The sequence below is a fragment of the Kumtagia sp. genome (assembly GCF_059502445.1).
In genome coordinates, this window is the sequence record NZ_JCACER010000096.1 from 1 (window position 1) to 55,134 (window position 55,134).

Here is a 55,134-nt window from a genome sequence, read left to right on the forward strand (position 1 = left end):
TCAAGGCCGGCAACCTCGCACCCCAGCTCAAGATCGACAACGAGAAGGAAAAGCCAATCACCGTCAACTACGACGAACTGGTGAAAAGCTGGTCGAAATAACAGCTTGCTGGAGGAAGCGGGGGGCTCGGGCCCCCCGCTTGCTTGCCAAAAGGGTTTGCACCCATAATGTATCCGGCGGAGGTGCCGACATGCCGGCTGAAAAGCGGACACCCGAGGGTGCGTACAACGCGATGATCGACGCGCTGCTCAATGGGCAGCGGCGGACCGTCATGCATCTCGAGACATTGGCCACGCGCGTCGACCAGCTGACCGGGGAGATGGTCAAGTTCTCCCGCAACCAGATCCAGTTGCGGAGCGATGTTGGCGACATTCGCGGCGAGATAGGCGAATTGCGGGCTGACGTCGATCGCCGCTTCGAGGCGATCGACCGGCGGTTCGACGCGATCCTGGCGCGCCTCGATGAATCGGATGCGGCGGCGGACAAGAATGCGGACGATATCCGGAAAATGCGCATCGAACTCACGAGCCAGTACAACGACATTCTCAATGCCCTGCAGTCCGGGCACCAGGCGAAGCTGGACATCGACGAGATCAACGCGCGGCTGGACGAACTGGAACGGCGCGCCGGTCTCAAATAGCCATTCTCCCTCCTCCAAAATGCTTCCTCGCCTGCGGCGCTCTTCGCCACGGCCGCTCTCGACAGGTGTTTGATGTCCAGCTTCATCCTCGCCATCGACCAGGGCACCACCTCCTCGCGCGCCATCGTCTTCGACGGGGCGATGAAGCCGGTCGGCATCGGCCAGAAGGAGTTCACCCAGCATTATCCCGCCTCCGGCTGGGTCGAGCACGATCCCGAGGAAATCTGGTCGAGCGTCGTGGCGACGGTGAAGGAAGCGCTGGGCAAGGCGAAGCTGACGGCGGCGGACGTCGCCGCCATCGGCATCACCAACCAGCGCGAGACCGTCGTCGTCTGGGACAGGGCGACGGGCAAGCCGATCCACAACGCCATCGTCTGGCAGGACCGCCGCACCGCCGCGCTCTGCGCGAAACTCAAGCGAGAAGGGCTTGAGCCGAAATTCTCGAAAAAGACCGGGCTGCTGCTCGATCCCTATTTCTCCGGGACCAAGCTCGCCTGGCTGCTCGATCACGTGAAGGGCGCGCGCCGCCGGGCGGAGAAGGGCGAGCTGCTCGCCGGCACCATCGACAGTTTCCTCGTCTGGCGGCTGACCGGCGGCAAGGTGCACGCGACGGACGCCACCAACGCCTCGCGCACGCTGCTCTACAACATCGCCGAGAACCGCTGGGACGCGGAACTTCTCGACCTGCTGGGCATTCCGGCCGCACTGCTGCCGGACGTCAACGATTGCGCCGACGATTTTGGAATCACCGGGAAATCACTGTTTGGCGCCGAGATCAGAATCCTCGGCGTCGCCGGCGACCAGCAGGCCGCCACCATCGGCCAGGCCTGTTTCGCGCCGGGCATGATGAAGTCGACCTACGGCACCGGCTGCTTCGCCCTGCTCAATACGGGAAGCGACATGGTGCGTTCGAAGAACCGGCTGCTTACCACCATCGCCTACCGCCTCGACGGACGGACGACCTATGCGCTGGAGGGTTCGATCTTCATCGCCGGCGCGGCCGTGCAGTGGCTGCGCGACAGCCTGAAGATCATCGAGAAGTCGCAGCACAGCGGCGATCTGGCGGCGGAGGCTGACCTCGCCCAGCAGGTCTATCTCGTGCCGGCCTTCGTCGGCCTCGGCGCGCCGCACTGGGATGCGGAGGCGCGGGGCGCGATCTTCGGCCTTACGCGCAATTCGGGGCGGGCGGAGTTCGCGCGGGCCGCGCTCGAATCGGTCGCCTACCAGACCCGCGACCTGCTCGACGCCATGCGCAAGGACTGGAAGGCCGGCAACGGCAGGACCGTCCTGCGCGTCGACGGCGGCATGGTCGCGTCCGACTGGACCATGCAGCGGCTGGCCGACATCCTCGACGCGCCGGTCGACCGGCCCACGGTGCTGGAGACCACGGCGCTGGGCGCGGCCTGGCTCGCCGGCTCGAACGCCGGGGTGTGGCCGGCGGCCGAAAAATTCGCGGAATCCTGGGCGCTCGACCGCCGCTTCGAGCCGGCGATGGAGGCTGCCGTCCGCCACGCCAAGCTGAAGGGCTGGCGCGATGCCGTGCGCAGGACGCTGACGCGCGGCTGATTTTTTTGGGGCGATCCTGCCGAAAACAGTATGGTTCCGCCTCGGAACTTGCGGAAACCGGGAGAAAAGGTTCCGTCGTTTCGAGCAAAACGGAGATGCTCCGGCAAAGAAAAACCCGCGCCGGTCGTCAGCGCGGGTTTTTCGTCACAGCGGAACAGTCGCTCAGCTATAGGGCGAGAAGCACTGCTGGCGCGGGCCATTGTAGGGCTGGAACGTGTTGTCGTAGGCCCGGTACGACCGGTAGCGGTTGTAGCACCACTGGGTGTGGGCATCGCCACCGTCGCGATAGACCTCGCGGGCAGGCGCGTTGGCGATGGCGCCACCGATAAGGGCGCCGGCAACGAAAGCGGCGGCCGGATACCAGTAATCGCCATAGCGGCGATAGCCCGGGCGATAGTCCCGGTAGCCGCGATAGCCGCGATAATAGCCGCCACGATCCCGGCGGAAATCGCGGCGGGCCTCGCGGCGGTCACGCCGCCACTCCCGGCGATCGCGCCGGAATTCCCGACGATCCCGCCGGAATTCCCTGCGGTCGCGGCGCCATTTGCGGGCATCCTGCACCTTGACGACGTCGCCGTTTACCTCGGCCCCGGCCTTGGGCACATAGGCCGGCGCGGCGCCGGCCGGAAGCAGGCCCGTCACCGTCACCGCCAAGGCGAGGGCGGTGGCGCAGAGCCCGGATAGGAATTTCTTCATGACGATCTCCTCATGAGGACGTTTTCTGTCCCTTTCGGCCGAAAAACGGGACGGCCGGCGCTTTGTTCCGCCATGGCAAAACTCTTCGTTGAGGCCGAACTAAGGCGGCAACGGCCAATCTACACCATTGCTGCACGCCGCAGTATCCCATTCCCGTTGGTGCAACCGCGGGTTTGTATGTGGCGCAGGATCGTGTCCGCGTCAAATCGGACATGGCAAGAGAGCCTGGAGGCAGGGCGTTCGCCGCGCTCACGCGGCCTCGTTCCGATAGACGAAATAACGGTCCTCGCGCGTGCCGGCCGGCAACGGCAGCGATCGCGCGCCGGCGAGGTCGAGCGGCAGGTCGGAGAGCACGATGGCGCCGGGGGCGAGCGCCGGCGGCAGCAGCCGGCTGACCAGCGCGCTCATGGCGGTGTTGTGGGCCTCGCCATAGGAGCCCAGGTCGCTGTGGGCCAGCACCACCTGACCGGCGAAACGCGCGGCGGCGGCGGCGAGGCGGTCGCCGATATCGCCCAGCAACAGCCGGTCGGCCGGCGGCGTGCAGTCGGCAAAACAGTCGACCTCGCGGTCGAAGACATAGATGTCGCGGCCAGGCAGGTGGCTGCGCAGATGGTCGTAGGTGCGGCCGTGCCCCAGCCCCATCTCGAAGACGATGCCGGGACGGTTCCCGATCTCCCGAAAAGCCCAGCCGAGGCAGCGGTGCTGGGCTTCCAGCCGGAACAGCAGTCTTTCGAGGCGCGTCGGCTCCGGCATCGCTGCCTCCATCTGCAAATCAGCAGGGATCATCAGCATGGCGGCGATGCCCGATCAAGCGCTTGTGATCTATCTGAACAGGAGCATCGCCGCCAAGGCGCCCGCCAAAGCGATCAGCAGCAAATCGGCCGCCCAGTAGAGGCGCAGCGCCTGGCGGATGTCGTCTGCCTTCGCCTCGCGGCGGCCGCCCTCACCCATGACCGCGTCCTGGACGGCGACCCCGCCATAGACGCGCGGGCCGGCCAGCGCCAGGCCGAGCGCGCCGGCCATCGCCGCCTCCGGCCAGCCGGCATTGGGCGAGCGGTGCTTTTTCGCGTCGCGGCGTAGCGCCCGCCAGGCGGCCGCGGCATCGGCGCCGGGCACCAGCAGGGCGGCGGCAACGATGAGCAGCGCGGTGAGGCGCGAGGCCGGCAGGTTGACCACGTCGTCGAAGCGCGCCGCCGCCCAGCCGAACGCCTGGTAGCGCGGCGTGCGGTGGCCGATCATCGAATCGGCGGTGTTGGCGGCCTTGTAGGCGGCGCCGCCGGCGAGCCCGCCGACCGCCAGCCAGAAGCTAGGTGCGACGATGCCGTCGGAGAAATTCTCGGCAAGGCTCTCGATCGCGGCGCGGCTGACCCCGGCCTCGTCCAGCCGCTCGGGATCGCGCCCGACGATTTTCGACACCGCGGCCCGCCCGCCGGGCAGTCCGTCGCAGTCGAGCGCGTCGGCCACCGCCTTCACATGGCTCGCCAGGCTGCGCTGGGCGATCAGCGTGCTTGCCAGGATGGCCACGCCGACGATGCCCAGCGGCAGCGCCAACAGCAGCGCCTCGACGGCATAGGCGAATGCGGCGGGGATGCCGACGAGAAGCGCCAGCGCCACGCCGCCGAGAATGCGGCGGGCCGTGTCGGAAAGGGCGGGGCGGTTCAGGCCGCGATCGAGCAAGGAAATGAGCTGGCCGATCCAGATGACGGGATGGCCGATTGCACGGACGATGCGGTCGGGGTAACCGACGGCGAGTTCCATCAGAAGCGACAGGAAGGCGAGCAGGGCGGACATGACGCTTGCGGGAAGGATCGGACGGGTGGACGACCACGGCGGCAGCCTGGGACGGGCGCACGCGCTGTTTCCGCACGCGCCAAAACCCTGGGTCGACCTGTCGACCGGGATCAACCCGCACTCCTATCCGCTTTTCGACCTGCCCGCCACCGCCTTCACCCGCCTGCCGGAGCCTGGCCGCCTCGCCGAACTCGCGCGCATCGCCGCCACCGCCTATGGCGCGGCCGGCCCGGCGAATGTCGTTGCAGCGCCCGGCACGCAGATCCTGCTGCCGCAGGTGGCGGCACTTGTGCCGCCCGGCCGGGCGAGGGTGCTCGGGCCGACCTATGCCGAGCACGTCCGCGCCGCCGCGCTCGCCGGTCACGCGGTCGAAGGGGTGCGCGACATCGAAGCGCTCGCCGGGGCGGATCTTGCCGTCGTGGTCAATCCCAACAATCCCGACGGACGCATCGTCCAGCGGGACGTCCTGCTCGATCTTGCCGCCGCCCTGGCGCGGCGCGGCGGATTGCTGGTCGTCGACGAGGCCTTCATGGATGTCGGTCCCGCCGAGCACAGCCTTGCCGGCGATGTCGATACGCCCGGTCTGGTCGTGCTGAAATCCTTCGGCAAGTTTTTCGGCCTTGCCGGCATCCGGCTCGGCTTTGCGCTGGCGGAGCAAAGGCTTGCGGACCGTCTTGAAAGCGCGCTGGGCCCGTGGGCGGTGAGCGGGCCGGCGCTGGAGATCGGCATCCGCGCCCTCGCCGACCGCGACTGGCAGCACGCCATGCGGGCACGGCTGCAGGCAGAAGCGGTGCGGCTCGACGCGCTGCTCGGCCGCTTCGGCATCGCCGTAGCGGGCGGAACCTCGCTCTACCGCTTCCTCGATCTGCCGGAAGCCGGCGGCCTCTTCACCGTCCTCGGCGGGAACGGTATCCTGCTGCGCAATTTCTCCTGGAGCCCGGCCGCGCTGCGCTGCGGCCTGCCGGCCGGCGAGGCAGCCTGGGCGAGGTTGGAGCAGGCGCTCGCCTTGTGGAAAGATGCGGGTGCAAAAAGGATGAAGGAATTGCGGCCGTGATCTATGTCTGCCCGCTGTCGCGCATCGACGAGACCGTTTCGGCCTGCGGCGGAGGCTGGCTCCTGTCGCTGCTGGCCGAAGGCACCGGCGTGACGCGGCCAGCGTCGATCGCCGCCGAGCGCCACCTGCATCTGTCCTTCCACGACATTGCCGAGGCGCAGGAGGGGCTTACGCCGCCCGGCGAAAGTCATGTGCAGGCCGTGCTCGACTTCGCCCGCGGCTGGGACCGCAGCAAGCCGCTGGTCGTGCATTGCTACGCCGGCATCAGCCGCTCGACCGCCAGCGCCTATATCATCGCCGCCGCGCTGGCGCCGCACCGCGACGAGGCCGAGCTTGCCGCGACGCTGCGGAAGCTGTCGCCGTCGGCCACGCCCAATCCGCGGCTGATCGCGCTGGCCGACCGGATGCTCGGCCGCGACAACCGCATGGTGGAGGCGATCCGCTCGATCGGCCGCGGCGCCGAGGCGTTCGAGGGCGTGCCGTTCCGTCTCGACATCGACGCGTGAGCGCCGGCCGCCGATATGGCGGTGGTTGCGCTCGGCGGTTGCGGAACGGATCAGGAGATGCAGGTCGCGAGCGAAGCGGTACGCACGTCGCGCAGAAGCCGCACGAATCCGTCGGCCTGGTGCTCGGCGGTCAGCCGGCCCTTCTCAGCCGTGGCGATCGAGGCGTCGCCGACCACGCCATGCGGGTTCAGATCCGTGGCGATCCAGGCGAAGGCATGCGTGCCGGTCTGGCGCAGCAGCGCGAACTCGCCCTCGGCGCGGGCGACGCTGGAGACGAAGTTTTCGGCCTTGCCCATGTCGACGAGGTCCGGCCGGAAATGCAGCATCAGCGAGGTCTCGACGTCGCCGCCATGGATGCCGTGGCGGTCCTCCAGCTCGGTATACATGCCGGCCGGCCGGCCGAAGCGCTGCCAGCTCGTCTTCACCGCCAGCATGTCGAAGCGCACGCGCAGCTCGCGGGTGACGATGCCCATCACCTCCTCGTTGCCGCCATGCGAATTGACGACCACCAGCTTTTTGACGCCGGCCCGCGCCATGGAGGCGCCGAGTTCGGTCCAGGCCTCGATCAGCACCGGGGCCGGCAGGGTGAGCGTGCCCGGCGCGTATAGATGCTCGTTCGACTTGCCGACCGCCTGGACGGGCAGGATGCGGATGTCGAGATCCTCGGGCAGACGGGCAATCAGCGTCTCCAGCATGCCCTGCATGATGGTGGTGTCGGTCGACACCGGCAGATGCGGCCCGTGCTGTTCGATCGCCGCCACCGGAAGCACCGCTATCGTCGCCTCCGGATCGATCGAGGCGTATTCGGTCGTGCGGTAGTCGCCCCACCAGACGCGTCTGCTTGCTGTCGTCACGGCCAACCTCATCGACATGCCGGTCTCGCTCAGGCGAGGTCATAGGCCAAGCCGGCGGCTTTTGTAAGGGTGCGGCGATCCCTGGCGTTTCCTGCCGGCGACGGCGCCCTATCTTGGCGTGGGAACGGCAACGTCACGGGAGGCTGAGATGACTGCTGTCTGGCTGGGAGCGCTGCTGGTCGTCGCCGGCGTCATCTACATGGCGTGGGCCGCGACGCGGCGCGGACGCATGAGCGATCCGCATCCGACGCCGACCGGGACCACGCTGGAGCCGGCGCGCCGCGGCGTCGGCTTTCTGGGCCTTAAGCCCAACTGGCCCGGCGTGCTGATGATCGCCGCCGGCGCGATCCTGCTGTTGGGCGGGCTGCTGTAGCCGCTTGTCAGCCGGCGGCAGTCACCTCCACCTCGACCTTGAACTCCGGCCGGGTGAAGCCCGCCACGATCATCAGGGTCGAGGCCGGCGCCGGCTCGGCGAACAGCCGGTCGCGGACGTCCATATAGGGCCGCATGTGGGCGCGGTCCGTCACGTAGGCGTTGATGCGCACGATGTCTCCCAATCCCATTCCGGCTTCCGCCAGGATGGCGGCGATGTTGGAAAAGCAGAGCTCGGCCTGCGCGCCGGCATCCTCCGGCACCACATCGTCGGCGCCGATGCCGAGCTGGCCCGAGCACAGCACCAGCCGCTTTCCGGCCGGCACCTCGACGCCATGGCTGTAGCGGGCGAAAGGCGGCCGGATGCTCCTGGGGAGAAGGTGCTTCAGCATGCCGACCTCCATAGTTCCGGCGACCCGATCGTTGCGGTGCCTAGCGCAGCCGCTTCGGCTTGGGATCGGCGAGCTGCCCGGCGAGCCTCTTGTCGAGATAGTCTGCGCATTCGTCGATCAGCAGCTGCGGATCGTTGGAGAAGAAGTGGTTGGCGCCCGGCAGCGTCTTCTGCGTGATGGTGATGCCCTTCTGCGTGTGCAGCTTGTCGACCAGCGTCTGCACATCCTTGGACGGCGCGACCTTGTCGGAATCGCCGTGGATGATCAGCCCGGACGACGGGCAGGGCGCCAGGAAGGAGAAGTCGTAGGTGTTCGGCTGCGGCGCGACCGAGATGAAACCCTCGATCTCGGGACGGCGCATCAGCAGCTGCATGCCGATCCAGGCTCCGAACGAATAGCCGGCCACCCAGCAGCTCTTGGAATCCGGATGCAACGACTGGATCCAGTCGAGCGCCGCGGCTGCGTCGGACAGCTCGCCCATGCCGTGGTCGAATTCGCCCTGGCTGCGGCCGATGCCGCGGAAGTTGAATCGCAGCGTCGTGAAATTGCGCTTCTGGAAGATGTAGAACAGATCGTAGACGATCTTGTTGTTCATCGTGCCGCCGAATTGCGGATGCGGATGCAGGATGATCGCGATCGGCGCGCTCTTCTCGGTCGAGGGCTGATAGCGGCCTTCCAGGCGGCCCGCGGGACCGGCGAAAATGACTTCGGGCATTCCTTACTCCACACTCCGACTTTGCCGCCGACCGCCGGCGACAACCGGGCTTCGGCCTTGACGCGGGGGGCGCGTCTACCTAAAAGCTAGTTTAGAACCGTTCAAAACTGACAGACGGGCAATTTGTCGGGTAGATAGGATGTCTTGCGGCGCAAGTTCAAGGAAATTGCGACGCGATCCGATTTGCCTGATCCAAGCCGGGTGACGATGGCCGAGCCGCGAGCCTATCTCGACTACAATGCCAGCGCGCCGCTGCTTGCCGCGGCGCGGGCGACCATGCTTGCCGCGCTCGACGGCGCCGGCAACGCCTCGTCGGTGCATGCCGAGGGCCGCGCCGCGCGGCGGCTGGTCGAGGCGGCTCGCGCCGACGTCGCCACGCTTGTGGGAGCGAAGGCCGAGCATGTCGTCTTCACCTCCGGCGCCACCGAGGCGGCATCGACGCTGCTCACGCCGGACTGGCGCATGGGACGCAGCCCGCTGCGGGCATCGCACCTTTATGTCTGCGCCGCCGATCACCCCTGCATCCTCGCCGGCGGCCGCTTTCCGGCGGAGCGCGTCAGCCGGATCGGCGTCGACGGCAACGGCGTGCTCGACCTGGCCGGACTGGCGGCCGCGCTTGCCGCGCATGACCGCCAGGAGGGATTTCCGCTGGTGGCTGCGCATGCGGCCAACAACGAGACCGGCGTCATCCAGCCGATTGCCGAGGCCGCACGGATCGTCAAGGCCGCTGGCGGCGTTCTCGTCGTCGATGCCGTGCAGGCGGCGGGGCGGATTGCGCTGGATATCACGAACAATTGCGGCGACTTCCTCATCCTGTCCGCGCACAAGATCGGCGGCCCGAAAGGGGCGGGAGCCTTCGTCGGCGTTTCCGACCTGATGATGCCGGTTCCGCTGGTGAGCGGCGGCGGCCAGGAAAAGGGCTTTCGCGCCGGCACCGAGAATATAGCGGCGATCGCCGGTTTCGGCGCGGCGGCGCGCGAGGCCTTTTCCGGGCTCGACCGCATCGACGCCGTGCTGGCGAAGCGCGAGCGGATCGAGGCGGCGATCCTCGCAAACGTGCCGGACGCGGAAATCTTCGGACGGGCGGCCGAGCGGCTTGCCAACACGGTGTTTTTCGCCATACCGGGCGTCAAGGCCGAGACGGCGCAGATCGCATTCGACCTCGCCGGGATCGCGGTTTCGGCCGGCTCCGCCTGCTCGTCGGGCAAGGTCGGGCCGAGCCATGTGCTGAAGGCCATGGGCGTCGAGCGGCCGGAAGGCGGGCTGCGCGTCTCCATCGGCGAGGCGACCGGCATGGCCGAGATCGAGCGCTTCGACAAGGGGCTGGCGGCCGTGGTTGCGGCGCGCCGCAACGCCGCCTCGCGCGCCGCCTGAGCGCGCACGTCCTGGACTTGCGACACGATGGCCTTGGCCCGTGAATGTCGCGCCGGACACACTATATGAGGGCTACGCCGCCTGGCGGTGCCATAGTTTGAAAACGGTCGGGCCTTTAACCCGGCATGGATGGAGAACGCGATGCCTGCTGTGCAGGAGACGATCGAGCGGGTCCGCAAGATCGACGTCGATCAGTACAAATACGGATTCGAATCGATCATCGAGGTGGACAAGGCCCCCAAGGGCCTGTCGGAAGACATCATCCGCTTCATTTCGGCCAAGAAGGACGAACCGGACTGGATGCTCGAATGGCGCCTCGGCGCCTATCGGCGCTGGCTGACGCTGGAGGAGCCGACCTGGGCGCGCGTCGACTATCCCAGGATCGATTTCCAGGACCTTTATTATTATGCCGCGCCGAAAAGCCAGTCCGGCCCGAAGTCGCTGGACGAGGTCGACCCGGAGATCCTCAAGGTCTACGAGAAGCTCGGCATTCCGCTGAAGGAGCAGGAGATTCTCGCCGGCGTCCGCAAGGAGCCGAATGGCGAGGACGTCGAGGCCGGCGACAATGTCTACAAGTCGGGCCGCGTCGCTGTCGACGCCGTGTTCGATTCGATCTCGGTCGTCACCACCTTCAAGGAGGAGCTGGCCAAGGCCGGCGTCATCTTCTGCTCGATCTCGGAGGCGATCCGCGAGCATCCGGAGCTGGTGAAGAAATATCTCGGCTCGGTCGTGCCGGTCACCGACAATTTCTACGCGACGCTGAATTCGGCGGTGTTCACCGACGGCTCGTTCGTCTTCGTGCCGAAGGGCGTGCGCTGCCCGATGGAGCTCTCCACCTATTTCCGCATCAACGAGAAGAACACCGGCCAGTTCGAGCGCACCCTGATCATCGCCGAGGAGGGGGCCTACGTCTCCTATCTCGAGGGCTGCACGGCGCCGCAGCGCGACGAGAACCAGTTGCATGCCGCAGTGGTCGAGCTGATCGCGCTGGACGACGCCGAGATCAAATATTCGACGGTGCAGAACTGGTATCCCGGCGACGCCCAGGGCAAGGGCGGCATCTACAATTTCGTCACCAAGCGCGGCGACTGCCGCGGCGACCGCTCGAAAATCTCGTGGACGCAGGTCGAGACCGGCTCTGCGATCACCTGGAAATATCCAAGCTGCATCCTGCGCGGCGACGATTCCCAGGGCAATTTCTATTCGATCGCCGTGTCGAACGGCTACCAGCAGGTCGACAGCGGCACCAAGATGCTGCATCTCGGCAAGAACACCAAGAGCCGCATCATCTCCAAGGGCATCGCCGCCGGCTTTTCCCAAAACACCTATCGCGGCCAGGTCAACGTGCACCGCAAGGCGGAGAACGCCCGCAACTTCACCAATTGCGACTCGCTCTTGATCGGCGACCGCTGCGGCGCGCATACCGTGCCCTACATCGAGGCGAAGAATTCTTCCGCCAAGCTGGAGCATGAGGCGACCACCTCGAAGATCTCCGAGGACCAGAAGTTCTACGTGATGCAGCGCGGCATCCCGGAGGAGGAGGCGGTCGCGCTGATCGTCAACGGCTTCGTCAAGGACGTCATCCAGGAACTGCCGATGGAGTTCGCCGTCGAAGCGCAGAAGCTGATCGGCATCAGCCTCGAGGGAAGCGTGGGGTGATTGGTGCCAAGCTCGTCATTCCGGGGCCGCGAAGCGGAACCCGGAATCCAGAGCGTGAAAGTCGAGGACAAGATGCGCATTCGGGTTGCAGATAGCTGGACTTGGCACGGCGCGCTGGATTCCGGGTTCCGCTCCGCGGCCCCGGAATGACGGAGGTGAGGGGCAACCGCGGACAGTTAAGCCGTGCTTGAGGTCATAGCTGCACAGCGAGGTCGCTGGAATAGTCAAGTGAATGAAGCTCGTCATTCCGGGGCCGCGGAGCGGAACCCGGAATCCAGAGATGTGAGGCTGAAGGTTTTGGCCGATGCGACGAAAGATAGATAAACGCGTTGGCGCGCTGGATTCCGGGTTCCGCTTCGCGGCCCCGGAATGACGGAGTGGCGGCATGTCAGGATGGGTCTACATCATGGCATCCAAACGAAACGGAACGGTCTACATCGGCGTGACGAGCGATCTGCAGGGACGCGCCTACGAACATCGAACGTCTGCGCAATTCGGTTTCACGAGCAGATATGGTTGCAACCGGCTGGTTTGGTATGAACGGCATGACAACATCATCGAGGCGATAGCCCGCGAGAAGGAACTGAAGAAATGGCGGCGATCCTGGAAGCTCTATCTGATTGAGGGTTTTAACGCCGAGTGGGATGACCTTTTCGAGACGTGCTACGAGCGGGACAACCCATCTGATGCGATCAGAGCGAGAGGCTGAGGCGCGTCATTCCGGGGCCGCGCAGCGGAACCCGGAAACCAGAGCGCCGAAAGGGAACAGAAATACGCATAAGTGCGACAAAGGCGGTCGCATGCTGTTGGATAACTGGACGAAGGCCACTGCGCTGGATTCCGGGTTCCGCTACGCGGCCCCGGAATGACGGAAATGGATAGCGAAAGACAAGACCAATGCTTGAGATCAGAAACCTTCACGCCCGCATCGCCTCGACCGGCACGGAGATCATCCGCGGCCTCAATCTCACGGTGAAAGCCGGCGAGGTCGCCGCGATCATGGGGCCGAACGGGTCGGGCAAATCGACGCTGTCCTATGTGCTCGCCGGCCGCGACGACTACGAGGTCACCGAGGGCGACATCCTCTACAACGGCCACTCGGTGCTCGAGATGGACCCGGCCGAGCGCGCCGCCGCAGGCATCTTCCTCGCCTTCCAGTACCCGATGGAGATCCCGGGCGTCGCCACCATGGAGTTCCTGAAAGTAGCGCTCAACGCCCAGCGCAAGGCGCGCGGCGAGGAGCCGCTGAAGGTGCCGGACTTCCTGAAGCGCGTGAAGGAGGCGGCGGCCTCGCTGGAGATGGACATCGCCATGCTGAAGCGGCCGCTCAATGTCGGCTTCTCCGGCGGCGAGAAGAAGCGCGCCGAGATTCTGCAGATGAAGCTTTTGGCGCCCAGTCTGTGCGTGCTCGACGAGACCGATTCCGGCCTCGACATCGACGCGCTGAAGATCGTCGCCGATGGCGTCAACGCGCTGCGCGCTCCCGACCGCGCCTTCCTGGTCATCACCCACTACCAGCGGCTGCTCGAGCACATCGTGCCGGACACCGTGCACGTCCTCTACCGCGGCCAGGTGATCAAGTCGGGCGACAAGACGCTGGCGCATGAGCTGGAGGCCAACGGTTATGCCGGGATCATCGAAGAGGCGGCATAGGTGTCGATCATGAACATGCATGCAACACCGCAGCGCACCCAGGCCGAGACGGCACTCGTCGAGGCGTTCGCCGCGCGCCTGTCGGAACTCCCCGGCGACGGCGCGGTCATGGTCAAGCGCGACGACGCCATCGAGGCGATCAAGGACGGCCTGCCGACCCGCCGGGTCGAGGCCTGGCACTATACCGACCTGCGCCGGCTGCTGACCACGGTGCCCGACCACGACCCGACCGCCAATCCCAAGCCGCTGGCGCCGGTGGTCGAGGGTTCGGCGGTTCTCAGCCTGCTCAACGGCGTCGTGCGCGGCAAGGCGCCGGCGCTGGACGGCGTGACCTTCCAGAACCTTTCGGACAAGCTGACCGACGGCAGCTTTGCCCAGGCGCTCGACCCGCTGGACGCGGACGACGCCATCGGCTTCCTCAACACGGCCTTCGTCAGCGACGGCTGGTTCGTCGACATCGCGCCCGGTGCGAAGATCGAGGCGCCGATCGAGCTGCAGAACTTGCAGGCCGGCGGCCAGACGCATGTGCGCCTGCCGGTGCGCGTCGGCGCCGGCGCCAGGGCGACCATCGTCGAGCGCCAGGCCGGCAGCGGCGCCGCGCTCGCGTCCTCCGTCAGCAATCTCTCGGTCGGCGACGGCGCCGACGTCGTCTGGCTGATCGTGCAGGAGCAGCCGGAGACGGCGACCCATCTGGCGCAATTCAACGCCGAGCTCGGCAAGGACAGCAGGCTGACGCTGTTCGTCATGAATGCCGGCGGAAAGCTGGTGCGCCAGGAGATCCGGGTGAAGGTGGCCGGTGCGGGCGCCGACTTCCAGCTGCGCGGTGTCAACCTGCTCGCCGGCGACGGCCACACCGACGTCACAATGGTGCTCGACCACGCCGCCGCCAACACCGGCTCGCGCGAGCTGGTGCGCAACGTCGTCACAGGCAAGGCGCGCGGCGTCTTCCAGGGCCGCATCAACGTGCACCAGCTTGCGCAGAAGACCGATGCAAAAATGGCCTGCAACACGCTGCTGCTTTCCGACGACGCGGAATTCTCGACAAAACCGGAGCTGGAGATCTTTGCCGACGACGTGCAGTGCGGCCACGGCGCCACCGTCACCGAGATCGACCGCAACCACCTGTTCTACCTGATGGCGCGCGGCATCGACGAGAAGACGGCGCGTGGCCTGCTGGTGAAGGCCTTCGTCGCCTCGGTCATCGAGGAGCTGGACAACGAGGCGCTGGTCGATGCGCTGGAAGCGAAGCTGGACACCTGGTTCGCCGAGCATGGCTAGCCTGCCGACATCGCTCGACCATTGCGTCATCCACGTCTCCGACTGGGAGCGGGCGCGCAAATTCTATGTCGACGTCATCGGCGCCGAGGCGATCCCGCGCCAGGGCGGCTACATGTTCCGGCTGGGCGACCGCCAGCTCAACTGCCATGGCAAGGGCGTCACCGCCGACCCGGTGGCAAGACTGCCGGTCCAGCCGGGAAACAGCGACCTCTGCTTCCGCTGGCACGGGCCGATCGCCGATGCCGTCGTCCACCTGAACGAGCAGGGCGTCGCGATCGAGCTCGGCCCGGTTCCGCGCTTCGGCGCGTCAGGCGACGGGACCAGCGTCTATTTCCGCGATCCCGACGGGTCGCTGATGGAGTTCATCAGCTACGACGGGTGACCGTCGCGGCATCGATTTGACCGGCAGTTTGCCGCGCGGGCGGGCCGGCATTGGGCAGAATGCGTATGGACCAGAAAGTGACTTCAGCACCCTACGACGTCGAGGCGATCCGCCGCGACTTCCCGATTCTTTCGCGAGAAGTCTACGGCAAGCCGCTGGTCTATCTCGACAATGGCGCCTCGGCGCAGAAGCCCCAGGTGGTGCTCGACACCATCCAGCACGCCTATGCGAGCGAGTACGCCAACGTCCATCGCGGCCTGCATTTTCTGTCCAACGTCGCCACCGACGCCTATGAGAAGGCCCGCGAAAGCGTCCGCCGTTTCCTCAACGCCGGCAGCACGGAAGAGATCGTCTTCACCTCCAACACGACGGCGGCCATCAATACGGTCGCCTACGGTTTCGGCATGCCCAACATCGGCGCCGGCGACGAGATCGTGCTGTCGATCATGGAGCACCATTCCAACATCGTGCCGTGGCATTTCATCCGCGAGCGGCAGGGCGCGAAGCTCGTCTGGGTGCCCGTCGACGACCTCGGCGAGCTGCATCTGGAGGATTTCGAGAAGTCGCTGACCGAGCGCACGAAACTGGTCGCCATCACGCACATGTCGAATGCGCTGGGCACGATCACGCCGATCAAGGAGATCGTCAGGATCGCCCACGCGCGCGGCATCCCGGTGCTGGTCGACGGCAGCCAGGCGGCCGTGCACCTGCCGGTCGACGTGCGCGATATCGACTGCGATTTCTACGTCTTCACCGGCCACAAGGTCTACGGCCCCTCCGGCATCGGCGTGCTCTACGGCAAGAAGCACATGCTGGAGGCGATGCGCCCCTTCCAGGGCGGCGGCGAGATGATTTTCGACGTCACCGAGGACACCGTCACCTACAACGACCCGCCGCACCGCTTCGAGGCCGGCACGCCGCCGATCGTCCAGGCGATCGGGCTGGGCGCGGCCCTCGATTATATGGATTCGATCGGCCGCGACCGCATCGCCGCGCATGAGGCCGATCTCAAGGCCTATGCCCATGAACGGCTGCGCGCCATCAACTCGCTGCGCATCTTCGGCGACGCGCCGGACAAGGGCGCCATCGTCTCTTTCGAATTGCAGGGCATCCACGCCCATGACGTGTCGATGGTCATCGACCGGCAGGGCGTGGCGGTGCGCGCCGGCACCCATTGCGCCCAGCCGCTGTTGAAACGCTTCGGCGTCACCTCCACATGCAGGGCATCGTTCGGCATGTACAATACCCGCCGGGAGGTGGATATTCTGGCCGAGGCGCTGGAAAAAGCGCGAAAATTCTTCGGGTGATGACCATGGAAGACGCTGCCGCTCCGACTACCGCCGAAACCGAACCCGGCGCCGACGTTCCGGCGGCGACCTCGGCCATTCCCGCCGACGAGCTGGCGCGCATCACCGACGACATCGTCTCGGCACTGAAGACCGTCTACGACCCCGAAATCCCGGCCGACATCTACGAGCTCGGCCTGGTCTACAAGATCGACATCGAGGACGACCGCTCGGTGAAGATCGACATGACGTTGACCGCTCCCGGCTGCCCGGTGGCCGGCGAGATGCCCGGCTGGGTGCAGGACGCCGTCAGCACCGTCGAGGGCGTCTCCGGCGTCGACGTCAACATGGTGTTCGACCCGCCCTGGACCCCCGACCGCATGTCGGAAGAGGCGCAGGTGGCGGTGGGGTGGTATTAGGCCCATTGTAGGCTGACATCGGAGGGGCAATGTCGGACGAAACGCCTCCATCGGCTGCGGTCGTTGTGAGATGGGGCGATGATGTCATCGACGCCCTGGATGAGCCGTCCAGGTATCACGCGGAGATAGCGGCACTTCCTGCTGCGATTGCAAATGTCATCTGCGTGGAGTTGCTGGACTGGCAGGTTCGGAACGGGGGCTTCCATCAGTACTTCTTCAACTCGTATGGGATCACGATAAACGGCGCGATCCGTGGGTTTGAGGCTATGGGACTGCCGCAGTGCGCGGAAATAGCACGGGCAGCCCGCGATCGGTTTGGGCAATCCTTCCCTGAGGATCGAGGGGATCGCATTGGCTGGGTTGGCGATGTGGGCCATCGGAAGACGATGAATTTCGACGAACTGGATGGGGCGTATTATGCGCTTGATAGGAAAGAGATTTATGCTGTTTTGGATTTATACGCTACCGCCGCGATGAAAGGCCGCCTGCAATAGCTTCACCTTGCAAACAGGTTTTGGCCCGACGAGGACGGACCGACCGCCGTCAGTCCTCCGGCTCGACGAGTTCCTCCACCGGCATTTCCAGCGCCTTGGCGAGTCGCATCCACAAAGCGACGTCGCCCGTGCGTTTCCCGTTCTCCAGGTCGGAAAGGTAGTTCTGCGCGATGCCGATCTGGGCTGCGAGCTGTACCTGGGTGAGACCGCGAAACTTCCGCCAGAAGGCGAGGGAGGATGGTGCTTCGGCGAAAGCCAGGGCCTGTCCCGGCGTGAGGCCGGGCACCTTGCCGCGGCGATAGTCGGCGAGCGCCTTGGCATGGTCCGCCGCATCGCGCAGTGATTCCAGCTCCGCACGCGGCAGGATTGCCATTTCGTCGCCGCCGGGTGATGTGAAGTAGACGATCTTGTTCATCGATCCTGCTCACTCATAGACGGAGCCTCGCGGTCCGATCCTGGTCACGATGATCTCCGTGGCGGTTTCCTCGAAGACGATGCGATAGTCGCCGATCCGCAGGCGCAGGGCCGTCGATCCGGCAAGCGCCTTCACATTGTTGGCCTGCCCAGCGGGATCGACCGCATAGGCCTCGATCTTGGCAAGCAGGCGCGCCGCTTCGGTTCGGTGCTTACGCAGCGCCTTCGCCGCCGGAGGCAGGATCACCACGGCCTTCATGGCTGTATTTATCGCAATTCGCGATGTTTCGCAATTGGACCAAAACGCTGCAAACCGTGGGGAACTTGCGCCGGGGCCGAATCTTCACCATCTTAAGGACAGACAGTTTCCGCGGGCCTTTAACCCGCGCGAGATGGAGAATGCCGAATGGGACGTTTCGCCGTCATATCCCTGACCGACCAGGCAGCACACCGCGTGCGCGAGATCGTCGACACGCGCGACAGCGCCACGGGCATCCGCCTCGGCATCAAGAAGGGCGGCTGCGCCGGCATGGAATACACGATCGATCTGGTGACCGAGCCGAAACCGGGCGACGACCATGTCGAGCGCGACGGCGCCCATGTCTATGTCGCGCCGGAGGCGGCACTGTTCCTGCTCGGCACCGAGATGGATTTCGAGACGACGACGCTCAGGACCGGATTCACCTTCCGCAACCCGAACCAGAGTTCGGCTTGCGGCTGCGGCGAGTCGGTCGAGCTGAAGCCCGCCGACCTCAAGGCGCTGGCCGAGGCGCGGGCGTCGGCCTGAAATCCAGACGCAGCTTACTCGGTTCCGTGGCCGAGTCCTGCCGCGGCGGCAGTGGAAAAACTTACCTCGGGCATTCCATCGTCAGCATCTGTCAGGATTATTTCCTGAAATCTATCCCCGCTCCTTCGGACGGAGCGATCATTGCGCCGCCTGTATCGGAAGGAGGCGGCGGTGGACTGGGATGCGGGATCGGCGCGAGGAGATAAAGCAAACTGTCCCGGGACGAGCCCGGCGTTTCCTGCGGCAATTTACGCAATACGCCGCAACGGCTTGCATTTCCGGCATTCCCCCTCTATATGCCGCGCCATTCCACACACGGACTTTGGTGTCTGTCCGGGAGAAATCCGGCGGAGACCTCCGGTGGCGAGCGGAAATCGTTCCAATCGCCTTTGTCCGTGGAGGCCAACCGGAAAGGACCTTTGAATGGCTCTGCCTGATTTCAGCATGCGCCAGCTTCTCGAAGCTGGTGTTCACTTCGGCCACCAGACCCACCGCTGGAACCCGAAGATGGCGCCCTACATCTTCGGCGCCCGCAACAACATCCACATCATCGACCTGTCGCAGACGGTGCCGCTGCTCGACCAGGCGCTGAAGCAGGTGTCCGACGTCGTGTCGCGCGGCGGCCGCGTGCTGTTCGTCGGCACCAAGCGCCAGGCCTCCGACATCGTTGCCGACGCCGCGCAGCGCTCGGCCCAGTATTACGTCAACTCCCGCTGGCTCGGCGGCATGCTGACCAACTGGAAGACGATCTCCAACTCGATCTCGCGCCTGCGCAAGCTCGACGAGCTGCTGGCCGGCGAGGGCAGCGGCTTCACCAAGAAGGAGCTGCTCAACCTGCAGCGCGAGCGCGAGAAGCTCGACAAGGCGCTGGGCGGCATCAAGGACATGGGCTCGACGCCCGATCTGATGTTCGTGATCGACACCAACAAGGAGGCGATCGCCATCCTCGAGGCCAAGCGCCTCGGCATCCCGGTCGTGGCGATCATCGATTCCAACTGCGATCCGGACAAGGTCGACTTCCCGATCCCGGGCAATGACGACGCGGCGCGCGCCATCCAGCTCTACTGCGACCTGATCGCCAAGGCTGCGATCGACGGCATCGCCCGCCAGCAGGGCGCGTTCGGCGTCGACATCGGCGCTGCGGAAGAGGCTCCGGTCGAGCCGACCCTGGAGGAAACGCCCTCCGAGGGGCCGGCCCAGGCCTGAGGCCTCTCCACGGGCTCCGCGGAGCCCGCCCGCCACAAACTGGGCACGCTTGTCGTGCCGGCGTCAGGCGCATCGTCGATACTTCGATGGTGCGCCAGCGCATTTTGAACGAAGAGGCAAAGATGAGCATTTCTGCTGCACAGGTTAAGGAACTCCGCGAGATCACCGGCGCGGGCATGATGGACTGCAAGGCGGCGCTCGCCGAGACCAATGGCGACATGCAGGCCGCCGTCGACTGGCTGCGCGCCAAGGGCATCTCCAAGGCCGACAAGAAGGCCGGCCGCACCGCCGCCGAGGGCCTGATCGGCATCGATTCGGGCCTGCGCGAGGCGGTCGTGGTCGAGGTCAATTCGGAGACCGACTTCGTCGCCCGCAACGTCGCCTTCCAGGAGATCGTCACCAACGTCGCCAAGGTCGCGCTGGCTTTCGGCCCGGACACCGACGCCGTTGCCAACGCGAAATATCCGGGCTCCGACAAGTCGGTAGCCGAGACCATCAAGGACGCGGTCGGCACGATCGGCGAGAACATGAGCTTCCGCCGCGCCGCAAAGCTGTCGGTGCCGCACGGCTCGGTCGCGACCTACATTCACAACGCGGTGGCCGACGGCCTGGGCAAGCTCGGCGTGCTGGTGGCGATCGAGACGGCCGGTGATGCCGAAGCCGCCAAGGCGTTCGGCCGCCAGGTGGCGATGCACGTCGCCGCGACCAACCCGCTGGCGCTCACCGCCGAGGAGATCGATCCGGCCGTGGTGGCGCGCGAGAAGGCGATCTTCACCGAGCAGGCGCGCGAATCCGGCAAGCCGGAGAACGTCATCGAGAAGATGATCGAGGGCCGCATCCGCAAGTTCTACGAGGAAGTCGTGCTGCTGAAGCAGGCCTTCGTGATCAATCCCGACCTCACCGTCGAGAAGGCGCTGAAGGAGGCCGAGAAGGAGATCGGCGCGCCGGCCAGGATCAGCGGCTTCGTGCGCTTCGCGCTCGGCGAGGGCATCGAGAAGGAAAAGTCGGACTTCGCGGCGGAAGTCGCGGCGGCCGTCAAGAAGTAACGTCCGGAACACCGGAGCCGTTCCGGGAGGGGCCGCATGCTTCGCGCTGCGGCCCCTCTTTCGTCTTCGGCGCCCCGCCGCGCCACACCGTGACATCGGCGCGGCGCTCCTGTATCGGAACAGCCCGGCCCGCCCGTGACGGCGGAGCCAGGCGCGAGCCCGGCGCCTTCCGGGGGCGGAGGATGCCAGATGCCTTCATACGAGCTCCTGCTCGCCTTCTTCGTCACCACGGCCATCTTCGCCTACATCCCCGGGCCGGCGATGCTTTATGCCGCCGCGCGCACGATGGCGGGCGGGCGCGTGGCCGGCCTGATGGCGACGCTCGGCATCCATCTCGGCTGCTATGCGCATGTCTTCGCCGCGGCGGCCGGGCTGTCGGTGCTCTTCCATGCCGTGCCGCTGCTCTACACCGCCGTCAAGATCGCCGGCGCCGCCTATCTGGTGTGGCTCGGCATCAGCCAGTTGCGCCGCAAGGTGCAGGGCGACGTCGACGTGCCCGCGCTGCGGCCGGCCTCCGGCCGCCGGGCCTTGCTCGAAAGCGTCCTGGTCGAGGTCCTCAACCCGAAGACCGCGATCTTCTTCGTCGCCTTCCTGCCGCAGTTCATCGACCCCTCCGCCGGCCTGCCGATCTGGATGCAGTTCGTCATCCTGGGCACGATCGTGAACCTGATGTTCTCCTCGGCGGACGTCGTCTGCGTCTTCCTGGCCGGCGCGCTGGTGAACCGGCTGAAGCGTTCGGGACGCGTCCAGCGCATGGTGCAGTGGGCCGGCGGCGGTCTGCTGGTCGGCTTGGGCGTGCATCTGGCGCTGCAGAGGAACTGATCGCGCGAGGCGGGCGGATGCAACGCCCTGTTAAATGCGTCGATGCCCGACGCGCGGGCCACCGTGACATCGCGACTCCCTTCGTGTATCCGGAAGCCGCACGCACCCTTCGGTCCTGGCGGCGGACGGGGTCGGTTGGACGGTCCCGGCGCGGCGGCCGGATTTGCGAGACATTTTGAGGATTTGATGGCCAAGCCCCTTTATCGACGCGTCGTGCTGAAGGCTTCGGGCGAGGCGCTGATGGGCGAGCAGCATTTCGGCATCGACGTCTCCGTCGTCGACCGCATCGCCTCCGACATCGCCGAGGCGCGCGCACTCGGCGTCGAGGTCGGCGTGGTGATCGGCGGCGGCAACATCTTTCGCGGCGTCGCGGTGGCGTCCAAGGGCGGCGATCGCGTCACCGGCGACCACATGGGCATGCTGGCCACCGTCATCAACTCGCTGGCGCTGCGCACCTCGCTGGTCAAGATCGGCGTCGACGCGGTCGTGCTGTCGGCCATCGCCATGCCGGAACTGTGCGAGAGCTTCTCGCAGCGCCAGGCGACCGCCTACATGAACGCCGGCAAGGTCGTGATCTTCGCCGGCGGCACCGGCAATCCTTTCTTCACCACCGATTCGGCCGCGGCGCTGCGCGCCGCCGAGATCGGCGCCGACGCGCTGTTCAAGGGCACCCAGGTGGACGGCGTCTACTCCGCCGACCCGAAGAAGGATCCGACCGCCGTCCGCTACGACCGCATCAGCCATGCCGAGGTGATCAAGAACAACCTCGCCATCATGGACACGGCGGCAATTGCGCTTGCACGCGAAAACAACATCCCGATAATTGTGTATTCGATCCACGAAAAAGGCGGGTTCGGCGAGATTCTGACTGGCGGGGGTCACTGTACCGTCGTCGCCGATTGAGGTGCCGGCCGCAAGATCGACAGTGGATCAAGGAGTGAGACGATGACCAACGGGGCGAATTTCAACGACATCCAACGGCGCATGGACGGCGCGGTGGCCGCTTTCAGATCCGACCTCGCGTCGCTGCGCACCGGCCGTGCCTCGGCCAACCTGCTCGATCCGATCACCGTGTCGGCCTACGGCACGACCATGCCCATCGCCCAGGTGGCGACGGTCTCGGTGCCCGAGCCGCGCATGATCTCTGTGTCCGTCTGGGACAAGCAGATGGTCGGCGCCGTCGACCGCGCCATCCGCGAATCCAATCTCGGCTTCAACCCGATCATGGACGGCACCACGCTGCGCATCCCGCTGCCGGAGCTCAACGAGCAGCGCCGCAAGGAACTGGTCAAGAAGGCCCATGAATATGCGGAGAACGCCAGGGTCGCGGCCCGGCACGTGCGCCGCGACGGCATGGACCACCTGAAGAAGGCGGAGAAGGACGGCGACATCAGCGAGGACGATCACCGCAAGCAGTCGGAGCGCGTCCAGAAGATGACCGACGACACCATCTCGACGATCGACAGCCTGCTCGCCGGCAAGGAAGCCGAGATCATGCACGTTTGAGGCGCTTCTCGGGGAACGGGCCTGAAGACGATATGACTACGCCCGCGCATGTCGCGATCATCATGGACGGCAACGGCCGCTGGGCGAAGGCGAGGGGCCTGCCGAGACTTGCCGGGCATCGCGCGGGCGTCGAGGCGCTGCGGCAGGCGGTGCGCACCGCCTCGGACCTCGGCATAGGCTGGCTCACAGTCTACGCCTTCTCGTCGGAGAACTGGTCGCGCCCGCAATCGGAAGTGAGCGACCTGCTCGGCCTTCTCAAGCTGTTCATCCGCCGCGACCTCGCCGAACTGCACCGCGCCGGCGTGCGGGTGCGGGTGATCGGCCAGCGCGACGACCTCCAGGCGGACATCCGCATGCTGCTGGAGGAAGCCGAGACGCTGACGATCGCCAACCGGGCGCTCAACCTGGTGATCGCCTTCAACTACGGCAGCCGCGACGAGATCGTGCGGGCCGTGCGCAGGATCGCGGCCGACGTGGCCGATGGCAGGCTGAGCGCCTCGGCCGTGACGCTGCAGACGGTGTCGGCGGCGCTCGACACCAGCGGCATACCCGATCCGGACCTGGTGATCCGCACCAGCGGCGAGATGCGGCTTTCGAACTTCCTCCTCTGGCAGGCCGCCTACAGCGAGCTGGCCTTCCTGCCGTGCTACTGGCCGGATTTCACGCCCGAGCTGTTCAAGGACACGCTTCGCCAGTTCGGCACGCGCGAGCGCCGCTTCGGCGGGCTCGTCGAGCGCGATCCCGTCTCCAGCAGCGCGTGACCGCGGGATGAGCAACCTGCAGCTCAGGGTGATCTCGGCGATCGTGCTCGCCGCCGTCGTGCTCGCCGTCACCTGGTGGGGCGGGCTGCCCTTCCGCCTGCTGTCGGCCTTCATCACGCTCGCCGTCTTCTACGAGTGGTCGCGCATGGCGCGGCCCGCGACGGCTGCGGGCTGGCGCATCGGCGGGCTCGGCTTCCTGCCGGAAGCCTGCGTCCTGGCTTTTGCGGTCGCTCTGGTCGCCGCTCTGCCGGGCCTCCTGCTGATCGGCTTCGTCGCGGCGCTGGGCGTCCTGCTGGCGGTCCTGTCGGCGATGCGCGTCGGCAATCAATGGGAGAGCGCCGGTTTCGCCTATGCCTGCCTCTCCGGCCTGTCGCTCGCCCTGCTGCGCGGCGGCGATATGGCCGGTCTGCTCGCGATTCTCTTCCTGTTCGCCGTCGTCTGGTCGACGGACGTCTTCGCCTATTTCGTCGGCCGGGCCGTCGGCGGCCCGAAACTCGCCCCGTCCATTTCGCCAGGGAAGACGCGCAGCGGCGCGCTCGGCGGCCTCGTCGCCGGCGTCGTGGCCGGGCTGGTCGTCTGCCTGGCCGTGGGCGTCGCCTCGCCATGGCTGCTGGTGCTTGTCGCCGCGCTGCTGTCGATCGTCTCGCAGGCCGGCGACCTGTTCGAATCCTGGGTCAAGCGCCGGCACGGGGTGAAGGATTCGGGCTGGATCATCCCGGGGCACGGCGGCGTCATGGACCGCGTCGACGGCCTCGTCGCCGCGGCCTTCGCGCTTTACCTGATCGGCTGGCTGCTGGGCGGCGCCGACCGGCCGGCACAAGGGCTGTTTCCCGGATGAGGCATACTGGATTAGCTGCGGCGAGGCGCCGCACAGTCTTTGATTTGCCGCCATCCCGCCGTAGAAGGGCGTCGGAGCGGCGGGACCGGTCCGCCAACGAGGGCATGACTTGAGCGCGTTCTTCTCGTCCATCTTCGGCTTCGAGGGGATTCTCCTCGGCACCATCGTGCCCTTCCTGTTCGTGCTGACGGTGGTCGTGTTCGTCCACGAGATGGGCCATTACCTCGTCGGCCGCTGGTGCGGCATCGGCGTGCAGGCCTTCTCCATCGGCTTCGGCCCGGAACTGTTCGGCTTCAACGACCGGCGCGGCACGCGCTGGAAGCTCTCGGCGATCCCGCTCGGCGGCTACGTCAAATTCGTCGGCGACATGAGCGTCACCAGTTCGCCGGACGCTGACGGGGAGAAAAACCTGTCGCCGGAGGAGCGGCGAATCGCCTTCCACACCCAGCCGGTGTGGAAGCGCGCGGCGACCGTCTTTGCCGGCCCCGCCTTCAACTTCCTGCTCACCATCGCCGTCTTCGCGGTCATGTTCGCCGCCTACGGGCGCGACGTGCGCGAGCCCATGGTCGCCCAGGTCAACCCCGGCAGCCCGGCCGCGAGCGCCGGCTTCCAGCCCGGCGACCGGTTCGTGTCGATCAACGGCCGGCAGATCGAGACCTTCGACGATGTCCGGCGGATCGTCTCCGGACGGGCGGGCGATACGCTCACCTTCGTCATGCTGCGCGACGGCAAGGACGTGACCCTCATGGCGACGCCGCAGATCGTCGAGCAGCAGGACGCGCTGGGCAATGTCATGAAGGTCGGCGTGATCGGCGTGGTCAACGACGAGCAGCTCGGCCAGCCCAGGCATATCGACTACGGCCCGGTCGAGGCCATCGGCGCGGCGGTGAGCCAGACCGGCCATATCATCGCCGCCACCGGTCAATTTTTGAAACGGTTTGTCGTCGGGCGTGAGGACAAATGCCAGCTCGGCGGCCCGGTCCGCATCGCCGACATGGCCGGCAAAGCGGCGAAGGCCGGCTTCGAGTGGCTGGTCCAGCTCGTCGCCATGCTGTCGGTCGGCATCGGCATCCTGAACCTGCTGCCGATTCCGCCGCTGGACGGCGGCCACCTCGTCTTCTACGGCTACGAGGCCGTGTTCCGCCGTCCTGTGCCCGAGCGCATGATGGAGGCGGTCTACAGGACCGGAATGTTCCTGGTCCTGGCCTTCATGGCTTTCGTGTTCTGGAATGATCTGTTCGGATGCTGATTCCGTGGGGGAAATCAATGCGAGAAACGCGATGTTACGGTCTCGTTTACCATGAGCGCCGATTGGCGTGACGCCAATGTCACGGCCGGGTGCGAAGTAAACGGCGGTTAACCAGAAGCCTTGCGTATAGGGAAAATCCGGTTAATACCGTAAGCGCAAATGTCCGCGACGTCCGGTTTTCTCGCCGTGGGGACTACGAGAAAAAGGTAATTTGAGCCCGATGAAGGCAGTTTCTAATTTTCTGGGCGCCGCGTCCGCGATTGCCCTCTCAGCGGCGGTCGCCGTTCCTGGCGCTATCGTCGTCCAGCTTGCTGCCGTCCCGGCCGCTTATGCGGCCGTGGTGAGCAGCATCGAGGTTCGCGGCAACCAGCGTGTCGAAGCCGACACGATTCGCAGCCAGACCGGGATCACGTCGGGCAGGTCGTTCTCGAATGCCGATGTCGACGAGGCGGTGAAGCGGCTGTTCGCCACCGGCTTGTTCTCGGATGTGCGCATCAACCAGGTCGGCTCTACCCTGGTCGTCCAGGTTTCCGAGTACCGGGTGGTCAACCAGGTGCTCTTCCAAGGCAACAAGAAGATCAAGGACGCCGCCCTGACGGGCGCCGTGCAGCTCAAGCCGCGCGGTACCTTTACGGACGCCGCGATGGAAGCCGACGCGGAAGCGATCCGCGACGCTTATCGCCGCATCGGCCGCGACGACGCCACGGTGACGCCGCAGGTGATCGATCTCGGCGACAACCGCGTGAACGTGGTCTACACCGTGCAGGAAGGCGACCGCACCAAGATCGCGGCGATCAATTTCGTCGGCAACAACGCCTTCGGCGACCGCCGGCTGTCCGACGTCATCGCCACCAAGCGCTCGACCTTCCTGTCGTTCCTGCTGCGCGACGACATCTATGACGAACAGCGCCTGCGCGCCGACGAGGAGCTGCTGCGGCGCTTCTATTACAATCGCGGCTACGCCGACTTCCAGGTGATCTCGGCGATCGGCGAGTTGGACGAGGCGTCCAACCAGTACACCATCACCATCACCGTCGAAGAGGGCGCTCGCTACACCTTCGGCGACATCTCCATCGACAGCACCATCCCCGACGTGGACACCACCAAGCTTCAGTCGCTGGTCACGACGCATAGCGGCGACGGCTACAGCGCCAAGAACGTCGAGGATTCGATCATCGCGCTCACCGAGCAGATGGCCGGCCAGGGTTACGCCTTCGCGCAGGTCACCCCGCGCGGCGACCGCAATTTCGAGAACCACACGATCGCGGTCACCTACGCCATCGATCAGGGCCCGCGCACCTATATCGAGCGCATCGAGATCCGCGGCAATGCACGCACCCGCGACTTCGTGATCCGTCGCGAATTCGACGTCAGCGAGGGCGACGCCTTCAACCAGGTTCTCATCCAGCGCGCCAAGCGGCGGCTGGAGAAGCTCAACTTCTTCGAGCGCGTCGACATCTCGACCGTGCCCGGGTCCGAGCCGGACCAGGTGGTGCTGGTGGTCGACCTGGTGGAGAAGTCGACCGGCGAACTGTCGATCGGCGCGGGCTACACCACGGGCGGCCAGACTCCGGGACCGTCGGTCGAGGGTTCGATCACGGAGCGCAACTTCCTCGGCCGCGGCCAGTTCATCCGCTTCGCCGCGGGCGTGGGCCGCCGGTCGCGCGACTTCACCTTCTCCTTCACCGAGCCGTATTTCCTCGGGCGCCGCATCGCGGCCGGCTTCGACATCTTCCGCCAGACGCGCACCTACGACGACTACCAGAGCGAGACGACCGGCGCGACCGTGCGCTTCGGCCTGCCGATCACCGAGGCGCTGACGACGCAGACGGCCTACACCTTCGCGCAGGAGAAGTACGAGTTCCGCGACAATTGCGATCCGGAAGACGGCGATCCCAATCCGTGCGACGTGTCGGAGGCAATCGTCGACGGCATCGACAACAGCCCGTGGAACAAGTCGTCGATCTCGCAGTCGCTGATCTACAACACGATCGACGACATGAAGAACCCGCATTCGGGTATCTATGCCAACCTGACGGCCGAGTTCGCCGGCATCGGCGGCGACGCCAAGTACATCAAGCTGACCGGCCGCGGCTCCTACTACAAGACGCTGTCGGAAGAGTATGACATCGTCGGCCTGGCGGTCGTCGGCGGCGGCTACATCACCGGTTACGGCAGCGAATCGGATCTGCGCATCTTCGACCATTTCCAGGCCAACGACCGCATGATCCGCGGCTTCGAATACAACGGCATCGGTCCCTACGATGCCGATACCGACGACCATCTGGGTGGCACCACCTACTTTAACGCCTCGGTCGAGGCGCAATTCCCGGTGCCGGTCATTCCGGAGAGCTTCGGCCTGCGGGGCGCCGTGTTCGCCGACGCGGCGACGCTCTACGGCAACGACATCGGCAATGATGACGTCGAAGTCGCCGGCTCGAGCATGAAGTGGCGCGCGTCGGTCGGTGCGGGCCTGATCTGGGCGTCGCCCTTCGGTCCGCTGCGTGTCGACTACGCCCTGCCGGTGGTCAAAGAGGACAACGACCAGGAGCAGAACTTCAACTTCGGCATCTCCACGCGCTTCTGAAGCAACGAGCGGTCCGGGCACCTGTGCCCGGACGCAAAGGCCTGCATGTCCGAAACCGAATTCTTCGCATCGGTGCGTCGCTACTCGGCATCTGAGATCGCGACGCTCACCGGCGCCGAGATCAAGACACCCGAATTGGCGAACGCCCTGGTTGACTCCATTGCCGCCGCGGCCACCGGCGGCGACGGTGCGCTGGTGTTCGTCGAGGGCAAGCGCAACGCCGCCCTGATGGACGGGCTGCGCGCCGCCGCCATCCTGTGCACGGCGGACGTGGCCGAGCGTGCCCCGGGGGGCATTGCCGTCCTGGTGACGCCGCGGCCGCAATATGCCTTCGCCATGGTCGGCCGGCTGCTCTATCCGGAAGCCGCGTCGCCGGTCGCCATGACCGGGGAGACCGGCATTTCGCCCGCGGCCCATGTCGATCCTGGCGCCCGGCTGGAAGCAGGTGTCGTCGTCGAGGCCGGCGCGGTGATCTCCGCCGGCGTGGCGATCGGGGCGGGTACGATCATCGCTCCGAACGCCGTCGTCGGCCGCGACTGCAAGATCGGCCGCAACTCCTATGTCGGGCCGAACGCCGTCGTCCAGTATGCGCTGCTCGGCGACCGGGTGATCGTGCATGCCGGCGCCAAGATCGGCCAGGACGGGTTCGGCTTCGCCATCGGCAAGGCCGGCCCCGAGCGCATCCCGCAGATCGGCCGCGTCATCGTCCAGGACAATGTCGAGATCGGCGCCAACACGACCATCGACCGCGGCGCGCTCGCCGACACGGTGATCGGCGAGAACACCAAGATCGACAACCTCGTGCAGATCGCCCACAACGTGCGCATCGGCCGCAATTGCGTGATCGCCGGGCTGTCGGGCATTTCCGGCTCGGTGACCCTCGGCGACAATGTGATGGTGGCGGGCGGGGTCGGCATCGCCGATCACCTCAGCATCGGCACGGGCGCCCAGCTTGCGGCCCGCAGCGGCTTCATGCATGACGTTCCGGCAGGCGAGGTGTGGGCGGGCTACCCGGCAAAGCCGATCGGCCAGGCGATGCGCGAGATCGCCACGCTCGGCAGGCTGACAAAGGCTAGGGCAAGGAAGCAGGACAATGGCTGAGGCCGTCACCCTCGAGGCGATCGACATTCTCGGCGTGCTGAAGCTCCTGCCGCATCGCTATCCGTTCCTGCTGGTCGACCGCATCATCGCCATCGACGGCGACAACTCGGCCGTCGGCATCAAGAACGTGACCTTCAACGAGCCGCACTTCCAGGGCCACTTTCCCGGCCAGCCGGTCATGCCCGGCGTGCTCATCATCGAGGCGATGGCGCAGACGGCAGGTGCCATCTGCATCCGCAACCGCGGCTCCGACAGTCCGTCGATCGTCTATTTCATGACCATCGACAACGCCAAGTTCCGCAAGCCTGTCGTGCCTGGAGACCGGCTGGAAATCCATGTGAAGAAGCTCAAGCAGCGCGGCACCATCTGGCGCTTCGCCTGCGAGGCGCTGGTCGACGGGGCGAAGGCGGCGGAGGCCGAGATTTCCGCCATGATCGCCGGCGCGGCCTGACCAAAGAGATCATGACCGAAACCTTCATCCATCCCCTTGCCGTCGTCGAGTCGGGCGCCCAGATCGGCGCCGGCGCCGAGATCGGCCCGTTCTGCCATGTCGGTGCCGACGTCGTGATCGGCGACGGCACGAAACTGATCAGCCATGTCGTCGTCGCCGGCGCCACCACGATCGGCCGCGACTGCACGATCCACCCGCAGGCGGTGCTCGGCGGGCCACCGCAAAGCACCGGCCACAAGGGCGGGCGTACGACGCTGACCATCGGCGACAACTGCATCATCCGCGAATTCGTCAGCATGAACACCGGCACCGATTTCGGCCGGGGAGCGACGACCGTCGGCAACAACGGCCACTTCCTCGCCTATGTCCACATCGCGCATGACTGCTCGATCGGCAACAACGTCACCCTGACCAACGGCGTGACGCTTGCCGGCCATTGCGAGGTCGGCGACTTCGTCGGCATCGGCGGGCTGACCGCAATCCACCAGTTCGTGCGGATCGGCAACAACGCCTTCGTCGCCGGCGGCTCGATGATTCTCGGCGATATCGTTCCCTACGCCATGGTGGGCGGCAACCGCGCGGTGCTGCGCGGCATGAACGTCGTTGGCATGAAGCGCTCCGGCGTGCCGCATGCCGAGGTGCTGAAGCTGCGGCTGGCCTACAAGACGCTGTTCGACCGGTCGCGCACGCTTGCCGAGAACATCGAGATCACGCGCGCGAAATTCGCCGATTCTCCCTATGCGATGCGGGTGGTCGAGTTCATGCTGGCGCGCGGCAAGAGGCAGTTCACGCTCCCGCCGCTGAAAGGCGCGGCCGATGACGACGCCGACGGCCAGGACTGAGACGCCGTCCATCCAACTCGGCTCCGGCGACAAGGTCGCGGTGGTGGCTGGCAGCGGCCGGCTGCCGGTGGAGGTTGCCGAAGGCCTCGCCCGCCAGAACCATGCGCCGCTCGTCGTGCTGGTGCGCGGCGAGACGGACCAGCGGGCGGCGTTTGCACCCTTCGAGAGCATGGAGATCGGGCTCGGCGAGTTCGCCTCGGCGCTGTCCAGCCTGAGACGGCGCGGCATAACCCATATGGTGCTCGCCGGCGGCATCGGGCGCCGGCCCGCCTGGCGTGAGTTCCGGCCCAGCCTGTCCCTGCTGCGTCATCTGCCGCGGGCGCTTGCCGCGCTGCGGCGCGGCGACGACGGCCTGCTGACCGTCCTGATACGCACCATCGAGCGGGAGGGCATCAAGGTCGTCGGCGCCCATGAGATCGTGCCGGATCTGCTCGCCGTCGAAGGGCCGATGAGCCGCGAGAGGCCGCGCGCCGCCGATTGGCCGGATATCGACGCCGCCTATGCCGCGGCGCGCGCCATCGGCGCGCTCGACATAGGGCAGGGCACGGTGGCGATCGGCGGCCGGGTGATCGCGGTCGAAGGCATCGAGGGCACCGACGGACTGCTGGAGCGTGTGAAGGCCCTGCGCAGCCACGGCCGGCTCGCCGGCAAGTCGCGCGGCGTCCTGGTCAAATGCGCGAAGCCCGGGCAGGAGCTGCGCGCCGACCTACCGGCGATCGGCCCGGCGACGGTCGACATGGCGCACGCCGCCGGCCTCGCCGGCATCGGCGTCGAGGCCGGGCGGGCGCTGGTCCTGGATGTCGGCGATCTCGTCGAGCGCGCCGACGCACTCGGCCTGTTCGTGGTCGGCCTGCCGCGGGAGCGCACGCCATGAATACGCGCCCGCTGAAGATCGCCGTGATCGCCGGGGAGGAGTCCGGCGACCTGCTCGGCCACGATCTTGTCGAGGCGCTGCGGCGCACCACCGGCAGGGATGTCGCGCTTGTCGGAACCGGCGGCCGCCATCTGCAGGAACTCGGCCTGCGCTCGCTGTTCGACGCTTCCGAGATCGCCCTGATGGGCATCGGCGCCATCCTGCGCGACCTGCCGCGACTCGTCCGCCGCATCGGCCAGACGGCGCGCGCCATCGTCGCCGAGCGGCCGGACTGCCTCGTCACCATCGACAGCCCGGAATTCGCGCTGCGCGTCGCCAAAAAGGTCCGCGCCGCCGATCCGACCATCCCGATCGTGCATTATGTCTGCCCGTCGGTATGGGCATGGCGGCCGGGCAGGGCACCCGCGATGCGTCCCTATGTCGACCGCATCCTGTGCCTGCTCCCCTTCGAGCCGGCCGAGCTCGAGCGGCTGGGCGGCCCGCCCGGCACATTCGTCGGCCACCGGCTCGCCACCGATCCCGGCATCCTGACCGCCGCGCGGCTGCAGGCGGGCCGTATGGTTTCGCCACCCGGCGAGCCGCGCAACCTTCTCGTGCTGCCGGGCTCGCGGCGCAGCGAGGTCGGCCGACTGCTCGCCCCGTTCGCGGACACGCTGGCGCAGCTTCGCGCCCGCGGTCACCGGCTGAACCTGCTGCTGCCGACCGTGCCGCACGTCGCCGAACGGGTGCGCGACGCCACGTCGGGCTGGCCGGACCGCCCCGAGATCATCCTGGATGCCGAGCGCAAATGGCAGGCTTTCGGCGAGGCGGACGCCGCGCTCATCGCGTCCGGGACCGTCTCGCTCGAGCTGGCGCTGGCGGGCGTACCCTTCATATCCTGCTACAAGCTCGATCCGGTCGGCCGTGCGTTCCAGGGCTTGGTCACCGTCTGGTCGGCGTCGCTGCCCAACATCATCGCCGACCGGGTCGTCGTGCCGGAGCACTACAACCAGTATGTCCGCCCGCTGCATCTGGCGCGCGAGCTGGAGGGCCTGTTCGCCGACACGCCCCTGCGCGCCTGGCAGAAACAGGGCTTTGCCGAAGTCGCGCGGCGCATGCGCACCGACAGGCCGGCGGGGGAGCTGGCGGCGGAAGTGGTGATGGAACTAGCGAATAGGGAATAGTGAGTAGCGAATAGGGAATAGTGAGTAGCGAATAGCGAATAGGGAAGAGAGGTGGCCCTATTCCCTACTCGCTATTCGCTTCTTACCGTTTCGCAATCGGCACGAAATCGCGTTCCGCCGGGCCGGTGTAGAGCTGGCGCGGCCGGCCGATCTTCTGCTGCGGGTCCTCGATCATCTCCTTCCACTGGGCGATCCAGCCGACGGTGCGGGCGACCGCGAACAGCACGGTGAACATGGTGGTGGGGAAACCGAGCGCCTTCAGTGTGATGCCCGAATAGAAATCGATGTTCGGGTAGAGCTTCTTTTCAATGAAATATTCGTCTGTCAGCGCGATCCGCTCCAGCTCGATGGCGACGTCCAGCATCGGGTCGTCCTTGATGCCGAGCTCGCCGAGCACCTCATGCGTGGTCTTCTGCATGATCTTGGCGCGCGGATCGTAGTTCTTGTAAACGCGGTGGCCGAAGCCCATCAGGCGGAACGGATCGTCCCTGTCCTTGGCGCGCCCGATGAATTCGGGGATGCGGTCGACCGTGCCGATCTCCGACAGCATGTTGAGCGCCGCCTCGTTGGCGCCGCCATGCGCCGGCCCCCACAGGCAGGCGATGCCGGCGGCGATGCAGGCGAAGGGGTTGGCGCCCGACGAGCCGGCCAGCCGGACCGTCGAGGTCGAGGCGTTCTGCTCGTGGTCGGCATGCAGGATGAAGATGCGCTCCATGGCGCGCGCCAGCACCGGATTGACCTTGTATTCCTCGCACGGCACGGCGAAGCACATGTGCAGGAAGTTGGCGGCGTAGCCGAGGTCGTTCTTCGGGTAAATGAAGGGCTGGCCGATATGGTACTTGTAGGCCATGGCGGCAATCGTCGGCATCTTGGCGATCAGGCGCACCGAGGCGACCATGCGCTGGTAGGGATCGGAGATGTCGGTGGAGTCGTGATAGAAGGCCGACAGCGCGCCGACCACGCCGCACATGACTGCCATCGGATGGGCGTCGCGGCGGAAGCCGGTGAAGAAGCGGCTCATCTGCTCATGCACCATGGTGTGGCGCGTGACGCGGTGGTCGAAATCGTCCTTCTGCGCCTTGGTCGGCAGCTCGCCGTAGAGCAGCAGGTAGCAGACTTCCAGGAAATCGCTGTGCTCGGCCAGCTGGTCGATCGGATAGCCGCGGTGCAGCAGCACCCCGGCGTCGCCGTCGATGAAGGTGATCTCGGATTCGCAGCTTGCCGTCGACGTGAAGCCGGGGTCGTAGGTGAACGCGCCGGTGTCCTTGTAGAGCGAGGCGATGTCGATCACTTCAGGCCCGACGGAGCCCGGTCGAACCTTCAGCTCGTGCGTCTTGCCCCTGAATTCCAGCTTCGCTGTCGATTCGGTCATGCGGATACCCCTTTGTTTAAGGTCGGGATAGCGGCGGCTGGTCGCCGCCACGTGGATGCCGGCTTGAGTGCGGTTCACCCCGCTGTCCAAGCCGTATCCGGGAGCTTCTGAAGGCGGCGGCAATGTTGCACCGCAGCAGAAGGGTTGCAATGGCCCTTGATGAGGCCAGGGAAGGACTAATCGATTTGATCTCCGATGCGTGCCAAACTCTCTTCTCGACCCAGCACCGCCAGCACGTCGAACACGCCCGGCGAGGTGCTGCGACCGGTCAGCGCGGCGCGCAAGGGCTGCGCCACTTGGCCGAGCTTCACGCCCTGCGCGGTCGCGAATTCGCGGATGGCCGCCTCCGTCGACTGCGCCGTCCAGTCGCCGGCGACGCCCGTGAGCGCGGCCCAGGCGCCGGCCAGCACCGTGCGCGGGCGCTCGCCGAGCAGCGCCACCGCCTTTTCGTCCATTGCCAGCGGCCGCTGCGCGAACAGGTAAGTAGCGCTGTCCGCCAGTTCGACCAGCGTCTTGGCGCGCTCCTTCAATCCCGGCATTGCCGCCAGCAGCTTTGCCTTCTGCGTTTCGTCGATCCCGGCCGCGAGCGGGCCCGAGGTCGCCAGATGGGGCAGGGTGGCGACCAGTGCCCCGGTCAGCTCCGCGTCATCCATCCGGCGCATATAGAGGCCGTTCAGCGCCTCCAGCTTCTGGAAGTCGAAGCGCGCCGCACCGCGGTTGACGTCCTCGATCTCGAACCAGCGGACCATGTCGCCGATCGACATGACCTCGTCGTCGCCATGGCTCCAGCCGAGCCGCGCCAGGTAATTGAGCAGCGCCGCAGGCAGGTAGCCCATGGCGCGGTATGCCTCGACGCCGAGGGCGCCGTGCCGCTTCGACAGTTTTGCGCCGTCGGCCCCATGGATCAGCGGGATATGCGCCATGACCGGTACCTCCCAGCCCATGGCGTCGTAGATGACCGTCTGGCGGGCGGCGTTGGTCAGGTGGTCGTCGCCGCGGATGATGTGGGTGACGCCCATGTCGTGATCGTCGACCACCACGGCATGCATATAGGTCGGCACGCCGTCGGAGCGCAAGATGATGAAGTCGTCGAGATCCTTGTTGGGAAAGCGCACATCGCCCTGCACCCGGTCGCGCACGACAGTCTCGCCGTCGCGCGGCGCCTTGATGCGGATCGCCCCCTTGACGCCGGCAGGCGCCTCCGAGGAATCGGCGTCGCGCCAGCGGCCCTCATAACGCGGCGGCCGGCCCTCGGCGCGCGCCTTCTCGCGCATGGCCTCCAGCTCGGCCGGCGTCTCGTAGGCGTAATAGGCCTTGCCCTTGGCCACCAGCTCCTCGGCCACCTCGCGGTGGCGCTGCGCGCGGCCGAATTGCGAGATCGGCTCGCCCTCCCAGGTGAGGCCGAGCCAGGTCAGCCCGTCGAGGATCGCCGCCGTCGCCGACTCCGTCGAGCGCTCGCGGTCGGTGTCCTCGATCCTGAGCAGCATCGTGCCGCCGGTGTGGCGGGCATAGAGCCAGTTGAACAGCGCCGTGCGGGCTCCGCCGATATGCAGATAGCCGGTGGGCGAGGGGGCGAAACGGGTGACGACGGGCTTGGACATCGGCCTCTCGGCAATGCGCTGCCGCCGCCCGGCAGTCCCGTGCGGCGGATGCGTGGAAATCGGTCGGCGTTCATGTAGCATAGAAGGTCGGGGGCGCAAGGCCGGAGAAAGCCGGCAGGCTTACCTTGGCGCCGGGGTGGAGCCATGGCGGACACATCCGGGGGCGACTGGGACGAGCGGCTTCTGCTGCGCGGCGCAAGCCAGCCGCCGCAGGAGGTGGCCGCGGTCGCACCTTTTCCGCGCCTTCCCGTCAACTCGCGGCCGACCGGACGACCATTCCTCATCATCGCCGGTAAGGCACGGACGGCGCTTCCGATGGCATTCCATGCCGCGGAATCGGCCGCCACGCTCGAGGTCGAACGAGGAACCCTCTTTCTGCTCGTGCCCGTCTTCCTCGCCGTTGGTGCGCTCCTCTATTTCCAGATTCCCTTTGAGCCCGACGGCCGCCTTTTGCTGGCCGCGACGGCGACCTTGATCGCGGCGATGACGTTCGGCCCTCGTGCCGCCGCATGGCGGCTGCCCGTCCTTGCGGTGCTGCTGGTCTGCCTCGGCGCGCTGTTGGGAAAGGTAGAGACCTGGCGCGCCGGGACGGCCATGCTCGGTGGCGAAGTCGCCACGCGCGTCAATGGCTATGTGACTGGTCTCGACCGGCTGGCCAATGGCCGGGTGCGCCTGACGATCGACGTCGCGTCGACCGAGCGCCCGCAGTTGCGCTACGCGCCGCAGCGTATCCGCGCCACGGCGCGCAAGCTGCCCGAAGGTGTCGCGGTGGGCTCGACGGTGAGCGGCCTGGTGCGGCTGCGCCCGCCGTCGGGACCGGTGCGGCCCGGCAGCTACGACTTCTCCTTCGAAAGCTATTTCGACGGGATCGGCGCGAGCGGCTTCTTCATGAGCGGGCCGGAGCTTGTCTCCCCGCGGACCGCGAGCCTGGCCGGGCGGTTCACGGCAGCGCTGGAGAACATCCGCAACCGGATTGCCGAACGAGTCCGCCAGCGGGTCGCGGGGGCGGAAGGGGAGATTGCCGCGGCGCTGATGGTCGGCGTGCGCGCCGGCATCCCGGACGAGACCAGCGAGGCGCTGCGGCGCACCGGGCTCTATCATGTGATTTCGATCTCAGGCCTGCACATGGCGCTGGTCGCCGGCGTCGTCATCGGGGCGCTGCGCGCGGGGATGGCCCTGTTTCCGGGATTCGCGTCGCGGCGGCCGGTGAAGAAATACGCCGCCGCGGGCGGCCTGGCGGCGGTCGCCGGCTACCTCGCCATCTCCGGCGGCGAGGTCGCGGCGCAGCGCAGCTTCCTGATGCTGGCTGTGATGCTCGTGGCCGTGCTGTGCGACCGCGCGGCGCTGACCATGCGCAATCTCGCCATCTCTGCGATCATCGTGCTCGTGCTCACGCCGCACGAAGTGGTCGGCCCGAGCTTCCAGATGTCCTTCGCCGCGACCGCGGCGCTGGTCGCTGCCTATGCTTGGTGGAGCGAGCGGCGCAACGCGGAGGCGGGGACCATGTCGGCGCAGCGATCGTTCGCGGCCATGGCGCTGCGCCGGACCGTCGGGATAGCCGTCGGGCTGTTCGTTACCTCGCTGGTCGCCGGCCTCGCCACCACGGCCTACGGCGCCTACCACTTCCAGCGCATCGCCCCGCTCAGCCTCGGCGCCAACCTGGTGGCCATGCCGATCGTCTCGGTGGTGGTGATGCCGGCGGCGGTCCTTGCCGCCGCGGCGATGCCGTTCGGATTGGACGGACCTTTCCTCGATCTGATGGGCAAGGGGATTTCCGCGATGGTGGCGGTGGCCGAGTGGTTTTCACGGCGCTCGCCGGTGGATGCGGTCGGCCTGATCTCGGTTGGTTCCGTGCTGCTGCTGACGCTCGCCCTGGTGATTGCCACGGTCGCCACCACATGGCTGAGGCTGGCGGCACTTCCCTTCGCCCTTGCCGGCCTGCTGACGCTCGACAATGTCGGCCCGCCGGATGTCCTGGTTTCCGAGGACGGCGCCCTGGTCGGACTGCTCGACGCGCAAGACGGGCTTGCCGTCAACCGAACGCGCGCCAACGCGTTCACTGCCCAGAACTGGCAGCGGGCTCTCGAGGGAAGGGCGGTGCACAAACCACAACGCATCGTCGAGCGGCCTGGGCCGACCGCCGACAAGCGCGAGACCGGCGGAAACCGGCCACGGCAGGGCGACCCGATCGACGATGTCCCGCCGGCCGCCGCACGGAACGAAAAAACGGCCGGAAGCGAGACGGACGGGCCAACCCTCGAATCGATCGCGCTTGCCGCCCGCGACGGCGGCGGCTTCCTGTGCGGGCCTGCCGGTTGCGCCGCGCGCCTTATGTCGGGGGCGGTCGTCGTCCACACCGCAGATGCGGAGGAGGCCCGGCGCGCCTGCGCCTTCGCTGCCGTCATCGTGCTCGACGACGCGGCCGTTCCGCTGAAATGCGCCGATGAAAGACTTGCGGTGGTGACGAGGCGCGACCTTGCGCGCTCGGGGAGCGCCGCCGTTTTTCTCACGCCCGGCGCGGGACCGCCGCAAATCGACTTCGCCATCGGCCTGCCGGAGCGGCCATGGCACGGCCATCGCGTCTTCTCACGCGAAGCACGCGGGCTGCCGCCCTATCGCCGGGGCAAGCAGGGCAAGCCGCAGGACCCACTGGCACCCGCCGGAACGGACGTGCCTGCGAGGGCAGCAACGGATAGCCGAGCTGCCACTGCCGACAGCGATGGCGTGGACCGCGTCCCGATCGTTCCCGATTCCTCGCCCAAACCGTCGTCCGGTGCCGATGCCGGGGAGACCTCCGGCCGGCCCTGAGGTCCGCCCGCCGAAAAATCAGTAACGCCGGATCAGGCCGACCAGCTTGCCCTGGACCCGTACGCGGTCCGGCCCGTAGATGCGCGTCTCATAGGCGGGGTTGGCCGCCTCCAGCGCAATGGAGGCGCCCTTGCGGCGGAAACGCTTCAGCGTCGCCTCCTCGTCGTCGACCAGCGCCACCACGATCTCGCCGGGGTTGGCGGTGTTGGCATTGCGGATGATCACCGTGTCGCCGTCGAGGATGCCGGCCTCGATCATCGAGTCGCCCTTGACCTCCAGCGCATAGTGCTCGCCGCCCGACAGCATTTCCGGAGGGATCATGATGGAATGCGTGCGATGCTGGATGGCGTCGATCGGCACGCCGGCGGCGATGCGGCCCATGACCGGGACGGAGACGCCGGGGCCGGCCTCGTCGTCGTTGCTGGCGACGGGCGCCCGCGCCGGCTCGGCGGGACGCTTGCCGAGGCTGCCTTCGATGACGCTGGGCGAGAATTTTCGCGCGGGAGCGAGCCCTGGCGCGATCGTATCGGGCAGGCGGATCACCTCCAGCGCGCGAGCCCGGTTGGGCAGGCGGCGAATGAAGCCGCGCTCCTCGAGCGCGGTGATCAGACGGTGGATGCCGGATTTCGACGCCAGGTCGAGCGCCTCCTTCATCTCGTCGAAGGAGGGAGGAATGCCGGACTCCTTCAGCCTCTCATGGATGAAGAGCAGGAGTTCGTATTGCTTGCGCGTCAGCATCTTGGCCCCATCCGGAATCGCGTCAAAACAAAACCAGAACAAACACTATCTGTTCCATTTGTGTTCCGCAACCGCTAAATGTCGGGTTAACGGACCGCGACAGGGGCACGATGGCTGAAAAATATTATGTTTCGGCGTCTTGTCGGTGCCTACACCGCACGGCAAGCAGAAAGCGTGGTAAAACGCCCCATTACTTCCGGCAAAGACGGCGGGGGCCGTCGAAAGGCTGGAACGTGCAGTCGGACGGCGTGAAGCTGCGATAGGCCCTGGCGCAGGCAACGACGTTGCAATCGGGGCGGGCCGGCGTCCCGGCAACCGAGGACGTGGTGATCCCGTCGATGCCGGCACTGTCTTGCGGCGGCGGAGGGACCGAAACCATCGACGCCAAATGCAACCGTCCGGCCGGCTGGCTGTCGAACACCCCGATGCTGGCCGCATAAAGCGCCAACGCCGTGGCTGCTACGACAGTCGCCAGGGAGAATACGACGGCTCCGCCGATCTCCGGTCCATCGTTCTGTGACCTTCGGTAACGCACCTGCGACCAACTGTCATCGGCACGCGGCAGTTCCACCGCTCGTAAACAATTGATGCCGTCGCGTGACCCGGGAGCGGACCGATGGGCCATCGGCCAGAAATCCCGGAAATGGGGCATCTTTCCGGGCGAGCGATCAATGCCAGCCGGGATGGCATTTCCATGCGGGCCGTATCGATTTTCGGAAGGAGTGGCTCCCCGGGCCGGATTCGAACCAGCGACCAACCGGTTAACAGCCGGTTGCTCTACCGCTGAGCTACCGGGGAACAGGTGCTCGTTCAGCAACGCGGCTGGCTATAGCAAACCCGTTTCGGCTTTGCAAAGCGCCGTTGGGCATTTTTTTGATCGATTTGCTGTCCTATGTGAACGGCGGAGCACGCGGAATCGGGGAATGCGGCTGGCGGAGGCCGTCGCGACCGAAGACTGCGACGCAAAACGAGACGGTCGATGGACGGAAAACCGCAGCACAAGGAAAGGCACCGGCAGGCGCATCGGACGATCTCCGTTTTTGGTCGCGAGCTACGCATGCCGAAGTCGCGCCCCTTGCGGATCGCGATCGGCGTCCTGCTCATCGTCGGCGGCGTGCTCGGCTTCCTGCCGATACTGGGCTTCTGGATGGTCCCGCTCGGGCTGCTGGTGCTTTCCTACGAGTTCGCCTCCGTGCGCCGTGTGCGTCGCCGTGGTGCGGTCTGGTGGGGGCGGCGGCGACGGCCTTGAGCGGAATTCCGACAGAGCCTGACCCGGCACGGGCTCGAATCACCGCGACGGTCGCGGGTCACGGTCGGCCGGCGCGGTTTCCTTGCCCAGCCGGCGACCCGGTCACGCCCTCTCAAGCCGCTGCTCGGGAGGGCTTTCCCGGACGAATCCAGCGGCGGATGCGGATTTAATCAGGTGATGCGAAAAAAACACGTCGGCCACCCCGTTTCGCGGAATGATGTGAAAGGGACGCTTTCCCTGCAGCGCTGTCACTTGACCCGGCCCGGTCGGTTAACCTATTGAGCAGGCACAGAACGCATGGCGGTCTGGCCTCGTGGCGGAGTGGTTACGCAGAGGACTGCAAATCCTTGCACCCCGGTTCGATTCCGGGCGAGGCCTCCATCGCTTTCGGCGCCCCGCCTGCGTCGACGCCGTGCGTTTCGATGAATATGCGCCCCGCGGCGCTAGGAACGGACCGGTTCGACATGGAAGCAGACTACGCCCAGCGCCGGATACGGATGGTCGACGGCCAGCTGCGCACAACCGACGTGAACAACCAGGCGCTGCTCGCCGCCATGCTCACGGTGCCGCGCGAGGAGTTTCTCGACAAAGCCAAGCGCAACCTCGCCTATATCGACGAGGACGTGGAGGTCGCTCCCGCGCAGGGCGGCAATCCTCCGCGCTACCTCATGGAGCCGTCGCCCTTCGCCAAGCTGGTGCAGCTTTGCGACATCGCGCCGTCGGATTTCGTGCTCGATATCGGCTGCGGCACCGGCTATTCGGCCGCGGTGCTGTCGCGGCTCGCCAGTTCCGTCATCGCCCTCGAAGCCGATTCGATGCTCGCCGATCTGGCGTCCGAGAATCTCACGCGGCTGGGTTTCGACAATGTCGCGGTCGTGCGCGGCCCGCTGCCGGAAGGCTACGGCGCCGAAGCGCCCTACGATGCGATCCTGGTCGGCGGATCGGTCGACCAACTGCCCGAGGCGCTGTTCGCGCAGCTCAGGGAAGGCGGGCGGCTGGTCGCGGTCGAAGGCCGCGGCAACGCCGGCAAGGCACGGCTCTATTCCAAGTGGAACGGCGTGGTCACCGGCCGCAGCGTCTTCAACGCGGCAATTAAGCCATTGCCGGGCTTCGAGCGGGCTTATACATTTCAGTTCTGACGCAGTCGGGGATGGTGGCTCGCAGTCTAGAGTAGTGGTTGCAGAACCCTGCCAAAGCGGGGATCGGGCAACGGGTGCGTGGCGGCCGCATGCGCGACCGCTCCGGATAATCCGGGCGGAAGGGCTTTTTGCCGCTGCGGTAGAGGGAAAGTCTGTGCTGTTGTTTCGCAAGTCACTGTTCGCCGCCGTCCTCCTCTCCGCGACCGCGTTGTCGGCCGCGACGGCCTCCGCCGAGACGATTCTCGGCGCGCTGACCAAGGCCTATCAGTTCAACTCGACGTTGAACTCGGCGCGCGCCGGCGCGCGCGTCACCGACGAGAATGTCGCCATCGCCAAGTCCGGTTACCGGCCGACGATCGCCGCCACCGGCAATGCACAGTACAGCTCGAACAAGCTCAGGCGTGGGGGGACTGCGGGCTCCGACCCGCGCATCACCACCGGCTCGTTTGGCATTGAATTGCAACAGACGCTTTTCGACGGCTTCCAGACCAGGAACAATGTCGCCGCTGCGGAGGCGCAGGTACGCGCCTCCTTCGAGAGCCTGCGCAACTCCGAGCAGAACACGCTGTTCGACGCGGCCAGCGCCTATATGGACGTGATCCGCGACCGCCGGATCGCGGTGCTGACGGAGCAGAATCTCGAATTCCTCAACGAGCAGGCGCGTGCCGCCCGGTCGCGCCTCGAGGTCGGCGAGGGCACGCGCACCGACGTCGCGCAGGCCGATGCCAGCCGCTCCTCGGCCGTCGCCCAGTTGAGCGCCGCGCGCGCGCAGGCGCAGGCCAGCGCCGCTGCCTACCGTCAGATCGTCGGCGAGGAGCCGGGCAACCTCCAGGCCGCCGCGCCGCTGGCGAAGCTCCTGCCCAAGTCGGCCGAGGCGGCCTATGCGATGGCCGCTGCGGAGCATCCCGCAATTCTCGCTTCCCAGCATCTCGTCGACGCCGCCGGCTTCCAGGTGAAGTCGGCCGAAGGCGTGCTGCTGCCGCGCATCACCGGGTCGGCGGGCGTGGATACCGGCTATACGAATACTGAACCCTTCCCTGGAAATTCGGACGGTGCCAGCACCTCGGCCAGCATCGGCGCCTCGCTCACGATACCGATCTATACGGGCGGCCGGACCTCGGCGGAGATCCGCCAGTCCAAGGAGACGCTGGGCCAGGCGCGCATCGACGTCGACGTCCGGCGCGACGATGTCCGCCAGGCGGTCACCTCTGCCTGGACGGCCTATGTCGCCGCGCGCGAGAACGTCCAGGCGAACCGCGAGGTCGTCTCCGCCAGCCAGCTCGCGCTGAACGGCGTGATCGAGGAGCGCAATGTCGGCCAGCGCACCACGCTCGACGTGCTCGACGCGCAGGCCGACGTGATCACCGCGCAGATCAACCTCGCCAATGCAGAGCGCGACGTGGTGGTCGGCAGCTACGCCATTCTTTCGGCGATCGGCGCGCTCAACTCGCAGCGGCTCGGCCTAAGAGTGGCCGAATACAAGCCGCAGGAGCACTACAAGGCCGTCAAGGACAAGTGGTTCGGCCTGCGCACGCCCGACGGCCGCTGACGCGCTCCTGCAGGGCGCGCCTCGCGCGCCCTGCCTTGCCTGTTGAAATTCCTGCGAAACCGTCTTTGGGGATTCTCGCTGCCCCCCGCCTCGGCTAGGCTGTTGTCATGATTCGTGGGCTGTTCGTGGGGAGCAGCCCAGGCAACAGGTCACAAAGGCGGCGGATGTGACGATGGCACAATTGGGCAGCGCGCAGCGCGAACCTTCGATGGAAGAAATCCTGGCTTCCATCCGCAGGATAATCGAGGACAGCGATTCGGTCCGCCGCGGCGACGATCCGGTGGTGCGACCCGACAACGACATCACCGCCCCGCAAGGCCTCGCCGAAACTGCTCCGGCTGCCAACCAGGCTTCGGTGATCGCCGTGGAGGCATTCCGGGGTGCTCCGCGCGGCGAAGCCGGGATTTTTCCGGAAGTGCGCGAGACCTTCACGATGGCCGACGTGCAGGCGCAGGTGATGGCGGACCGCGCAGCGGCACGCGAGGTCGCCGAGCGCGCCTCCGAGGCTGCCGAATTCGAGGCGGCGACGTTCGACGAGGCTTCCACTGCTGCTGAAATCGAGCCGCCGGCCACGGCCGGCGACGGTCCGTCGGAAGATAGTGTCGATGCCTGGCGGCTCGGAATTTCCGAGCCGGAGACTGTCGAGGCGGCAGGCGAGGCTGATTTCGACATGGACGACGTCGCCAACGCCGTGCTGCGCGACATCGCGTCGGCGCAGACGCCCTCCGCCGAGGCGGACCATCCGGCGGCGGAGATCGACGAGCCGGACGAGGCTCCGGCCTTTTCCGCCGAACTGGCCCGGCCCGCCATCATTTCCGACCAGACCGAGCGGCAGGTCGCGGCGGCCTTCGGCGAGCTGTCGGAGGCCCTGGCGGCACGCAACCGCAAGAGCCTGGACGAAATTGCGGAGGAGATGCTGCGGCCGATGCTGCAGGACTGGCTCGACAACAATCTGCCGACGCTGGTCGAGCGGCTCGTCCGCGAGGAGATCGAGCGGATCGCCCGCGGCGCCTGAGCCCGGTGAAGGCGTCGGCAACGACGCCTCACTCAGGAAAGTGGCGTTGGCGACAAGCTACCGGATTATCGCCGGTAAAGCACCATTCCGCCGTGGTGGAGCACGCCGTCGATGAAATCGCCGTCCGCGGTGAAGCCGGTGTCGTCCCAATATTCGATGTGGTCGCCGGTCACCTCGTAACGGCCTTCATAGGCGCGTTCGCGGGTGCCGCGCGCCTCGACATAGCGGTTGTTGGGCAGCAGTTCGTGGCGGATGTGACCGTCTTCGGTGACCCACATGCCGACATAGGGGTGATCAGCCGTCGCGGCCGTCTCCTGTGCTGCAACGGGCTGCCCGAGCAGGGCCATTGCGACAAGCGTTGCCAAGGGCTTTTTCATCTTCCGTCTCCCGATGATTGGATGGGGGCAGCGCCGGATGAACCAGCGCTGCCGAACGAGGTTTTTCAATCCGCGCGCGGCGCGTTGTTTTCGACGACGGTCTGGTAGGCGACGAGATCGAGGAAGGCTTCGGCCTCGGCGACGCGGCCGTCCTTCATCCTGAAGATCCAGACGAACTGGTTGGCGTAAGGTGCGCCCGAAGTCGTGGTGGCCGAGCCGTCGAAGCGGACGATCACGGTGTCGCCCGATGCCCAGATGCCATGGACCTCGGGAACGATCGGGGTCGCGAGACGGCTGGTCAGCGGAGCCGCGGCCCGTTCGACGAAATTCTCCATCCCGGCATAGGTGCCGGCCGCCGGTCCCGACCCGTGAATGGTCCACTTTATGTCCGCGGCCAGCAACTCGGCAAAGACATTGCCGCCGGCACGCCAATTGTCGAAGGCCTTTCGCACCACCGCTTCGTTGCGGGTGGCCGTATCCGCCTGATCGGCGCGGGCGGCCGTCGTGGCTATGACGAGAGCCGAAGCGACCAAAAGGGCGCGGAGGGGGCGGGCGAGGGGGTGCGTCAGTCGCAAAGACGTCATCGGTCGGGTCCTTTCTTCGAAGGGGTTAGGGAATGGCCGCGGCCAAGGCCGCTGGGCTGGCACCGCATCAGTTGGCGGAGGCGGTCGGGCGGATGGTGATCTCGGTGGTGTCGACGCTGTCGGGCGCCTCGATCACCTGCCGCACGGCGCGCGCGATGTCGGCCGGCTGCAGGGCGATGGCGCGATATTCGCCCATCAGCGCCCTGGTTCCTTCATGGGTGATGGTCGAGGCCAGATCGCTTTCGACGACGCCGGGATTGACGCAGGTGACGCGGATGTTCGTGCTTTCCTGCCGCAGCCCGTCGGAAATGGCGCGCACGGCGAATTTCGTGGCGCAGTACACTGCTGCCGTCGGCACGACCTGCAGCGCGCCGATCGAGCCGATATTGATGATCTGGCCGCTGCCCTGTCGCTCCATGACCGGCAGCACCGCGCCGATCCCCCACAGCACGCCCTTGACGTTGACGTCGACCATGCGCCCCCATTCGTCCTGCTTTCCGGCGGAGAGCGGCGAGAGCGGCATCACGCCGGCATTGTTCACCAGGACGTCGATGCGGCCCCAGAGATCGAGCGCGGCCTGCGCGAAACCGGCCATGGAGGCACGGTCGGTAACGTCGAGCGCGCGCGCCTCCGCAGTGCCGCCGGCTGCGCGGATCTCGGCCGCGATGGCCTCGACGCGGTCGCGACGGCGCGCGCCGAGCAGCACCTTGCCGCCATGGGCGGCAAGCTCGCGGGCGATGCCTTCGCCGATGCCGCCCGAGGCGCCGGTGACCAGAATGATCTTGTCCATGTGTCTGCTCCCTTTCATCCCTTCACGGGAGAGATGGACCTTTGCGGCTGTCGCGGGTATCTATCCGTTTGTTGACTGGATGGTTAGTCAGGCTTGACGATGAACGTCGACATGAACCTCTTGCCGCTGTTCCAAGCCGTCGCCGAGGAAGCCAATTTCCGCGCCGCCGCCGACCGTCTGGGGGTGACACGCTCGGCCGTGAGCCAGGGCATCCGGAGGCTGGAGGATGGCGTCGGCGTGACGCTGGTGACGCGCACCACGCGCTCGGTGCGGCTTACCGAGGCCGGCGAGCGGCTGCGCGTCGCACTTTCTCGGCCCATGTCCGACATAATGGGCGCGCTGGAACGTGTGGCGGCCGAGGACCAGCCGCGGGGGCTGTTGAAGCTGGCGGTCACCTCGATCGCCGAGACCTTCCTGTCGGGGCCGCTGCTCGCCGGCTTTGCCGAGGCCTATCCGGCCGTGACCATCGACGTGACGGTGACGGACGAGGAGTTCGATATCGTGGCGGCCGGTTTCGACGCCGGCGTCAGGCTCGGCGAGGTGATCGAGCAGGACATGATCGCCGTGCCGGTGACCGGCGACCAGCGCGAAGCGGTGGTGGCGGCGCCAACCTATCTTGCGGCGCATGGCGCGCCGACCCATCCGCGCGAACTGGTCCACCATCGCTGCATCGGCTGGCGGCGCGCGCCCAACGTCGCGCCGCACCGCTGGGAATTCGAGGAGAACGGCGCCGCCTTCGATGTTGCAGTCGAGCCGCAGGTCACCACCAACGATCTTCGCCTGATGCTGCGGACCGCGCTGTGCGGCGCCGGCATCACCTTCGCGCCGCGCGAGACGTTCCAGCCCTATGTGGACAGAGGCGAGCTGGTCTGGCTGCTCGAGGAGTTTTTACCGCCCTTTCCAGGGTTTTTCCTCTATTACCCGCAGCGGCGCAACATGGCGCCGAAGCTGCGGGCCCTCGTCGAGCACGTGCGCCGCTGGAGCTGATAGACGGCTGGAACCGCGGTCATTCGCCGGATGTGCGTCGTCGAAGGGAACTGCCTGAGGCGCTGGCGGTTGACTTGGCCAGACCCTTCCGCTTTAGAGCGGACTTTCCACCAATCGCAGAAGCGCGGGCGCCCCATGCTTGAAAAGACCTATGACGCGAAGGCCGTCGAGCCGCGGATCGCCGAACGCTGGGAAGCGGAGGGCGCCTTCCGCGCCGGCGCGGGCTCCGAGCCCGGCGCCGAGCCGTTCACCATCGTCATCCCGCCGCCCAATGTGACGGGCTCGCTGCATATGGGCCATGCGCTCAACAACACGTTGCAGGACGTGCTCGTGCGCTTCGAGCGCATGCGCGGCAAGAACGTGCTGTGGCAGCCGGGCATGGACCATGCCGGCATCGCCACGCAAATGGTGGTCGAGCGCCAGCTCGCCGCCAGCGGCATCTCGCGCCGGGACATCGGCCGCGACGAGTTCGTCAGCCGGGTCTGGACCTGGAAAGAGCAGTCGGGCGGCTCGATCATGCATCAGCTGCAGCGGCTCGGCGCCTCCTGCGACTGGTCGCGCGAGCGCTTCACCATGGACGAGGGCCTGTCGGAAGCCGTTCTCGAAGTTTTCGTGCGGCTTTACAAGGAAGGGCTCATCTATCGCGACAAGCGGCTGGTCAACTGGGATCCGAAGCTGCTGACGGCCGTCTCCGACCTGGAGGTCGAGCAGAAGGAGGTCGACGGCAACCTCTGGCATTTCCGTTATCCCGTCGCCGACGCCGTCTTCGATCCGGAGAACCCGGCGACCTACATAACCGTCGCGACGACCCGGCCCGAGACCATGCTGGGCGACACCGGCGTTGCCGTCCACCCCGGCGACGAGCGCTATCGCGATCTCGTCGGCCGCGAGGTGGTGCTGCCGATCGTCGGCCGCAGGATTCCCGTGGTCGCCGACGAGTATTCGGACCCGGAAAAGGGGACCGGCGCGGTCAAGATCACGCCGGCGCACGACTTCAACGACTTCGAGGTCGGCCGCCGCCAAAAGCTGCCGGCGATCAACATCCTGACCGTCGAGGCGCGGGTCGCGCTGAAGGACAATGACGACTTCCTCGCCGGCCTGGACGTCACGCCGGAGCGCGCGCGGCTGTGGGACCAACTCGACGGGCTCGACCGCTTCGAGGCGCGCAAGCTCATCGTCCAGATCATGGAGGAGGGCGGTTTCCTCGCCAAAATCGAGCCGCACCGCCACGCCGTGCCGCATGGCGACCGCGGCGGCGTGCCGATCGAGCCCTTCCTGACCGACCAATGGTACGTGAACGCGGCCGAGCTGGCGAAACCGGCCATCGCCTCGGTGCGCGACGGCGCCACCCGCTTCGTGCCGAAGACCTGGGAAAAGACCTATTTCGACTGGATGGAGAACATCCAGCCCTGGTGCATCTCGCGGCAATTGTGGTGGGGCCACCAGATCCCCGCCTGGTACGGGCCGGACGGGCATGTCTTCGTCGAGAAGACCGAGCAGGAGGCGCTGGACGCGGCGATCGAATACTACCTTGCCCTGGAAGGGCCGTGGAAGGCCTGGGTCGAGGACAAGCTGGAGAACTTCAAGCCGGGCGAGATCCTCATCCGCGACGAGGACGTGCTCGACACCTGGTTCTCCTCGGCGCTGTGGCCGTTCTCGACGCTGGGCTGGCCGGACAAGACCAAGGAACTTGCCACCTACTACCAGACCGACGTGCTGGTGACCGGCTTCGATATCATCTTCTTCTGGGTCGCCCGCATGATGATGATGGGCCTGCACTTCATGGACGAGGAGCCGTTCCACACGGTCTATGTGCATGCGCTGGTGCGCGACAAGAGCGGCGCCAAGATGTCGAAGTCGAAGGGCAATGTCATCGACCCGCTCGACCTGATCAGCGAATACGGCGCCGACGCGCTGCGCTTCACGCTGACCATCATGGCCGCGCAGGGCAGGGACGTGAAGCTCGATCCGGCCCGCATCGCCGGCTACCGCAACTTCGGCACGAAGCTGTGGAATGCCACGCGCTTCGCCGCGATTAACGGGGTCGCCCGCAACGACGACGTCTGGCTGCAGGACGCCAAGCTGACGGTCAACCGCTGGATCCTGACCGAGCTGACGCGCGCGGCCCGCGCCATCACCGAGGGCATCACCAGCTATCGCTTCAACGAGGCGGCGGGGGCGGCCTACCGCTTCGTCTGGAACGAGTTCTGCGACTGGTATCTGGAGCTGCTGAAGCCGATCTTCACCGGCACGGACGAGGCGGCCAAGGCGGAGAGCCAAGCGGTCGCCGCCTTCGTGCTCGACGAGATCTACAAGCTGCTGCACCCGATGATGCCGTTCATGACCGAGGAGTTGTGGGCGGTCACCGCCGGCGAGGGGCGGGAACGGCCGACCCTGCTCTGCCACGCCCGCTGGCCGGAGCCGGAGTTCGAGGACCATGTCGCGGCGGCGGAGATCAACTGGCTCATCGAGCTGGTTTCCGGCATCCGCTCGGTCCGCTCGGAGATGAACGTGCCGGCGGGCGCGGTCGCGCCGCTGGTCGTGGTCGGCGCCGACGCCACGACCCGCCAGCGGCTGGTGCGCCACGACGCGGCGATCAAGCGGCTGGCGCGTGTCGACGCCGTGGCGCATGCCGATGCGCCGCCGGCCGCCTCCGCCCAGATCGTGCTCGGCGAGGCGACGATCTGCCTGCCGCTCGGCGGGCTGATCGACCTCGCCGCCGAATCCGCCAGGCTGCAGAAGGAGCTCGCCAGGGTGACCGAGGAGATCGCGCGGCTGCACAAGAAGCTGTCGAACGAGCGCTTCGTGGCCAATGCGGCGCCGGAAGTGGTCGAGGCGGAGCGGGAGAAGCTGGCCGAATACCAGGCGATCCAGGAGAAGCTGGCAACGGCGCTGTCGCGGGTGCGGGACACCGGCGGCTGAACGCGGAACGGTCCGCCGATTCGGCGCACCGTTCTTGCCCGAAAGCTCGGCGCGGCGCCAGAACTTCCGCAAAGTAAGGCGCCGCGGCGCACATTTTTCGCCCGAATGTTGCCACAATGCGACAGACGGGCGAAAAGCGGGGGAATCGGCCGGATTTTCGGCCGCGGCCAAGCGTTTTTCTATCATTTTCAAACGAATCGGCGCCAAAATCGGCCGATTTTCGACCTCTGCGGCAGGGTCTGCGGATAATGCTCGAGGCCGCGCCGCCGCCGGGTGGAAAAACCGAGTTGCACGCCCGCCCGGATTTCGCTCAAGGTTGCCGGGGAGACCCTGGGGAGAGACTTTCAATGAGAAAAACACTTGTGACCGCGCTGGTCGGGGCCGGGTGCGTATCGATGGCTTCCGTCGGTTCGGCACTGGCCGGAGGTCTCGAACGCGGCGGCTACAACATCGACCTTCTGTTCGATCCGTCGCGCTTCGCCGCGGACGCGACGGCGGCCTACATCATGCCGCAGAGGGAGTTGAAGAATGTCCGCGACACCAATCCGCTGGACGGCATCGGATCGAACGGGATCGGCGGCGGCGCGACGGATGGTGTGCGCGACAACGAGGATTACTGGGTTCCGCGCATTGGATTGAAGGTCGGGGCCGCTGAGGCTGTTGACTGCATGATCGACTATTCGCAGCCCTGGGGCGCCCATTCGAAGCCGGGTGCCGACTGGATGGGCGCCAACAGCAACATCGAGACCAAGGTCAACAGCGACAACTACGCCGCGACCTGCTCCTACAAGACCGATCTCGGCAAGGGGCAGTTTCGGGTTCTCGGCGGCGTCTTCTATCAGGAACTGGACGGCTTCAAGGAGCGCCTCGTGCTGCCGGTGCCGACGATCACCGGCACCGACGCGTTCGGTAATGGCGTGGGCCGTCTGGATCTTGCCGCCGACGGTGTCGGCTGGCGCGCCGGTATCGCGTATGAGATCGAGGAGATCGCCTTCAGAGCGAGCCTCGTCTACAATTCCGAGGTCGATCTCGGCGAGGTTACCGGCACGCTCGATCTGACCGAAGTGCCGGGCTTCCTTCAACCCGGCAATCCACTGCTTGGAACGACCACCGATGTGTTCGGCACCGCCTCGATGCCGCAGTCCGTCGAATTCAAAGTGCAATCCGGCATCGCGCCCGGGTGGCTGGCCTTCGGCTCGGTCAAATGGGTCGACTGGAGCGTGCTTCAGTCCATCGTTTTCTGCCCGACGGCCATCAAAGCGGCTGGTATCGACAACTGTACGCGAGCCAACCGGGCGACCTCGCTCGACCTGCTCTATCGCGACGGCTGGACCGTGCAGGCCGGTATCGGCCACGCCTTCACCGACAAGCTGAGCGGCGCCGCCTCTATCACCTGGGACCGCGGCACCTCGACCGGGCTTGGTACGCAGACCGACACCTGGCTGCTCAGCGCCGGCGGCTCCTACACGCCCAACCAGAATCTCGAATTCAGGCTGGGCGGCTCGGTCGGCATCCTGACCAGCGGTTCTTCCGGCGTGGTGGAGAGCGATGGCATCAGCTACGGCACCGACGTCGCCTATGACTTCGGCGACGATCTCGTCAGCGCCGTGTCGGGCAGCGTGAAGCTGAAGTTCTGACGACGGTCCAAGCCCGGCACGCAGGCCATCCGGCGTGCCGGCCTTGCTCGTTACCGGTTGTCCAGTTCCGCGCGCACGAGTTCGAGCCCGCGCCGCGTGATGCGGTAGGGTCCGCTTTCCGACGAGGCGATCGCCCGCTTGCGCTTGAGCTTGCGGAAGAGCGCGAGATCGAGGTCGGGATAGCGCCAGCCGTCGCGGGTCAGGCAACGGATCGCCTCGATCCGTCTCTTCTCGTTCTTTTCGACTTCGATGCGCCCGCCCTGGGCGAGCAGGTGGAGAATGCGCTGTTCGGTGCGCGAAATGTCCATGTCTCAATTCCGTGAAAACCTGGCCAAGCGGCCAAAACAAAAAACCGCGGCCGCAAGGCTTCGCGGCGCGGTGGTTCAGGTTTTCTGCCCTGCCTCTTGAAGAGGTCAGGGCGTTACCGGGACTGAGCGTAAGTGGACATCCACTCTCCATTGGATGCGGCGGACTATAGGGGACATGCCGCCGAAACGCCAGAGAAGCCGCGGGATCAAGGGGCAAGGCGCGGCTTGGACCGGCCAAATGCTTGCGTCACCGGCCGGTTTGCACTAGCGAGATGGCCGGTTCAAAATCACTTCAAGCGTGACTTCCACTTTCCGCAGGCCGGCATGACCATCATCGACACCCGCACGCCCGATCCAAAGCGACTGATCCCCGGCGCCACCGGCGACTGGGAGGTGATCATCGGCCTTGAGGTGCATGCGCAAGTCACCTCCGAGGCGAAGCTGTTCTCGGGGGCATCGACCGCATTCGGCGCGGCGCCCAACGCCAATGTCAGCCTGGTCGACGCGGCCATGCCCGGCATGCTGCCGGTGATCAACGAGGAATGCGTACGCCAGGCGATCCGCACCGGCCTCGGGCTGAAGGCGCAGATCAACCTGAAATCGGTGTTCGACCGCAAGAATTATTTTTACCCGGACCTGCCGCAGGGCTACCAGATCTCGCAGTACAAGCAGCCGATCGTCGGCGAGGGCATCGTGGCGGTGTCGGTCGGGCCGGATTCGAAAGGCCAGTTCGAGGAGATCGAGGTGGGCATCGAGCGGCTGCATCTGGAGCAGGACGCCGGCAAGTCGATGCACGACCAGCACCCGACCATGTCCTATGTCGATCTGAACCGCTCCGGCGTGGCGCTGATGGAGATCGTGTCGAAGCCGGACATGCGCTCGGCCGACGAGGCCAAGGCCTATCTGACCAAGCTCAGAACCATCGTGCGCTATCTCGGCACCTGCGACGGCAACATGGACGAGGGCTCCATGCGCGCCGACGTCAACGTGTCGGTGCGCCGCCCGGGCGAGGGCTTCGGCACGCGCTGCGAGATCAAGAACGTCAACTCCATCCGCTTCGTCGGCCAGGCGATCGACTATGAGGCGCGCCGCCAGATCGCGATCCTCGAGGACGGCGGCAAGATCGACCAGGAGACGCGGCTGTTCGACCCGAACAAGGGCGAGACGCGCTCGATGCGCTCCAAGGAGGAGGCGCACGACTACCGCTATTTCCCCGACCCGGATTTGCTGCCGCTCGAATTCGACCAGGCCTATGTCGACGCGCTGGCCGGCTACCTGCCTGAACTGCCCGACGACAAGCGCACGCGCCTGATCGCCTCGCTAGGGCTTTCCGCCTACGACGCCTCGATCCTCGTTTCGGAGAAGGCGATCGCCGACTATTTCGAGAAGGTGGCGGCCGGCCGCGACGGCAAGACGGCCGCCAACTGGGTGATCAACGACCTGCTCGGCGCCTTGAACAAGGCCGGCAAAACCATTGAAGAGTCGCCGGTTTCGCCCGATCAGCTCGGCGCCATCGTCGACCTGATCAGGGAAGGTACGATCTCCGGCAAAATCGCCAAGGATCTGTTCGAGATCGTCTGGAGCGAGGGCGGCGACCCGAAGGCGCTGGTCGAAAGCCGCGGCATGAAGCAGGTCACCGACACCGGCGCCATCGAGAAGGCGGTGGCCGAGGTGATCGCGGCAAACCCCGACAAGGTCGAGCAGGCGAAGGCCAAGCCGAGCCTGGCCGGCTGGTTCGTCGGCCAGGTGATGAAGGCGACGGGCGGCAAGGCCAACCCGCAGGCGGTCAACGCGCTGGTGAAGGCCAAGCTCGGTATCGAGGACTAGCTTCCGTGTTCATCCGCACCGCCAGCGAACGCGACCTGCCGGCGGTGCGCGACCTCCTGGTCGAGACCTGGCATGCCACCTATGATTCGATCTACGGGCACGAGCGCGTCACCGAGATCACCGACGACTGGCATTCGATCGAGTCGCTGGCGGCGCGCCTGAAACGCCCGAACGGCGAGTTCCTGGTGGCCGACGACGGCCGCCGGCTCGGCGGCATGGCTTTCGCGGCGGCCACCACGGACCCGAAGGTTCTGATCCTCTACCAGCTCTATGTCCGACCGGCTTTCCAGGGCAGGGGACTGGGAAAGCAGTTGCTGCACGAGATCGAGGACAGTTTTCCGGATGCCCGCACGGTTCGCCTGGAGGTCGAACAAGCCAATAGCGAAGCCGTTGCCTTCTATCAGGCCAACGGCTTCCGGCCGACCGGCGATACCGTGAATTGCGGCGGCTCGACCTTCGCCATTCCGGCGCTGGTCTACGAGAAACGGCTCGACTGAGACGCCGTCAGCGGCCGACGACCTTCAGGAGTTTCGTGCGCTTCTTCAGCCAGCGCAGACCGACATAGACCGCGGCGCCGCCGGTGAGCGCGGCAAGCCAGGCCGGGTCTATCGCCGTGTGCCTCTCGGCCAGCACCTCGCGCACCTGATCGAGCGTGAAGAAGATCGCCACGATGGCGAAGAAGCTCGAATATTCGCGCCGGAGAACGTTCTTCAGCGAAAAGGGAAGGGCGGGCGGCACCCAACCGGTCAGGCGCGGGAAGAAGGCGGGAACGCGCGCCGCCCAGTCGGCATAGCGATGCCCGAACTTCTCGCCCAGGAACCTCTCCTCCGTGGCGATGATCCGCTCGTGATAGACCACCTGGAAGAGCAGCATCAGCAGCACGACGAAAACGTCCTGCGAGAACAGGGCAATTGCCGTCATCGTCACCGCGTTGCCGAAGTAAAGCGGATTGCGCGTCAGCGAATAAAGCCCGGTGGTGTTCAGCGTCTCGGCGATCTGGCGCTGGGTGTTGCGGCCCGACGTGCCGGCCGGCACGAAGCCGACGGTGGCGGCACGGATGGCGAGCCCGGCGAAGGCGAGCAGGATGCAGGCGCTTTCGTACAGACTGTCGGCAAGGGCGCCGAAATGCATCTCTATCGGTTCCGGCTGCGTGGCCACGAACAGGAAGATCGGCGCGAAGCCGAGGATCACGTAGCTGCGCCGGCGGAACAGCCAGCTCCCCTGCCGGGCGATCGAGTCGGAGATCATCATTGCCTCTGCTGGTACGGGATCGGATCCCGTTTTGGGGTAACGCCGATTGGCGCCTGAAATCCGGCGGAAGTTTGAGCAAGGTTTTGGCGGCCGGGCTCCACGTCGGGACGCCAAGCAGGCGGCACCTGCCGATTGCGAATGCAACGCAACGCCGCACTTGCAACGCCCGCGCGGCGAGGCCATAACGAGCCTGGTTTTGACG

56 protein-coding genes and 2 tRNA genes are annotated in these 55,134 nt (G+C 66.5%); 40 read left to right on the plus strand and 18 right to left on the minus strand.

Translation table 11 applies throughout. The features are described 5' to 3' along the window. The first annotated feature begins 190 nt into the window (after positions 1–190). Positions 191–640, plus strand: coding sequence for a hypothetical protein (locus tag AC5JDC_RS24205; protein ID WP_495845345.1), 450 nt, complete (start codon positions 191–193; stop codon positions 638–640). Positions 641–712: 72 nt separating this feature from the next. Further along, positions 713–2,206, plus strand: coding sequence for a glycerol kinase GlpK (gene glpK, locus AC5JDC_RS24210; protein WP_495845347.1), 1,494 nt, complete (start codon positions 713–715; stop codon positions 2,204–2,206). A 162-nt stretch (positions 2,207–2,368) separates the two neighbouring features. On the opposite strand, the gene AC5JDC_RS24215 is transcribed toward glpK, so the two are convergent. The 3 genes from AC5JDC_RS24215 to cbiB form a co-directional block, all read right to left on the minus strand. After that, positions 2,369–2,902, minus strand: coding sequence for a BA14K family protein (locus AC5JDC_RS24215; RefSeq protein WP_106772540.1), 534 nt, complete (start codon positions 2,900–2,902; stop codon positions 2,369–2,371). A 249-nt stretch (positions 2,903–3,151) separates the two neighbouring features. Next, complete coding sequence (locus AC5JDC_RS24220; protein WP_495845350.1) at positions 3,152–3,655, minus strand: class I SAM-dependent methyltransferase; 504 nt, start codon at positions 3,653–3,655, stop codon at positions 3,152–3,154. A gap of 69 nt (positions 3,656–3,724) precedes the next feature. After that, on the minus strand, positions 3,725–4,693 hold the full coding sequence (gene cbiB, locus AC5JDC_RS24225; protein WP_495845352.1) for an adenosylcobinamide-phosphate synthase CbiB: 969 nt from the start codon (positions 4,691–4,693) through the stop codon (positions 3,725–3,727). Here cbiB and cobD point away from each other — a divergent pair. Together cobD and AC5JDC_RS24235 are read left to right on the plus strand one after the other, a co-directional pair. Next, positions 4,692–5,747 (plus strand): threonine-phosphate decarboxylase CobD, encoded by a 1,056-nt coding sequence (cobD, locus tag AC5JDC_RS24230; RefSeq protein WP_495845354.1) that lies wholly within the window; start codon positions 4,692–4,694, stop codon positions 5,745–5,747. The two genes, cbiB and cobD, sit on opposite strands and share 2 nt — an antisense overlap. After that, complete coding sequence (locus AC5JDC_RS24235; protein WP_495845356.1) at positions 5,744–6,253, plus strand: tyrosine phosphatase family protein; 510 nt, start codon at positions 5,744–5,746, stop codon at positions 6,251–6,253. Before cobD ends, AC5JDC_RS24235 begins: the two co-directional genes overlap by 4 nt. 50 nt (positions 6,254–6,303) lie before the next feature. On the opposite strand, the gene AC5JDC_RS24240 is transcribed toward AC5JDC_RS24235, so the two are convergent. After that, a complete protein-coding gene (locus tag AC5JDC_RS24240) occupies positions 6,304–7,107 on the minus strand; it encodes a creatininase family protein (protein WP_495845788.1) in 804 nt (267 codons plus the stop codon). Positions 7,108–7,255: 148 nt separating this feature from the next. Here AC5JDC_RS24240 and AC5JDC_RS24245 point away from each other — a divergent pair, with 148 nt between their 5' ends. Continuing rightward, entirely contained in the window at positions 7,256–7,480 is a 225-nt protein-coding gene (locus tag AC5JDC_RS24245) for a hypothetical protein (protein ID WP_495845359.1), read from the plus strand. Between the two features lie 7 nt (positions 7,481–7,487). Here AC5JDC_RS24245 and AC5JDC_RS24250 read toward each other — a convergent pair whose 3' ends face one another. Further along, positions 7,488–7,871 (minus strand): RidA family protein, encoded by a 384-nt coding sequence (locus tag AC5JDC_RS24250; protein ID WP_495845361.1) that lies wholly within the window; start codon positions 7,869–7,871, stop codon positions 7,488–7,490. A 40-nt stretch (positions 7,872–7,911) separates the two neighbouring features. Continuing rightward, complete coding sequence (locus tag AC5JDC_RS24255; protein WP_106772533.1) at positions 7,912–8,586, minus strand: alpha/beta hydrolase; 675 nt, start codon at positions 8,584–8,586, stop codon at positions 7,912–7,914. Positions 8,587–8,793: 207 nt separating this feature from the next. On the opposite strand from AC5JDC_RS24255, the gene AC5JDC_RS24260 reads away from it, so the two are divergent. The 9 genes from AC5JDC_RS24260 (at position 8,794) to AC5JDC_RS24300 (ending at position 17,131) form a co-directional block, all read left to right on the plus strand. Beyond that, positions 8,794–9,960 carry a cysteine desulfurase family protein gene (locus AC5JDC_RS24260; RefSeq protein WP_495845363.1) on the plus strand — a complete coding sequence of 389 codons (1,167 nt, stop codon included), beginning with the start codon at positions 8,794–8,796 and terminating at the stop codon, positions 9,958–9,960. Between the two features lie 141 nt (positions 9,961–10,101). Further along, the gene (sufB, locus tag AC5JDC_RS24265) at positions 10,102–11,619 is read left to right on the plus strand and encodes a Fe-S cluster assembly protein SufB (RefSeq protein WP_106772564.1); all 1,518 of its coding nucleotides are present in this window, start codon (positions 10,102–10,104) and stop codon (positions 11,617–11,619) included. A 385-nt stretch (positions 11,620–12,004) separates the two neighbouring features. Then, positions 12,005–12,328 (plus strand): GIY-YIG nuclease family protein, encoded by a 324-nt coding sequence (locus AC5JDC_RS24270; protein WP_495845366.1) that lies wholly within the window; start codon positions 12,005–12,007, stop codon positions 12,326–12,328. Positions 12,329–12,516: 188 nt separating this feature from the next. Continuing rightward, positions 12,517–13,272: a Fe-S cluster assembly ATPase SufC gene (gene sufC, locus AC5JDC_RS24275; protein WP_106772532.1), complete on the plus strand. Its 756-nt coding sequence runs from the start codon at positions 12,517–12,519 to the stop codon at positions 13,270–13,272. A 9-nt stretch (positions 13,273–13,281) separates the two neighbouring features. Further along, positions 13,282–14,550 (plus strand): Fe-S cluster assembly protein SufD, encoded by a 1,269-nt coding sequence (sufD, locus tag AC5JDC_RS24280; RefSeq protein ID WP_495845368.1) that lies wholly within the window; start codon positions 13,282–13,284, stop codon positions 14,548–14,550. Further along, on the plus strand, positions 14,543–14,932 hold the full coding sequence (locus AC5JDC_RS24285; protein WP_495845370.1) for a VOC family protein: 390 nt from the start codon (positions 14,543–14,545) through the stop codon (positions 14,930–14,932). Before sufD ends, AC5JDC_RS24285 begins: the two co-directional genes overlap by 8 nt. A gap of 65 nt (positions 14,933–14,997) precedes the next feature. Then, positions 14,998–16,239 carry a cysteine desulfurase gene (locus tag AC5JDC_RS24290; protein ID WP_495845372.1) on the plus strand — a complete coding sequence of 414 codons (1,242 nt, stop codon included), beginning with the start codon at positions 14,998–15,000 and terminating at the stop codon, positions 16,237–16,239. A 5-nt stretch (positions 16,240–16,244) separates the two neighbouring features. Beyond that, the gene (locus AC5JDC_RS24295) at positions 16,245–16,637 is read left to right on the plus strand and encodes an SUF system Fe-S cluster assembly protein (RefSeq protein WP_495845374.1); all 393 of its coding nucleotides are present in this window, start codon (positions 16,245–16,247) and stop codon (positions 16,635–16,637) included. Between the two features lie 29 nt (positions 16,638–16,666). Then, on the plus strand, positions 16,667–17,131 hold the full coding sequence (locus tag AC5JDC_RS24300) for a DMP19 family protein (RefSeq protein WP_495845376.1): 465 nt from the start codon (positions 16,667–16,669) through the stop codon (positions 17,129–17,131). Positions 17,132–17,180: 49 nt separating this feature from the next. Here AC5JDC_RS24300 and AC5JDC_RS24305 read toward each other — a convergent pair whose 3' ends face one another. Then, positions 17,181–17,546, minus strand: a complete 366-nt coding sequence (locus AC5JDC_RS24305) for a helix-turn-helix transcriptional regulator (protein WP_495845378.1) — start codon at positions 17,544–17,546, stop codon at positions 17,181–17,183. 9 nt (positions 17,547–17,555) lie between these two features. After that, on the minus strand, positions 17,556–17,804 hold the full coding sequence (locus AC5JDC_RS24310) for a type II toxin-antitoxin system RelE family toxin (RefSeq protein WP_495845380.1): 249 nt from the start codon (positions 17,802–17,804) through the stop codon (positions 17,556–17,558). A gap of 147 nt (positions 17,805–17,951) precedes the next feature. Here AC5JDC_RS24310 and sufA point away from each other — a divergent pair, with 147 nt between their 5' ends. From sufA to lpxB, 15 genes are all read left to right on the plus strand, one after another. Next, on the plus strand, positions 17,952–18,332 hold the full coding sequence (gene sufA, locus AC5JDC_RS24315) for a Fe-S cluster assembly scaffold SufA (protein ID WP_106772526.1): 381 nt from the start codon (positions 17,952–17,954) through the stop codon (positions 18,330–18,332). Positions 18,333–18,755: 423 nt separating this feature from the next. Continuing rightward, positions 18,756–19,538: a 30S ribosomal protein S2 gene (gene rpsB, locus AC5JDC_RS24320; protein WP_495845383.1), complete on the plus strand. Its 783-nt coding sequence runs from the start codon at positions 18,756–18,758 to the stop codon at positions 19,536–19,538. A gap of 122 nt (positions 19,539–19,660) precedes the next feature. After that, entirely contained in the window at positions 19,661–20,584 is a 924-nt protein-coding gene (gene tsf, locus AC5JDC_RS24325; protein ID WP_495845384.1) for a translation elongation factor Ts, read from the plus strand. A 189-nt stretch (positions 20,585–20,773) separates the two neighbouring features. After that, a complete protein-coding gene (locus AC5JDC_RS24330; RefSeq protein WP_106772524.1) occupies positions 20,774–21,406 on the plus strand; it encodes a LysE family translocator in 633 nt (210 codons plus the stop codon). A 183-nt stretch (positions 21,407–21,589) separates the two neighbouring features. Further along, complete coding sequence (pyrH, locus tag AC5JDC_RS24335; protein WP_106772523.1) at positions 21,590–22,309, plus strand: UMP kinase; 720 nt, start codon at positions 21,590–21,592, stop codon at positions 22,307–22,309. A gap of 42 nt (positions 22,310–22,351) precedes the next feature. Continuing rightward, positions 22,352–22,912, plus strand: a complete 561-nt coding sequence (frr, locus tag AC5JDC_RS24340; protein WP_495845386.1) for a ribosome recycling factor — start codon at positions 22,352–22,354, stop codon at positions 22,910–22,912. Positions 22,913–22,944: 32 nt separating this feature from the next. Then, entirely contained in the window at positions 22,945–23,673 is a 729-nt protein-coding gene (locus AC5JDC_RS24345; protein WP_106772521.1) for an isoprenyl transferase, read from the plus strand. 7 nt (positions 23,674–23,680) lie between these two features. Beyond that, on the plus strand, positions 23,681–24,511 hold the full coding sequence (locus tag AC5JDC_RS24350) for a phosphatidate cytidylyltransferase (RefSeq protein WP_495845390.1): 831 nt from the start codon (positions 23,681–23,683) through the stop codon (positions 24,509–24,511). Positions 24,512–24,620: 109 nt separating this feature from the next. After that, positions 24,621–25,760: an RIP metalloprotease RseP gene (rseP, locus tag AC5JDC_RS24355; RefSeq protein ID WP_495845391.1), complete on the plus strand. Its 1,140-nt coding sequence runs from the start codon at positions 24,621–24,623 to the stop codon at positions 25,758–25,760. Between the two features lie 220 nt (positions 25,761–25,980). Next, complete coding sequence (gene bamA / locus AC5JDC_RS24360; RefSeq protein ID WP_495845393.1) at positions 25,981–28,347, plus strand: outer membrane protein assembly factor BamA; 2,367 nt, start codon at positions 25,981–25,983, stop codon at positions 28,345–28,347. Between the two features lie 45 nt (positions 28,348–28,392). Continuing rightward, positions 28,393–29,448, plus strand: coding sequence for a UDP-3-O-(3-hydroxymyristoyl)glucosamine N-acyltransferase (gene lpxD, locus AC5JDC_RS24365; RefSeq protein ID WP_495845395.1), 1,056 nt, complete (start codon positions 28,393–28,395; stop codon positions 29,446–29,448). Beyond that, positions 29,441–29,899, plus strand: coding sequence for a 3-hydroxyacyl-ACP dehydratase FabZ (gene fabZ, locus AC5JDC_RS24370; RefSeq protein ID WP_106772516.1), 459 nt, complete (start codon positions 29,441–29,443; stop codon positions 29,897–29,899). Before lpxD ends, fabZ begins: the two co-directional genes overlap by 8 nt. An 11-nt stretch (positions 29,900–29,910) precedes the next feature. Further along, positions 29,911–30,741: an acyl-ACP--UDP-N-acetylglucosamine O-acyltransferase gene (gene lpxA / locus AC5JDC_RS24375; protein ID WP_495845398.1), complete on the plus strand. Its 831-nt coding sequence runs from the start codon at positions 29,911–29,913 to the stop codon at positions 30,739–30,741. Further along, complete coding sequence (locus AC5JDC_RS24380) at positions 30,716–31,615, plus strand: LpxI family protein (protein ID WP_495845400.1); 900 nt, start codon at positions 30,716–30,718, stop codon at positions 31,613–31,615. Before lpxA ends, AC5JDC_RS24380 begins: the two co-directional genes overlap by 26 nt. Continuing rightward, entirely contained in the window at positions 31,612–32,778 is a 1,167-nt protein-coding gene (gene lpxB, locus AC5JDC_RS24385; RefSeq protein WP_495845402.1) for a lipid-A-disaccharide synthase, read from the plus strand. Before AC5JDC_RS24380 ends, lpxB begins: the two co-directional genes overlap by 4 nt. Before the next feature lie 82 nt (positions 32,779–32,860). On the opposite strand, the gene gltA is transcribed toward lpxB, so the two are convergent. After that, the gene (gene gltA / locus AC5JDC_RS24390; RefSeq protein ID WP_106772512.1) at positions 32,861–34,150 is read right to left on the minus strand and encodes a citrate synthase; all 1,290 of its coding nucleotides are present in this window, start codon (positions 34,148–34,150) and stop codon (positions 32,861–32,863) included. Between the two features lie 176 nt (positions 34,151–34,326). Next, on the minus strand, positions 34,327–35,751 hold the full coding sequence (gene gltX, locus AC5JDC_RS24395; RefSeq protein WP_495845405.1) for a glutamate--tRNA ligase: 1,425 nt from the start codon (positions 35,749–35,751) through the stop codon (positions 34,327–34,329). A gap of 144 nt (positions 35,752–35,895) precedes the next feature. On the opposite strand from gltX, the gene AC5JDC_RS24400 reads away from it, so the two are divergent. Continuing rightward, entirely contained in the window at positions 35,896–38,559 is a 2,664-nt protein-coding gene (locus AC5JDC_RS24400; RefSeq protein ID WP_495845407.1) for a ComEC/Rec2 family competence protein, read from the plus strand. An 18-nt stretch (positions 38,560–38,577) separates the two neighbouring features. Here the strand turns inward: AC5JDC_RS24400 and lexA are convergent, their stop codons facing one another. The 3 genes from lexA to AC5JDC_RS24415 all read right to left on the minus strand — a co-directional run bounded on the left by lexA (position 38,578) and on the right by AC5JDC_RS24415 (position 40,095). Further along, positions 38,578–39,297 (minus strand): transcriptional repressor LexA, encoded by a 720-nt coding sequence (gene lexA / locus AC5JDC_RS24405; RefSeq protein WP_106772560.1) that lies wholly within the window; start codon positions 39,295–39,297, stop codon positions 38,578–38,580. 190 nt (positions 39,298–39,487) lie between these two features. Continuing rightward, the gene (locus AC5JDC_RS24410; protein WP_495845409.1) at positions 39,488–39,922 is read right to left on the minus strand and encodes a BA14K family protein; all 435 of its coding nucleotides are present in this window, start codon (positions 39,920–39,922) and stop codon (positions 39,488–39,490) included. Positions 39,923–40,020: 98 nt separating this feature from the next. Then, positions 40,021–40,095 (minus strand) — tRNA-Asn (locus AC5JDC_RS24415). A gap of 181 nt (positions 40,096–40,276) precedes the next feature. Between AC5JDC_RS24415 and AC5JDC_RS24420 the strand changes: the two genes are divergently transcribed. The 5 genes from AC5JDC_RS24420 (at position 40,277) to AC5JDC_RS24440 (ending at position 44,249) form a co-directional block, all read left to right on the plus strand. Then, entirely contained in the window at positions 40,277–40,546 is a 270-nt protein-coding gene (locus AC5JDC_RS24420; RefSeq protein ID WP_106772508.1) for a hypothetical protein, read from the plus strand. Between the two features lie 307 nt (positions 40,547–40,853). Then, positions 40,854–40,927, plus strand: a tRNA-Cys gene (locus AC5JDC_RS24425). Positions 40,928–41,010: 83 nt separating this feature from the next. Further along, entirely contained in the window at positions 41,011–41,685 is a 675-nt protein-coding gene (locus tag AC5JDC_RS24430) for a protein-L-isoaspartate O-methyltransferase family protein (protein ID WP_495845412.1), read from the plus strand. Between the two features lie 154 nt (positions 41,686–41,839). Beyond that, the gene (locus AC5JDC_RS24435) at positions 41,840–43,234 is read left to right on the plus strand and encodes a TolC family outer membrane protein (protein ID WP_495845414.1); all 1,395 of its coding nucleotides are present in this window, start codon (positions 41,840–41,842) and stop codon (positions 43,232–43,234) included. 172 nt (positions 43,235–43,406) lie between these two features. Further along, positions 43,407–44,249, plus strand: coding sequence for a PopZ family protein (locus tag AC5JDC_RS24440; RefSeq protein ID WP_495845416.1), 843 nt, complete (start codon positions 43,407–43,409; stop codon positions 44,247–44,249). A 65-nt stretch (positions 44,250–44,314) separates the two neighbouring features. Here AC5JDC_RS24440 and AC5JDC_RS24445 read toward each other — a convergent pair whose 3' ends face one another. The 3 genes from AC5JDC_RS24445 to AC5JDC_RS24455 all read right to left on the minus strand — a co-directional run bounded on the left by AC5JDC_RS24445 (position 44,315) and on the right by AC5JDC_RS24455 (position 46,000). Beyond that, positions 44,315–44,596 (minus strand): Atu4866 domain-containing protein, encoded by a 282-nt coding sequence (locus AC5JDC_RS24445; RefSeq protein WP_425351337.1) that lies wholly within the window; start codon positions 44,594–44,596, stop codon positions 44,315–44,317. 95 nt (positions 44,597–44,691) lie between these two features. Next, positions 44,692–45,210 (minus strand): nuclear transport factor 2 family protein, encoded by a 519-nt coding sequence (locus AC5JDC_RS24450; RefSeq protein ID WP_106772504.1) that lies wholly within the window; start codon positions 45,208–45,210, stop codon positions 44,692–44,694. Positions 45,211–45,277: 67 nt separating this feature from the next. Beyond that, on the minus strand, positions 45,278–46,000 hold the full coding sequence (locus tag AC5JDC_RS24455; protein ID WP_495845418.1) for an SDR family oxidoreductase: 723 nt from the start codon (positions 45,998–46,000) through the stop codon (positions 45,278–45,280). Positions 46,001–46,099: 99 nt separating this feature from the next. On the opposite strand from AC5JDC_RS24455, the gene AC5JDC_RS24460 reads away from it, so the two are divergent. The 3 genes from AC5JDC_RS24460 (at position 46,100) to AC5JDC_RS24470 (ending at position 51,546) form a co-directional block, all read left to right on the plus strand. Beyond that, positions 46,100–46,987: a LysR family transcriptional regulator gene (locus AC5JDC_RS24460; protein ID WP_495845420.1), complete on the plus strand. Its 888-nt coding sequence runs from the start codon at positions 46,100–46,102 to the stop codon at positions 46,985–46,987. Positions 46,988–47,122: 135 nt separating this feature from the next. Beyond that, complete coding sequence (locus AC5JDC_RS24465) at positions 47,123–49,909, plus strand: valine--tRNA ligase (RefSeq protein WP_495845423.1); 2,787 nt, start codon at positions 47,123–47,125, stop codon at positions 49,907–49,909. A gap of 347 nt (positions 49,910–50,256) precedes the next feature. Continuing rightward, on the plus strand, positions 50,257–51,546 hold the full coding sequence (locus AC5JDC_RS24470) for an OmpP1/FadL family transporter (RefSeq protein WP_495845790.1): 1,290 nt from the start codon (positions 50,257–50,259) through the stop codon (positions 51,544–51,546). Between the two features lie 50 nt (positions 51,547–51,596). On the opposite strand, the gene AC5JDC_RS24475 is transcribed toward AC5JDC_RS24470, so the two are convergent. Further along, entirely contained in the window at positions 51,597–51,854 is a 258-nt protein-coding gene (locus tag AC5JDC_RS24475; RefSeq protein ID WP_106772499.1) for a YjhX family toxin, read from the minus strand. Positions 51,855–52,178: 324 nt separating this feature from the next. On the opposite strand from AC5JDC_RS24475, the gene gatB reads away from it, so the two are divergent. Continuing rightward, positions 52,179–53,681: an Asp-tRNA(Asn)/Glu-tRNA(Gln) amidotransferase subunit GatB gene (gatB, locus tag AC5JDC_RS24480; protein WP_495845426.1), complete on the plus strand. Its 1,503-nt coding sequence runs from the start codon at positions 52,179–52,181 to the stop codon at positions 53,679–53,681. Positions 53,682–53,686: 5 nt separating this feature from the next. After that, positions 53,687–54,178 (plus strand): GNAT family N-acetyltransferase, encoded by a 492-nt coding sequence (locus AC5JDC_RS24485; RefSeq protein ID WP_106772497.1) that lies wholly within the window; start codon positions 53,687–53,689, stop codon positions 54,176–54,178. Positions 54,179–54,185: 7 nt separating this feature from the next. Here the strand turns inward: AC5JDC_RS24485 and AC5JDC_RS24490 are convergent, their stop codons facing one another. Further along, positions 54,186–54,932 (minus strand): methyltransferase family protein, encoded by a 747-nt coding sequence (locus tag AC5JDC_RS24490; protein WP_245428416.1) that lies wholly within the window; start codon positions 54,930–54,932, stop codon positions 54,186–54,188. Positions 54,933–55,134 lie beyond the last annotated feature (202 nt).

Coding starts and splice junctions, on each gene's coding strand:
- AC5JDC_RS24205 (WP_495845345.1), top strand. CDS start 191: ATGCCGGCTGAAAAGCGGACACCCGAGGGTGCGTACAACGCGATGATC.
- glpK (WP_495845347.1), top strand. CDS start 713: ATGTCCAGCTTCATCCTCGCCATCGACCAGGGCACCACCTCCTCGCGC.
- AC5JDC_RS24215 (WP_106772540.1), bottom strand. CDS start 2,902: ATGAAGAAATTCCTATCCGGGCTCTGCGCCACCGCCCTCGCCTTGGCG.
- AC5JDC_RS24220 (WP_495845350.1), bottom strand. CDS start 3,655: ATGCCGGAGCCGACGCGCCTCGAAAGACTGCTGTTCCGGCTGGAAGCC.
- cobD (WP_495845354.1), top strand. CDS start 4,692: ATGACGCTTGCGGGAAGGATCGGACGGGTGGACGACCACGGCGGCAGC.
- cbiB (WP_495845352.1), bottom strand. CDS start 4,693: ATGTCCGCCCTGCTCGCCTTCCTGTCGCTTCTGATGGAACTCGCCGTC.
- AC5JDC_RS24245 (WP_495845359.1), top strand. CDS start 7,256: ATGACTGCTGTCTGGCTGGGAGCGCTGCTGGTCGTCGCCGGCGTCATC.
- AC5JDC_RS24250 (WP_495845361.1), bottom strand. CDS start 7,871: ATGCTGAAGCACCTTCTCCCCAGGAGCATCCGGCCGCCTTTCGCCCGC.
- AC5JDC_RS24255 (WP_106772533.1), bottom strand. CDS start 8,586: ATGCCCGAAGTCATTTTCGCCGGTCCCGCGGGCCGCCTGGAAGGCCGC.
- AC5JDC_RS24260 (WP_495845363.1), top strand. CDS start 8,794: ATGGCCGAGCCGCGAGCCTATCTCGACTACAATGCCAGCGCGCCGCTG.
- sufB (WP_106772564.1), top strand. CDS start 10,102: ATGCCTGCTGTGCAGGAGACGATCGAGCGGGTCCGCAAGATCGACGTC.
- AC5JDC_RS24270 (WP_495845366.1), top strand. CDS start 12,005: ATGTCAGGATGGGTCTACATCATGGCATCCAAACGAAACGGAACGGTC.
- sufC (WP_106772532.1), top strand. CDS start 12,517: ATGCTTGAGATCAGAAACCTTCACGCCCGCATCGCCTCGACCGGCACG.
- sufD (WP_495845368.1), top strand. CDS start 13,282: ATGAACATGCATGCAACACCGCAGCGCACCCAGGCCGAGACGGCACTC.
- AC5JDC_RS24285 (WP_495845370.1), top strand. CDS start 14,543: ATGGCTAGCCTGCCGACATCGCTCGACCATTGCGTCATCCACGTCTCC.
- AC5JDC_RS24290 (WP_495845372.1), top strand. CDS start 14,998: ATGGACCAGAAAGTGACTTCAGCACCCTACGACGTCGAGGCGATCCGC.
- AC5JDC_RS24295 (WP_495845374.1), top strand. CDS start 16,245: ATGGAAGACGCTGCCGCTCCGACTACCGCCGAAACCGAACCCGGCGCC.
- AC5JDC_RS24300 (WP_495845376.1), top strand. CDS start 16,667: ATGTCGGACGAAACGCCTCCATCGGCTGCGGTCGTTGTGAGATGGGGC.
- AC5JDC_RS24305 (WP_495845378.1), bottom strand. CDS start 17,546: ATGAACAAGATCGTCTACTTCACATCACCCGGCGGCGACGAAATGGCA.
- AC5JDC_RS24310 (WP_495845380.1), bottom strand. CDS start 17,804: ATGAAGGCCGTGGTGATCCTGCCTCCGGCGGCGAAGGCGCTGCGTAAG.
- sufA (WP_106772526.1), top strand. CDS start 17,952: ATGGGACGTTTCGCCGTCATATCCCTGACCGACCAGGCAGCACACCGC.
- rpsB (WP_495845383.1), top strand. CDS start 18,756: ATGGCTCTGCCTGATTTCAGCATGCGCCAGCTTCTCGAAGCTGGTGTT.
- tsf (WP_495845384.1), top strand. CDS start 19,661: ATGAGCATTTCTGCTGCACAGGTTAAGGAACTCCGCGAGATCACCGGC.
- AC5JDC_RS24330 (WP_106772524.1), top strand. CDS start 20,774: ATGCCTTCATACGAGCTCCTGCTCGCCTTCTTCGTCACCACGGCCATC.
- frr (WP_495845386.1), top strand. CDS start 22,352: ATGACCAACGGGGCGAATTTCAACGACATCCAACGGCGCATGGACGGC.
- AC5JDC_RS24345 (WP_106772521.1), top strand. CDS start 22,945: ATGACTACGCCCGCGCATGTCGCGATCATCATGGACGGCAACGGCCGC.
- AC5JDC_RS24350 (WP_495845390.1), top strand. CDS start 23,681: ATGAGCAACCTGCAGCTCAGGGTGATCTCGGCGATCGTGCTCGCCGCC.
- bamA (WP_495845393.1), top strand. CDS start 25,981: ATGAAGGCAGTTTCTAATTTTCTGGGCGCCGCGTCCGCGATTGCCCTC.
- lpxD (WP_495845395.1), top strand. CDS start 28,393: ATGTCCGAAACCGAATTCTTCGCATCGGTGCGTCGCTACTCGGCATCT.
- fabZ (WP_106772516.1), top strand. CDS start 29,441: ATGGCTGAGGCCGTCACCCTCGAGGCGATCGACATTCTCGGCGTGCTG.
- lpxA (WP_495845398.1), top strand. CDS start 29,911: ATGACCGAAACCTTCATCCATCCCCTTGCCGTCGTCGAGTCGGGCGCC.
- AC5JDC_RS24380 (WP_495845400.1), top strand. CDS start 30,716: ATGACGACGCCGACGGCCAGGACTGAGACGCCGTCCATCCAACTCGGC.
- lpxB (WP_495845402.1), top strand. CDS start 31,612: ATGAATACGCGCCCGCTGAAGATCGCCGTGATCGCCGGGGAGGAGTCC.
- gltA (WP_106772512.1), bottom strand. CDS start 34,150: ATGACCGAATCGACAGCGAAGCTGGAATTCAGGGGCAAGACGCACGAG.
- gltX (WP_495845405.1), bottom strand. CDS start 35,751: ATGTCCAAGCCCGTCGTCACCCGTTTCGCCCCCTCGCCCACCGGCTAT.
- AC5JDC_RS24400 (WP_495845407.1), top strand. CDS start 35,896: ATGGCGGACACATCCGGGGGCGACTGGGACGAGCGGCTTCTGCTGCGC.
- lexA (WP_106772560.1), bottom strand. CDS start 39,297: ATGCTGACGCGCAAGCAATACGAACTCCTGCTCTTCATCCATGAGAGG.
- AC5JDC_RS24410 (WP_495845409.1), bottom strand. CDS start 39,922: ATGGCCCATCGGTCCGCTCCCGGGTCACGCGACGGCATCAATTGTTTA.
- AC5JDC_RS24420 (WP_106772508.1), top strand. CDS start 40,277: ATGGACGGAAAACCGCAGCACAAGGAAAGGCACCGGCAGGCGCATCGG.
- AC5JDC_RS24430 (WP_495845412.1), top strand. CDS start 41,011: ATGGAAGCAGACTACGCCCAGCGCCGGATACGGATGGTCGACGGCCAG.
- AC5JDC_RS24440 (WP_495845416.1), top strand. CDS start 43,407: ATGGCACAATTGGGCAGCGCGCAGCGCGAACCTTCGATGGAAGAAATC.
- AC5JDC_RS24445 (WP_425351337.1), bottom strand. CDS start 44,596: ATGGCCCTGCTCGGGCAGCCCGTTGCAGCACAGGAGACGGCCGCGACG.
- AC5JDC_RS24450 (WP_106772504.1), bottom strand. CDS start 45,210: ATGACGTCTTTGCGACTGACGCACCCCCTCGCCCGCCCCCTCCGCGCC.
- AC5JDC_RS24455 (WP_495845418.1), bottom strand. CDS start 46,000: ATGGACAAGATCATTCTGGTCACCGGCGCCTCGGGCGGCATCGGCGAA.
- AC5JDC_RS24460 (WP_495845420.1), top strand. CDS start 46,100: ATGAACGTCGACATGAACCTCTTGCCGCTGTTCCAAGCCGTCGCCGAG.
- AC5JDC_RS24465 (WP_495845423.1), top strand. CDS start 47,123: ATGCTTGAAAAGACCTATGACGCGAAGGCCGTCGAGCCGCGGATCGCC.
- AC5JDC_RS24470 (WP_495845790.1), top strand. CDS start 50,257: ATGAGAAAAACACTTGTGACCGCGCTGGTCGGGGCCGGGTGCGTATCG.
- AC5JDC_RS24475 (WP_106772499.1), bottom strand. CDS start 51,854: ATGGACATTTCGCGCACCGAACAGCGCATTCTCCACCTGCTCGCCCAG.
- gatB (WP_495845426.1), top strand. CDS start 52,179: ATGACCATCATCGACACCCGCACGCCCGATCCAAAGCGACTGATCCCC.
- AC5JDC_RS24490 (WP_245428416.1), bottom strand. CDS start 54,932: ATGATGATCTCCGACTCGATCGCCCGGCAGGGGAGCTGGCTGTTCCGC.